The following is a 57671-nucleotide window of genomic DNA, read 5'->3' as shown; positions in this document are numbered from 1 at the left end:
ATACCACGGGTCGTTTTTAGGCAAAATTATTGCCAATAAGAAAGATATGAGATTACTGCAAAAAAAGTGGATTTTCTATTGTGATGATAAGAAAAAAATAGCCAAAATTAAAAGAGTAGTATTTCTTTCTCTATAAGAAAGTTTGCAATTTTATCAACAAACAACAAAGTTGAAGTAATAAATCTCTATTTTTAAAATTATTGGCTGAGTTTTAATCTATTGATATTGTATTAAATAACATTTTTCAATAAAAGATAAGCAAAATAGGTTCAAATAAAAAAGACATTAATAATTTTTTCTTATTATTACTTGATTGAAATTTAAATTTATCAAGTAATATACGATATATCCTAAAATGATGCTGTTCGCACTAATAGATGTGATATTAGTTATTTTATACATTATGTTGAATATAAATTTTATTATAAATTCCTATAAGGAGTTCGCGTGAAGATAAGTTTATTTCTGATCTCTTGTAGCTTACTTACAGTTAGTTTTTTCTCTTCGGCACAAGGCAAATACGATCCTTTAGCAAAATGTTATGAAGTGACAGCAAACGAGCCGAGAACAGCGGTGCAGGTTTGTTTACTGGATGAATTAAAACTGACAGAGCAGCAAATGAATGTTATTTATGACAAAAGTAAAAGTGATCTCGAAGATATTGACTCTGTTGCAGCAAAAAGTGCCATTGATGCATTAGCAAGTTCTCAGCAGCATTTTATTCAATTTAGAAGTGCTGAATGTCAACGACAATCCGCATTATTAATGGGGGGATCAGGGGCTGGAGATGTTTTGTTAGCATGCGAAATAAAATTAAATCAATGGAGAGCAAAAGTTTTATTGAATAATTAATTGGCGAATAATAGAGAAAAACCCAAAAGCGATTAACTTATCTTTTGGGTTTGATTTAGGAGTCAATGATTGACTCTGACTGTTCGTTATTTTGTTATCGTTTTAACGTTATTTTATTTTAAATTAGCAATCTTCAATAATAAGATAAGCCGCATGAACAGGGCCATGAACCCCCCATACTTTAATCAATTCAATGTCTGCCGTAGAACTTGCACCACCAATTAAATTGATACAAGACGGCATTCTCACGCCTTCTTGCGCCATCTTATGTAAACGCTCAGCAATTTGTGCTACACGGGGCAAAATATCGCTTTTACGTAGGATAACAATTGAGGTTTCAGGTAATAAACTAACGGCACGCCCTTTTTCTGGGGACGAAAATAAAACAATCCCACCAGACTCCGTTAAACCCGCTTCAGCATAAACAATCCCGATTTGCGAGCGTTCAGCATGAACGATATTTGCACGTCCAAGCTCAGGCGCCCAAATATAGGTTTCGTATTTGTCGCTAATTGCTTTTGTTACCCCAAGTGCATCTAAACGCTCATCACCACTTATTACCACCGAGCCTTTACAATCATAACTTTCACAGAGTTCAATTAGGCTATTAATAACTTCATCTGGTTTGGTAACAACACATTTCACCATTTGAGTCTGTGCAAAGTCAGTAAACTCTTTACATAGTTCATCTTGAGTTAAATTAGTTAAGCGAGTTTTCGCTAAATCATTAATTGGTGTAGGTTGTGGCTGTGGCTTATGCGCAATAGGACGCCCTAATTTTTCAGCAATAGTTTGCAGAAATTCATTACGGTTTTGTTCGTTTAACATATTATTTTTTTCCTTCTGCTTTATGGCGTTTAAACCAACTACGGAAGCTATAACCATCTGGTTTAGGAAGATCACGCGATTCCATCCAATCATTAAGAACACTGATTTTGATTGGTGTAGAGCCGTTTTTGATCATTAATCCCGCCATTTTCGCACCGACATTCATACCCACTTTCCAAAGAGTTGGGTGTGAGTTGAGGTAGTTAAACATACCAGTGACTCGACGCTCTGCTTTCGGTGTTAAACCGGTTTCAGCCATCACTCGACGATGTTTTAAAATCAACTGAGCTAAAGGAATTTTGACTGGGCAAACCACATTACAAGCGTTACATAATGAGCATGCATAAGGGAGATCATGGAAATCTTTATAACCCCCTAATAGTGGTGAAATTACCGCACCAATTGGGCCCGGATAAATTGAGCCATAAGCATGGCCACCAATATTTCGATAAGCAGGACATGTATTTAGGCAAGCACCACAGCGGATGCAACGTAAAATATCTTTAAATTGTGAGCCTAAAATTTCAGAACGACCATTATCCACAATTACTAAATGGAACTCTTCAGGGCCATCAACATTGCCTGCTTCACGAGGCCCTGTTACCCAAGTGTTATAACTAGTTAAACGAGAGCCAACGGCGCTACGACATAACATGGTTATCAGTGGATCGACTTCTTCAAAAGTAGGAGCCACACGTTCCATACCCATAACTGCTATGTGGGTTTTAGGTAATGTCGTAGTCATCCTTGCATTACCTTCATTGGTGACTAAACAGACAGTACCTGTTTCAGCCACAGCAAAGTTACAGCCTGTGACACCAATATCAGCAGAAAGGAAATCTTGTCTTATACGTTGTCTAATGAAAAGTGTCATATCTTCAGGCGTTTCACTGCCTTCATAATTGAGTTTTTCATTTAACACTTTACGAATTTGATAACGGTCTTTGTGGATCGCTGGGACTACAATGTGAGATGGTGGATCGTTATCTAATTGAAGAATATATTCGCCGAGGTCAGTTTCGATGATCTCAATGCCTTCATTTTGTAAGGCTTTATTCATCCCAATTTCTTCGGTGACCATGGATTTAGATTTTACAATCTTCTTCGCGTTTTTCTTCTTGGCAACTTCACAAATATAACGAGAGGCATCTTCTGCTGTTTTGGCAAAATAAACATGGCCTCCATTTTCAGTCACTTTTTCAGATAATTGATAGAGATAAGCATCTAAATTTTCAAGAACATGGTTACGGATTTGTTCAGCGCGATCACGCCATTCTTCCCAATTACCCAGCTCCTTCACCATGATTTGACGGTTAGCCCCAATACGTTCTTGCGCCATAACAACCGCATTACGCATGATTGTGTCTTTCATTTCATGTTCTAGACGAGGTCTGAAATCTATATCACTGGTTTTGATAGACATAAGCAGGCTCCCTTATTGGCTCATTAAAACTTGTGCAATATGCAACACTTTTACAGGACGTTTTTCACGACTTAAACGACCTTGAATGTTGATTAAGCAGCTTGTGTCAGCACCAATGACATAATCAGGGCTCACATCCATAATATGTTTTACTTTTTCAGTCACCATTTCACCCGAAATTTCAGACATCTTCACGGAGAAGGTACCCCCAAAGCCACAGCAGGTTTCTGAATTTGCAAAAGGCAACATTTCAAGACCTTCAACATGTTTTAACAGCGTTAAAGGCTCACTTACGACACCTAGCTTTCTGGTTAAACTGCATGATGGGTGATAAACCGCTTTACCCGGAAGGCGAGCGCCAACATCAACAACGCCAAGGGTGTTAACAATAAAACTGGTTAAATCAATAAGGCGATCAGCAACACCTTGTGCTCGTAATGCCCATTGTGGTTCATCAGCAAGATAAGTTGGATAACCTTTAATGGCATAAGTACAAGAGCCAGCGGGTGAAATAATGGGATAGTCGTTCACTTCCAATGTTTCAATTAACGATTTCATGGCAGGTTTCGCGTTATTTACATAACCGCTATTAAGCGCTGGCTGACCACAGCAACCTTGGCGTTCTTGAAATAAGACTTCACAGCCTAATTTTTCAAGTAACAAGACTGTGTCTCGGGCTGAATCGGCTTTCAGAACATCACCAAGACAGGTCGCATAAAAATTAACTTTCATTAATCGAACTCCAAAACATCGCTCAGATGTTGTCATTTTTACTAAAGATAAAATTCTTTTTTTATTGCTTCGTTATAAGAGGGAAAGGGAATGGAATCGGCTCATTCCCTTTTCCTTATTAATTAGTTCATTAGGTGGTAAATAATGCCAATTTTTGCGCCAAGAATAATTATATAAGCAATACAATATTTTAAGGTTTCACGCATAATGGCACTGCTTTGACCATCCATTTTTGTCGCGGAAACAGCAATGGCGATACTTTGCGGTGAAATCATTTTACCGCCTGTTGCACCTGAGGTATTAGCGGCTGCCAAGATGAATGGATCAATATTAAGTTTAGCTGCCGCGCTGGTTTGTAACTTGCCAAACAGCACGTTAGAGTTGGTGTCACTACCTGTTACAAAGGTTCCTAATGCACCGATCACAGGAGCAATAAAGATAAAGCCTGCACCCGTGAAATCGACTAAGGTTTCAGCAATACTGCCAATCATGCCACTGAAATCCATAACAGTTGCCATCGCTACGATTGCCGTGATGGCAATAATAGAATTTTTCAGTTGGATAGTGGTTTTAACCAGAACAGAGATAAGTGTTGAAATACTTGCACCTTGAATGGTACCACCCACAAAGCTTGCGAGAATAATCAATACACCCGGAGTACTTAACCAAGCAATAGTTTGATATTCCGTTTGTGTTTCACTTAATACAAATGGGATCTTTGTGGAAATTGCGCCCGCCATGCTTTGGATCGCAGGAAATAAAGGTGAGCACGCTAAGATAAAGATAAAGGTAAACAGATAAATAGAACTTGCTACTAACAACTCTTTCCCAGTGTGCTTTTTGACATTTTTTTGTTTGTCACCACTGTTTTTCATGCGTTTAGCAAGGAAAATAACTACAATTAAGCTGACTAAGCTACCTGCAAACGCTGGTAATTCAGCACCTAAATTAGCAGCAACGATATATTGAGGGATTAGTGTACTAATACCACACATTAAGGTAATAAATCCGACACCTTTAATTGCTTTAATTCCGCCACCCGCAATGGCAACAATAACGAAAGGTAACAAGATATTGAATAATCCCAACTGAATAATAATGGTTTTACTCAGTACTAATACATCAAGCCCTGTATTTTGCGCCAAAATAGAAACTGGAATACCGACTGCACCAAACGCAGTAGGAACAGTATTGGCAACTAAAGAGGCTACGGCGGCTTTAAAAGGATCAAACCCGAGTGCAATTAAAATACCGATAGGAATGGCAACCGCAGTACCATAACCCGCAACCGCTTCAAGAAAGCCACCAAAACACCATGAGATAAGCAGAACCTGTACTCGCTTATCATCACTAATGCCAGCCAGTACATCTTTAAGTACATCCATGCCGCCTGTTTTTAGCATTAAGTTATAACTATAAATAGCAGCAAGAATAACAATGATTATCGGCCACAATCCTTTAACTGCACCATAAAGGACAGAGACAGAAGCAAATTGAATGGTGTTGTTCCAATGGAAAATAGCAAGTGCAACAGTTATCACTAAAGATACAAGCACAGCATGGTGAACGGCTGATTTCATTTTTAAGATCATAAAAATCAAAACCGCTAAAGGCACAATGCCTAGTAAGAATGATAAGTAGTCTGACATGATTATTTTTATCCTTAAGTTTGCAATTTTTATCGTTTATAACTGCGTTAGCAAACCTATAAGTTGCTCATTATATAATTGTGTAGGGTACTAGGTTTTATTAAAGCTCTACTTTGCTGAAACGATAAATCATAAATAAAAAAAGATAGTTACTAACCTAAACAATGAAAGATATCATCACTTAGGAAATTGTCAGGTTAGATTAGTTGGCTATTGTAGGGAATATTTATTGAGATGTAATAGAATAAAATCAATTGTGTGACAAATATAAAAAAATTCCTTTTTTCTCATTATTTGCTTGTTAATTGTCGTATTTTTTGATGTTCATCAATGTAATTGGATTGCTAATGTTGTTACTAAATTGGTTTTAGATGAAAAAAAGAGCGATATTGATAGTTTTAGCTATGTAATAAAAAGATGAACTTAAGTCTAAAATGCCATTTTTGATGATAAAAAAGGCTATCAACACCTAGAATATATATAAATTAAATTAATGATTTTTTTTAATGGTTATTTAATTAACAAATAGACTAAAAGTTTTTTATTTTAATATTTAATTATTCTAAATTTAATCTTTTAAATTATTTTAACTTTTTATTATTTTACTATTATAGCATTTTTTTTTATTTTTTATGTTTTATTCTATTTTATCTTTAATACTTATTATTCTATTTTATTTTTCGTTTTTATATTTAAAATTAATTTATTTTTTTATTTTTTCTTACATATTTTTTTGAACGGAAAAATATAATTTTCTTTTTTTGTTCTAATGCGTAAATATTTTTACATATTGTTAAATTATAATTAATTATTATTATTTTCTTTTTGTTATTCTTTAATTTAATAATTTTAATTATACAAAATTAATATTTTTATATTAAATGTTTAAATAAATAACAATATGATTTTATCATCAATGATTGACTTCTTTTACCTCTATAGTCGTGCAATCTCTAGGTTTTTCGTTAATATTAATTGTAATATAAATCAGTCAGATAGTGAAAATATGATGAGTGATATAAATAGTAAATGAGAATAGTTCTTTCTAATTTTATGCGACTAAAGGTATAGGTAAAGTGATCTTGATCGTATCGATAAAAATGAAAAATTTATTTTTGTTCTTTTTTATACTTCAGAAAGTGTGAAATAAATTATTTCTAATAATAGAAAAATATTTATTTGAGGATATTTGTCACCTTTTTTAAAGTGTTTAAGTTGATTGTTATAGAACAAAGATACGTTATGAAATATTTTTTAAGTTATGGTCTCATTTTTTCGATGAAATATTAATTTCATTTTGATAATTGTCATACAAATATAGAGGGAAAAAAAGTGATTAAAAAGTGAATGGGTAGATCGTTATTTTTGTTTTAACTACGTAATAATCTCTAGCGAGATGTTTTCTTTAGTGTGTGAGTGTATTGCTATCTCTTTTTAGCGTTATAAGCTTGCCTCTCAATAAGTGGCATTATCCCAAGATTATTATGGGAACATTAATAGTGAAAAGATTATTTTCATCATTAAATAGCCCTGTTTTGATAACGGAAATCAGCGATTATGTTAGCGATGTTTTAGGATTTAACATTTGACGCTATCCATTACCTCTGAAATAAGTTGGCAAATACAAACTGTTTGTCTGATATTGGTAAAATTGTTTACATTTTATTACCGACGTTGTTACAGATAAAAAAAAGAACCAAAGTGTGAGCTAGGTTCCTTTTTTTAGTGTGCACGAATAGGAGATAAAGACTAAGCCAAGCTTTTTTGTGGCTCTCTTTTGACTTTTAATTGAGAAAAAACCAGTAATAAACCAATAATTCCAACTAAGGCTGCGCTTAAAGGAACAATGTTATAACTGTACTTTAAAGCAACTCCACCAATCACAGCTCCAATAGCATTGCCTAAATTAAAAACTCCAATATTCACTGATGAGACTAAACCCGGTGCATTGTTTGATATTCCTGAAGGGCTATCATCAAATAGTGGTGAAACATTAAGACGTTTATGCATTGATGGTGAAGGTATTGCTTTTTTATCTGATTTTATACTGACTGACAATCTTCAACAGGGAAGGTTGGTCGAATTATTTCGTGAGGAATTACACCCAGTATCTTTGGCATTTAGCAAAATCTGCCATAAACCCTCGCCCAATACGGGCAGGGATATAAGTGCAGTCTATTATAGTGATAGAGTGGTAAGTCAACGTATTCGAGTATTTATTGATAGTTTTGCGGATTATCTATCTGGCACTTTAAAATTGTAGTTAGGCTAATACTTGCAATTTGTCTGATTGTATTACCGTCACATCGTTAGCCAGCAGGCCTTATTTTTAAGGCCACTCTTTTATCTTACCGAGTGGCCTTGATACATAAGTGAATTAAAGAGTGAACTAGGCGCGACTGATCTGGAAGTAATTCACTAATTTATTCAGATTAAGAGCTTGTTCATTAAGTGAACTTGCAGCGGCCACGGATTCTTCTACTAATCCCGCATTCTGTTGAGTTGTTGAATCAAGCTGACTTATAGCATTATTGATTTGCGATATACCATCGCTTTGCTCATTACTTGCTTGCCCAATTTCTCGTAATAATGCGCTTATCTCTTCAACATCAGTGATCATTTTTTGGATTTGTGAGCCAGCTTGCTCAGCTAATTCCATGCCTTCTTGTGTTTGAATTGATGAATTATCGATAAGAGTGCGTATATCATTAGCGGAGTCTGCACTTTTTTGTGCCAGTAATCTGACTTCACCAGCAACAACTGCGAAACCTTTACCGTGTTCTCCTGCTCTAGCAGCTTCAACCGCAGCATTTAGTGCAAGAATATTCGTTTGAAATGCAATGGCATCAATTAAGTTAATAATAGCTGTCATTTGAGATGACGAGCTATTAATTGTCCTCATTTTTTCTGTCAGCTGGAGCATCATTTCGCCATTATGGTGCACAGCGATTTCAGTTTTTTCAGCGACATTAATCGCATCATGTGTATGATCTGCGGTGTTTTTAACAGTTGAGGTCATTTGCTCCATTGAGCTTGCCGTTTCTTCTACTGATGTTGCTTGTTCTTCTGTTCTTGCCGCTAAGTTTTGGCTACCTGCGGTAATTTGTTCTGCTGCTGATGAAATATTTTCAGCGCCGTTTTGTACATTTTGCACAACATCTAATAGGTGCATTTTCATTTCTGAGAGGGCTTGTAATAATATCCCTGCTTCATCATGATAATCCGTATTTACTTCCTGCGTTAAATCGCCATTTGCAATGGCTTTTGCGAAGTTGATTGCCTTCTCTAATGGAAGAGTAATGCCTTTAGTAATAAACCAGCCTAAAATACTGCCCACAACAATACTAACAAGAGTTAATAATACTAAAAATATTCTTTTTTCAATAAAATCACGTTCAACTGCGTTGCCTGCTTCTTCCATCTTTTGATTTTGTAATTCGATAAATTCTAATATTTTATCGCGATACTTTAACTGAATAGCGGAAGTTTTCGTGATCAGTTCATTGACTGCGGCGTGTCTGTTATTTTCATTAAATGCCTTCACCACAAAGTTTTGAGAGGTTATATATTGCTGACGAATAGCATAAACCTCAGCTAAGATTTTTTTTGACTCAGCATCGTGTGTGGTTTCGTCTAATTCTTTCAGTAATTGTGCAACTTTAGCGGTGATCTCTGCTTTTTTGCTCTCTTGCTCAGCGGCTAGACTTCCTTGCTCATCAAGCATAGTGAGTTGCTGGAATATAATAAACTCATTGAAATTATTAATCAGTAAATTGGCTTTGACTGTGGCTGGATAGATATCATCCACGACATCATGAATATCTTGATTCGCACTGTTTAAACCCATTAATGCGAAACCGGAACCCAACATAATTAACATCACAAAAGTTGTAAATGCGATAGTTAACTTTGTACGAATTTTAAAGTTTTTAAAGAACATGCTTAACCCTGGATAAATAATAATTAATAAGTATTGGTAACTTATTGAAGAACAAACAGTATCGGTAAGCAGTGACAGAACTTTAGTCATTAAACCAAATAAAGGGAGATAAAAAGGCTTGCATTGATTTTTAACACACTATTTTTATTGTGAAAAAGAGATCTCCTCCCTTTTTTTATCTAAATGTGCTTAGTACTTAAGTTTCATTCAACTTTATAAAACTAGACAAAAAGTAATGAAAAATTAAAGAGATCCTTTATTTTTCGTTAACAATTGTTTGATCGATTTTAATATTTGTTAATTAATCTTGAGGTGCTTAGAAGGTAGAGTAAAGGTAAAGAGACTATAAGAATGGCTAAATGCACGCTATCTAAGACTTGCTCACCTCTGAAATACTTTTGGTTGTGATAGACTGGGTGACTTAAAACAGGTGAGTTTATGGTTACTGTTAGATATGTTTTAACATTCCATATTTTTTATACTTAATCGACTTAAAGGTAACGCTGTATGCGCAGTGTATTTATATTTTTGAGCATATTTATTTTAGGATTTAGTCATATGGCGTATTCCGATCAAACCCTTGTCTTTATAAGACATGGCGAAAAACCTGATAATGATAGTGGGCAGTTGACCTGTAAAGGATTAAATAGGGCATTGGCGCTACCCGATGTGCTTATAAATCAATTTGGCAAACCTGATGCATTATTTGCAGCTGCACCTAAGCAAAGTAAATTAGGTAATTCATTACGTTCACTTCAAACGATTTCACCTCTCGCCATTAAAACCTCATTGCCTATCCATCTTCAATATCATGCTAAAGAGATAAAAGAATTACGCGAAGATCTGCTCAGTCAGCAATATGAAAATTCAGTTATTTTTATTGCATGGGAGCACGATAATTTAGTCAAAGTTGCACGAGATATCATGAAACAAGAGGGTGGAGATCCTAAATTAATCCCTAAATGGAAAAGCAGTGATTTTGATAGTATCTATATATTAAAGATTATCCGAGAGGGTGATAAGAAAAGCGTCATATTTGAACAAAGACCGCAAGGGTTAGATAGCGTATCGGAAGTTTGCCCTAATTAATGAGCATCTTATCTAATACTAAAAAAACAAGATATTTAAATAGAGTTAGACCAGATAGAGTTAGAGCATTCTATTTTACACACAGACTTAATGCTATTTGAAGCAATGCGAGAAATATATGCAAAATGAAGTTATACGCTCAGTAGAACACGAGATCAAAGTACACCTTGTAAACTCATTTACTCGAAATAATAAAGGTGGCAATCCTGCTGGCGTAGTACTTAATCCCCCTCAATTAAGTGATGAACAGAAAATGGCTATCGCTAAAGAAGTCGGCTTTTCTGAAACGGCCTTTGTTTATCAAGGTGAAGATACTGATTTTAAGGTTGATTTTTTTACTCCTGAAGGAGAAGTTGATTTCTGTGGTCATGCTACATTAGCTGTCTTTTTCACTTTATCTTCACTCAATTTATTGGCTTCTGGTCATTACACACAAAAAACGAAAGCAAGTATTTTAAGCGTATCAATTGATACTGAAAATGTCGTTATGGAGCAAACACTACCCGTTTCACGACAAGCTCCAAGTGTTGACGATGTGGCTGCTGCGCTGGGAATAAATCGTGAAGTTATCTTAGAAACCGGCTTGCCCATTGAGATATTTTCAACGGGATTGCCTGATATTTTGATCCCCGTGCAATTTGGGCAATTAGATACGCTAAAGCCTAATTTTGATGCAATAGCAAATCTAAGTCGTAAATTTAATACTATCGGTTTTCATGTTTTCGAGCTTAGCCAAGATAAAGAAATTACTGCTCATTGTCGCAACTTTGCGCCTTTATATGGCATCAATGAAGAGTCCGCAACAGGGAGTTCTAGTGGCGCTTTAGGCTGTTATCTTGTTAAGCATGTTTTCCCTCATAAAACACATTTTCTATTAGAGCAAGGGCGTGCAATGCAATGCTCCTCTCTTATTCACGTTATTATTGATTCAACGGAAAATACGATTAGTCGAGTAAGAGTGGGCGGAAAAGCGACAACGATAGGCTTGAAGATTATTACCCTTTAAATTACTCGCAGTATTTTATATCAAGTTATTCTTAATAGGCTCTAGTATGAAATCTAGGGCCTTTGTGTTTTTAAGTATTTATATAAAAACAACGTATTTATTGCTTCTTGAATTTTTATTATTGTTCGCTCTGTGATTTTGCACGATATCCTTTTACTCAGAACTTATTCCTATTTCCTCAGCTAATATTTTGAATACTTACTGAATCATATTTACAGCTTTAATATGTGGCTATCAAAAATAATACAATTATTATTGTAATCAACTGGTTATAAAAAGGTATAATCATTTTTTTAGGTCTATGAATGGTAAATATACCTTAATAAACAATTAGCCAATAGTATTAATACTTAATCATATTTAGTTTTTAATAGTAAGTGATAATTTCTTTATATTATTTAAGCTTAAATGAGATTAAGTAATCTGTTTTTAGAGGAATGAAATAGGTTAAAATTAGTAATTATCAACATAATGATTATACTTATAGGTAAAGTAACTTATTAAACTATAAATTATTTTTTTATTTTACATAAAGAATAATTATTGCGTTTATGATTTTATACTCTTTTATTCTTAAAAGATGCATTTAAATTAATATATATAAATATAAATATAATTAATTTGTGATTAATTAGGTAAAACAACTAAATTTTTAATTGTATTACAATTCCTTTTATTAAATTGAATGATAATGATTATAATTATCATTCAATAATTTAATTAAGGAGTGTTTATGAAAAAAACGTTACTCTATCTAGTTGTTACCTCGATAGTTTTTTTTAATAATAAAGCTATATCTGAAGATGTTCTTTATGTGATTGAAAAAAAAGAAGAAAAAATTAATGAAAAAACATTAAATTCAGAACAATTGGAAAAAGATTTAATATTTAACATGGAAGATATTGTTCGCCATCTTCCTGGTGTCGGTGTCTCATCCGAAGGACGTTTTGGTAATAATGGATATGCAATAAGAGGTGTTGATAAAGATCGTGTTGCTATACAGGTTGATGATATCCCTCAAGCAGAAACTTTCGATAATACCATTTATAAAGGTTATGGTTATTTTAATGGAAGTATGAATGATATCGAAACAGAACATTTAAAGTCTGTAATTATATCTAAGGGTGCTGATTCTATATTTTCAGGTAGTGGAGCATTAGGTGGGGCTGTAAAATACGTTACTAAAGATCCTGCTGATTTGATTAGTGAAGGCAATTGGGGATTTGTTTCTCGTAGTGTTTATACTTCTAAAAATAATGAAAAAATGCAAACGATCGGTATTGCAACTTCCCAACAAGATGTAGAAGGGATGCTCTTATATGTTTATCGTAATGGACATGAAACTAATAATTATAAACATGAAAATGATATATTTGGTTCTGCTAGAGGAACACCAGATCCTCAAGAAAAAACGCGTCATTCTTTACTATCAAAGATTAATCTATTAGGTATTCAAAACCATAAAATAGGTGCTACTTTTGAATACAGTGAGGGTAAAACATATACAGATGAAAAATCTTGGTACTTATTTTCTTCCTATTACCGTACTGGTGATGATTTATCAAAAAAAATTAGATATACACTCTCTGATACGTGGACTCCAGAAAGATATATTGACAGTATGACGACAAGCTTTAATTGGCAAAAAATAGAACAAAAAGCATTTAGCTCTACGTTTGATGAACATTATAATGGTCATTATTATGATATTTTTGAAGAAAATAGTAGGAATATCATTCAATATGGTAGGTTTATTAATAATGAAATAGTATTAATGCCATTATCTTTATTTAATACAACGCACTCATTAGCACTACGAACTTCATATTCTACAAAAACACTTAACAATAAAAATACAGATACTAAATATCTAGGAAAGCCTAAAGTACCTTATCAATCTAATTATAGCATCATCAGACCTGTATATACTCAAGATATTAGTATTGCTTTTGTTGATGAAATAAAAATGTTTGATGACAAATTAAATGTAGTTTTAGGCAGTAGATATGATAATGTTTCTCATCATACAGATAACGCTAAATTATCTTTAGCGAAAGATAGCGATCTCACCGATAATCATTATCAGGCTTTATCTTTGGCATTATCAACCAGTTATAACATAACACCAAATTATACTTTCCAATATAAAATTGGGCAAGGTTTTCGTATTCCAACAGCTCAAGAGCTTTATTTTGATTATGGAGGTAATGATGCTCGTAATCGCTTAGAGCCTAACCCTAATTTAAAGCAAGAAAAAGGATTAAGTAATGAAATATCATTAAGTTATAATAATGATAAATTATTTAATAAAGTAAATGTATATTATACTAAATACAATAACTTTATTGATCTTAAGCAGAGCGAAAAGCAAGTTCCTAATCCGTGGTATGATCCTAATATGGGCGATAGTTATTGGAATAAACCAACATTACCACAAAATCATCTTCAATATAGTAATGTTGCCTCAGCATACGTTTATGGTTTTGAGCTAACGAATGAAATTCGGCTTTCTAAAATATTCGGCTTAGATAATACATATATATTGCGTAATACATTTAACTATACACGCGGAAAAGATGCTTCTGGAGATTCATTACTTTCTGTACAACCTTTTAAATGGGTTTCTTCCTTATCTTACGATAATGCGGATAAAAAATATGGTGCAGGGATATTTATGACTTATTCAGCACGAAAAGAAGGTAATCAAGCAATACGGAATGGTCGTGAATGGCCATATCTTAGTGATTCTTATACTGTATTTGACACAACAGCTTACTATAATGTAAATAAAAATATTGTATTGCGTGCTGGGGTTTTTAATTTATTTAATAGAAAATATAGTACTTGGGATGCATTAAGAAGTTTGCCAGAATTTGGTACAACAAATCAAATAGATCGTGATCGTCTTGGTTTACAACGTTTTACTGCTCCTGGGCGTAATTTTTCTATGGATATATCATTGTATTTCTAATGCTGAATTGATAGGCAACTATTTAGTTTATTACAATTTATTAAAGCCTCTTAAATGAGGCTTTAATAAGATCATTTATATAATATTATAATTAAATTGGTAGGTAGGTTATTTTATATATTAGTTGATTTGTTTTTTTTCTGTTGCCAAAAGCGAAAAAGGTAAGTTAATCCAATAATAATTAGATAAATAATAGGCTCTGGTGTTGGCGATTTTAATGATAAAAAATAATGAATACAGACTAATAATAAGAGTGGATAAAATAGACTATGTATTCTTTTCCATTCTTGATTAAATTTATTTTTTAACCAATCAAATGAACTTATAGCCATCAATAATAAAATTATCCAACATAAAGTACCTATAATAAGATAAATACGGGAAAAAACTTCGCTAAAAAAGAAAGTAATATTTTCCCAACCTATTTCAAGTAGCAGATAACTTGCTAAATGTAAATTAGCCCAAAAAAAACACCATAACCCTAATAGTTTTCTTACTTGAAATAATGTGTTTAATTTTAAGCAAAAGGCAACCATAGGGATCAGAGCTAATATAATTAATAAACGTAACGTTGTAATTCCAGTAAAATGCTGAATATCTTTTGAAGGATCTGCGCTGAAATTTTGCGTATAAATTGTATAAATAAGCCAAGTGAAAGCCAATAAACCAATAAGATGGAATATGGTTTTTAATAATTTAACTTCTATTCCATATACTGGTTTCATTAGAAATTTCTCCGTAAATCTAAATCTTTATATAAATGTGCGACTTGGTCGCCATAGCCATTGAACAATAATGTTGGTTGTCTTGTAACTTGACCTAATCCACCTGTGCCTATAAAGCGTTCTGTTGCTTGTGACCAACGAGGATGGCTAACATCTGGATTAACATTTGCATAAAAACCATATTCATGTGGTGCCGAAAGATTCCACGTTGTTGGTGGGATTGACTCAGTTAAACGAATTTTGACAATGGATTTGATCCCCTTAAATCCATATTTCCACGGAACAACAAGGCGAATAGGTGCACCATTTTGGTTTGGCAAGGATTTTCCATATACCCCTGTCGCCAATAATGTGAGTGGATTCATCGCTTCATCGAGTCTTAATCCCTCGACATACGGGTATTGCAAACCGCCGCCAATGAAGCGACTATCTTGTCCGCGCATCTCCTGTGGTGCATAACGCGTTTCAAAGGCAACATATTTTGCACGACTATTGGGTTCAACCAAAGAAAGTAAGCTTGCTAATGGAAAACCGACCCAAGGAATGACCATCGACCATGCTTCAACACAACGCATACGATAGATGCGTTCTTCTAATTGAAATTTATGATTAATATCGTCTAAGTTTAAAGTAAGTGGGCGATTAACTTCACCATCAATAGTTAATGTCCATTCTTCTGTTTTCATTGTGTGTGCATACTTAGCAGGATCGGATTTATTAAGGCCAAATTCATAAAAATTGTTATATCCGATTACTTTATCTTCATGAGTTAATTGTAATGAAGATTGATATTCTTCAGGTTGAATAAATTGTAATTCTTTACGGGACGATTTTGGTGTTGTTGGTTTGTTATCTTCAGTAAGCCATGAAAATAAATCGGCTTTTACAGTGGATGAAACCGCTATTCCAGCAGCGCCGATGCCTAATAATTTTAGTAAATTACGTCGTTTCATCATAAAAACAGATTCAGGTGTAATTTCTGATAGGTTATTTTTCCTGTTTTTTTTCATGATGTTACCTCTACATAATTAAGAAGATATTTGATTGATAAGTTAATTATGCAGAGATGTTTTATAAAAAAGCTGACAAAAAGATGACAATTTTGTCATATCGCGTAATTAGCATGGAAAGGTTAAAATAAATACATTATGTTTTCCAATACGCTCGTAACTGACTTTACCCTCATGTAATGTCATAATCGCTTGTACAATTGATAAACCTAAACCATTTCCATCTGTTGTTCTTGCATTATCACCACGCCAAAAACGAGTAAATATTTGTTCATGTTGATTCAATTCATCACCAATATTGCTGATACAAATCAGTAACTGATTTTTTTCTTTTTTACATTGAGTGATGACTTGTGTATTAGCGGGAGAATATTTAATTGCATTTGATATGAGATTCATTAATATGCGAGTAAAAAGTAAGTGATCTGCACTAACTGTTAATGTTGTAGGCTCTTTTAATAAGGTAATCTGTTTTTCTTCTGCATAAAATGAAAATAGGTTATAAATTTCATCAATTAGATCCGATAAATTCAAGCTTTCTCTATTTAAAATGATATTTTTATTTTCAGCACGAGCGATAAATAAAACATTTTCAATTATTTTTGCAAGTTTATCCAATTCTTCAATATTACTAATAATAATTGATTCATATTCTTCTGCGCTACGAGAGCGTTGTAACAAAATTTCATTTTGAACTTTTATAGCGTTAATGGGGGTTCTGAGTTCATGAGCCAAGTCATCTGCTAATTGAGTTAGCTTTACAAAATCATTTTTTAACCTTTTTCTCATTATATTTAATGAGTCACCTAAACTTTTCAGCTCATTGGGAAGTTGTGAGATATTTATGGTTTGGTTAAGAGTATGTATGTCTGTTTTAGCTGTAATTTGGCTAAGAATACGGATATCTCTTAATCCATGTTTAATTAACCAAAAACTTAATATACCCATAAATAAAATAGAAGCTAATGAGATAATCAATATCTTACTTAAATATTCGCTTAGCATACTGATGCGCACAAAGGATGCTTTGGCGATCACTACATTTAACACGCCTATTGGTGATTCTATTGTAAAGTTAATAGCTGAAACAGGAACACCTGATTCTGTTTCCCAGGAGGTAATCATGTTTAAATCTATATTCTTTGTATCAGTGGTTTTTAGATGATCTGCAAATAAAATATCTGAATTAGTATCAACTAAAATTTTATTATTAGCATCCGTAATATAAATAATATCTTGTTGCATATCCATCATACGTTGAAAATAGATAGGTAATGTTTTGATATCAATTCCACTATTAATTAACTTTACTAATTGGTCTGCACGATTTACAAGTAAGGTATTATCACGAGATATTAATTCATTTTTAAGTGATTGATAAAGCGTTAAAGACATAAAACCTGCATTTGCAATCATCAATATGATAAATAAAGAGATAATTTTAAATCTCAGTGACTTTGTTTTCATTATTGACTCCATTTAGCCTATATCCCATTCCTCTAACCGTTTCGATTAATTTGATTTCAAATCCATCATCAATTTTTTTTCGTAAACGACGGATAGCAACATCTACAATATTAGTATCACTATCAAAGTTAATTCCCCAAATCTCGCTTGCAATTAGTGTCCTGGGTAATATTTCATTAATATGTAAAGCAAAAAAAAGTAATAAAGAATATTCTTGGCGAGTCATTGGGATCTGTATATTATTACGCTCCACTTCATGACGAGATAAATTGATTTTTAAGTCAGCAATTTCAATAATTGTTGAAATATTTTGTTGAACTCTTAATTGATTTTTGACCCTTGCCAATAATTCTGAAAATGAGAAAGGTTTTACTAAATAATCGTTTGCACCTAATTCTAATCCTTTAACTCGGTCATCTATAGCATCCCTTGCTGTTAAACAAATCACAGGGACTGACTTTGATGTGCGTAATATTTTTAAAATATTCCAACCGTTCATTCCGGGAAGCATGATATCAAGAATAATCAATTTGTAATCATTTTCTAATGCTAAATAGAGGCCATCACGACCATCATTCGTAATATCAATAGTATATCCAGCTTCTTCTAGCCCTTTTTTAACCCAATTGGCTGTTTTTTCGTGATCTTCAATTAAGAGTATTTTCATTATGATCCTCTTAAACTCTTTAGAATAGGTAATTTGTATTATTTTAAACCAGTCATATATAGGATTAATAGAGCTAATTAAATATGATAGTTTTTACTAAAAATGACCTTGTAATAATAGATTTTAGAGACTCATTACATTGTTATTAAATAGTTTTTATGTAAAAGAGTAAATAACTAATTTTATTCCAGAAATTTTTTATGACAGTAGATTCACTCGTTTTTGTATTCTCATTCTTAAGAAAAAATTGTAAAACTTATATGTATGCGGCTAGGGTTTAGCAATGATTTATGATGAATATGCTATAAAAGTTGAAGAGGATGAATGTATTTGCTTGGTCATTGAAACTAAAAAAGGCCCACCGAAGTGAGCCTTTTTGAACTCTAAATAATCCGCGTACGATTTGCGTATGATTTAGAGTCCTATCTGTGTCAGTGTGTAGTCTTAATGATTTCGCTAACTTCTTGTTTTTGAAACCGTTGTCCTATCACTGACCCACCAAATTTGGTGGAGCTGGCGGGAGTTGAACCCGCGTCCGAAATTTCTACATCCTCGGTACTACATGCTTAGTCTATCTTTAATTTCACTTACCCACTGCGGACAGACGCGCCATGAATAAGCTAGCTTGATTAAGTTTAACGCTTTGACCCCAAGCTAGGTCTCCACGCGATCTCTTTTGGGTTTGACCTCTCTTGATCCCCGTCTTAAGAGCGGAAGCTAGGGAGAGAGGGTTCTAAACAGGTTATTAAGCTGCTAGTACTTGTTTGTAATCGTCGTTTGCGACTATTATTTTGCGGCTTTTTACGAGGCCAACCGCCCCTCGGCATGCACCTTGGGTTTCGCAAATCCCGTCGAATCCAGAATCAGCCCCAAGTTGTTAAAAGCAAGTATATCAGAAAAATACTTGTAATTGCTAGTACTTAACGCAATTTAGCGGTTGGCATTTTTCATAATACGTGCTTTGTCTAATTTCCACTCACGATCTTTAATGGTTTCACGTTTATCGTGATCTTTTTTACCCTTTGCAACGCCAATTTTGATTTTGCACCAAGCGTTTTTCCAATAAAGAGAAAGTGCAACAACGGTATAACCATCACGGTTGATTTGACCATAAAGGTTATCAAGTTCACGTTGTTTTAATAACAGTTTACGGGTACGCGTTGGGTCACAAACGACATGGCTTGATGCAACATTTAAAGGAGTAATGGTTGCACCAAAAAGATAAGCTTCGCCATCGCGCATGACGACGTAGCTATCACTGATGTTTGCTTTACCGGCACGCAGTGATTTAACTTCCCAGCCTTGTAACGACAGACCCGCTTCAATCTCATCTTCGATGAAATATTCATGGCGAGCACGTTTGTTTAACGCAATGGTCGCAGAACCAGGTTTGTGTGATTTTTTCTTTGTCATAATGTCCACATTATACTGTATGAGCAATAGAAAGAAATCATTTAACCGACTGTTTTCTTTTCAATTGCATAAAACTTAAGCTATATTCCATTAGATTTTTAATTAGTCACTGTTCAATGATATGATCCGCACAGTGTTGTCGTACAGGAATAACTATGCCTCAGATTAGTCGATCTGCTCTTGTCCCTTTTAGTACAGAGCAAATGTTTAAACTGGTTAATGATGTTCTTACTTATCCTGATTTTCTACCAGGATGCGTTGGAAGTAAACTGATCAAAAGCACACCAGAAGAAATGATTGCATCAATAAATGTCTCAAAAGCGGGAATTAGTAAAACATTTACTACCCATAACTTTTTAAAGACTAATGAGCGTGTCGATATGCGTCTTGTTGATGGCCCCTTTCGTAAATTAACTGGGGGATGGGTGTTTACCGCACTTGATGATAATGCGTGTAAGATAGAATTTCAGCTAGACTTTGAGTTCACTAATAAATTAATTGAGTTAGCTTTTGGCCGTATTTTTAAAGATTTAACGAACAATATGGTTCAAGCATTTACTCACAGAGCGAAAGAGATCTATCGTGACTAAAATATGGGTAGAGGTAACCTATGCGTTGCCCGATAAGCAGTATCTTATCCCTGTTGAACTAACGTTAGGGGACACGGTTGAACAAGCTATTATTGCTTCAAATATCTTAACAATTTGTAGTGATATTGATTTGACCAAAAATAAAGTGGGTATTTACAGTCGGCCAACAAAATTAAGCGATAATGTGCGAGATGGCGATAGAATTGAAATTTATCGACCTTTAATTGCCGATCCTAAAGAAATGCGTCGTAAACGTGCTGAGAAAGCACGACAAAAAGCGGATTAATATTATGCTTTTTGCCCAATAGGGGGAGCATCATATATTGCATTGATAGGCCGTTTGATTACAGACAGATATAATAAAAGACAACACTGTTATAAAGCAATTTCTCTTTATAAAAACACACCCCAACGTCAAATCTAACGTATGGGGTGCAATTCACTTTTGCCAATCTTATACAAAACTAAGCTTTCTTAGCACTGTAATCGCATTACGATTTTGTTGCAGGTGCTGAGAAGTTAGGCATATTGCCTTGTTTATCAATCTTAGTCAGTATGCCATTGTTATCAAAAGTCAGGGTAAGAGTCTCTTGACGTACTTTCTGATGACCAGGCTCTTCACGGAAAACATAATACCAAGTCTGGCTTCCGAAAGGATCTTTTAGCATTGGCGTACCAAGGGCAAATTGAACTTGCTGCTGTGTCATTCCTTGCTGAACTTTTGCGACTTCGGCTGGCGTTAAATAATTTCCCTGATTGATATCTGGGTGATAAACCAGTCTCTCGAACATAGAGCAACCTGAAGTCATTACGACTAAAGATAAGGCGACAACTTTTAACAGTTTAAAACGCATGGTTATTACATTCCTTTTAGGGTCATAGTGACGATGATAATCGACAACGCAGCAATTGAAAACCTTTCACGCTCTGCCTATGACCCTAAATATCAATAAAAGTTTGTTAATCGTTATGCAGCCAACAAATCTTTCGCATTTGCTAGGGTATTTTTGGTGACTTCACTACCTGCTAATAAACGAGCGAGCTCTTGTAAACGCTCTTTTTTCGATAACAATTTCATTGTTGTTTCAGTTTCTTCACCATTTGTCTCTTTGTTGACGAAATAGTGTTGGTGACCACAACCTGCAACTTGAGGCAAGTGAGTGACACACATAACTTGAGTAGACTCGCCTAACTCACGTAGTAATTTACCTACAATAGCCGCCGTTGGACCACTGATACCCACATCAACTTCATCAAAAATAAGTGCTGGGGTATCCATTTTTTTTGCTGTGATCACTTGGATTGCGAGTGCAATACGTGATAACTCACCCCCTGAAGCGACTTTAGAAAGTGCTTGATGGGGTTGCCCTGGGTTTGTGGTGACATTAAATTCAACTTTTGTGGCACCATCGATTTGTAGTGAGCTGTCATCAAAATGGGTATCAACAGTGAAATAACCATGTGGCATTGATAACTGATGCATACTGTTAGTGATAAGTTGGCTTAATTCACTCGCATATTGTTGGCGAACTTGGTGCAGTTGTTTTGCGACATCTAATGCAATTAAATGATCAGCTTTGACTTGTTCTATTAAAGCCTCACAATCATCATTTTGACGAAGTAGGGCATTTTTCTCTTCAATTAATTGCTGATGAAGATCATAGAGTTCTTCAGGTGCGACGCGGTGTTTACGCGACAAACTAATATACTTAGACATGCGTTTTTCTACTTCAAATAAGCGATTAGGGTCCATCTCTAAGCGATCGCTATAGTGACGAAGTTCATCACTCACTTCACTAATTTGGATAGTAGCTTCTTCTAGCATCTCTAATAATGAATTGAACTGACTTTCCATTGAGGTTAGTTCAGTAATTTCATGTTTAGCCACATTGAGCATACTTAAAATATTTTGCTCTTCGTTGTCACTTAAAATTTGTAAACTATTTTGGCTTAGCGTTAAAAACTGACCACAGTTAGAAAGGCGTTTATATTCTTGATCTAATTCTGGGTATTCACCTTGCACTGGTTGAAATTCATTGAGCTCTTTTAAATGGTAATCAACCAGTTGTTGCCTTGCTTCTCGTTCTAAAGAAAGTTGTTGAAAAGCAGCTAAAGTTTGGCAACTTTGATGCCATGTTTGATAAGCCGACTTCATGTTTTTTAATAAAGCAGGTTCATGGGCATAGATATCAAGCAGTTGTTTTTGATAGCGAGGCTCTAGAAGTTGCTGGTGAGCATGTTGCCCATGAATTTGAATAAGTAATGAACCAAGCTCTCTTAATTGTGAAAGTGGTACGGAAGTGCCGTTGATAAAACCACGAGAACGCCCATCAGTAGAGATAGTTCTTCTTAATAGGCATTCGTTATGATCATCAAGATGATGTTCTTCAAGCCAGCGTTGTGCTGATGGCGTATCAGAGAGTGAGAATCGTGCACATAAATCGGCTCTAGTTGCACCTGGGCGCACCATATTGGCATCACCACGGTTACCTAAGCATAAACCTAGAGCATCAATCGCAATAGACTTACCTGCGCCAGTTTCGCCTGTAATGGTGGTCATGCCACCAGAAAAATCGATTTCAAGTTCACGGACTATGGCAAAATGACTAATGGTTAATTGAGTCAGCATAGTGCCTCTCCTGTGTATAAAAACATATCTGTAATTACATACAGTATAAACTGGTTTTTTATACAGTAAAGTAGGGAGGCACAAAAATTAGAACATTTTTTTCGACCAACCTAATTTTGAGCTGAGTGTATTAAAATAGTTGTAATCAGTAGGGTGAACTAAATTGAGCTTTTGACGACTTCTCTTAATAATAACTTCATCACCTTCTTTAATCGGTAACACTAATTGGCTATCGCAACTGACTTCATAATCGATATTTGTTTGTGAGAATTTTAAGCGAATTTGGCTATCACTGCTGATAACTAAAGGACGTGCTGATAAGGTATGTGGGAACATAGGCACAAGCGCAATAGCATCAAGGTTTGGCGTTAAAATAGGGCCACCCGCAGAAAGTGAGTAGGCGGTTGATCCCGTAGGTGTTGCGATAATTAAGCCATCAGAACGTTGAGAGAAAGCAAAGCGATCATCAATGTAAACTTCAAACTCAATCATATGGGCGACTTTACCAGGATGAAGCACGACTTCATTGATTGCTGTACCAATGCGTGTTCTTTGACCTTCAGCACAGACTCGAGCTTCAAGTAAGAACCGTTTTTCTTCGCGATAATGCCCCGCTAATACGTTAGTTAATTGCTGTAAAGCATTATCAGGATCAAGATCAGTAAGAAAACCTAAATTACCTCGGTTAACACCAATCACTTTGATATTATAACGAGATAAAACGCGCGCAGCGCCAAGCATATTGCCATCACCACCAACAACAATGACAAGGTCGGCAACTTTGCCAACTTGTGTTAAATCACCAGTTTGTGCATTTTCTAGTTTTAGTTCTTGAGCAACTTGTGTGTCAATAATAACGTCATAGCCTTGAGCCAATAGCCAATGATAGAGCATTTCATGAGTTGAAATTGCTTCAGGATGGCGTGGATGACCAACAATGCCAATGCATTTAAAGTGTTTTTCTTCCGTTACGGTATTATCTGGCATTTTTTTACCCTCGTTTTGCGCCAATTCCTTGAAACCCGTTTATTGATCCCCATAATAAACTAAATATGAAGATGAATACTAAAACTACGCGGAGATGTTCATGAGTAGTAAAGAACAAAATGTACATGAAGAGCAAGCCTCAAAAGAAAAAGAAGGAATGGGATCTGCAATGAACGAGCCTCAAGAGCCAGCAATGACCGAAGAAGCACAAGCGGACTTTAATGCTCAAGCTGAATTAGTGGAAGCATTAGCGCGTGTTGATTCTCTGGAAAAACAACTTGAGCAATCACAAAAAACAGAGCGTGAAGCGATGGCTCGTGCTCTTGCTGAAGTTGAAAATGTGCGTCGCCGTACTCAGCAAGATATTGAGAAAGCGCATAAATTTGCACTTGAGAAGTTTTCTAATGAGTTATTGCCTGTACTCGACAATTTAGAGCGTGCTTTATCTGCGGCTGATCATGAAAATGAATCATTAAAGCCAATGATTGAAGGGTTAGAATTAACTCTAAAATCATTCTTAGATGCTGTTCGTAAATTTGGTATCGAAGTGGTTGAAGAAAAAAATGTGGTATTCAACCCTGAAGTTCACCAAGCGATGACTTTAATTGATAGCCCTGAACATGAATCCAATCATGTGGTCGATGTTATGCAAAAAGGTTATACCTTAAATGGTCGTTTATTACGTCCAGCTATGGTTATCGTTTCTAAATAATATCGATAAAGCATCTGTTATCACATGTGTTATTACATGTAGATAAAGTAAACCGCACAATACGAAGATTATTAAATATTCTTGTTATTGTGCGGTTTTATGTTTTATGGGGCGTTATTATTCAATAGGATCAAGATGCCAATTAATAGGTGTACGACCTTGTTGTTGTAAAATATCATTGGCTTGTTTGAAATGACCACAACCTAAAAAGCCTCTATGGGCAGAGAGTGGTGATGGATGAGGTGCTTTTAAAATAACGTGTTTATTGGTATCAATAAAACGTCCTTTTTTCTGAGCATGGGCGCCCCAAAGTAAGAAAATAACCCCGTCCCTACGCTGATTGATCTGTTCAATTACTGCGTCAGTAAAGATTTCCCAACCATAGTTGGCATGAGAATGTGCCTGGCCTTTCTCTACTGTTAATACTGTATTAAGTAATAAAACACCTTGTTTAGCCCAGCTTTCTAAATAGCCGTGGTTGGGGCGTTTAAAATCAGGGTATTCTTTTTCAAGCTCTTTATACATATTGACTAATGAAGGAGGCGCTGGCACGCCCGGTCGTACTGAAAAAGAGAGTCCATGTGCTTGATTAGGGCCGTGATAAGGATCTTGCCCTAAAATAACTACATTCACATTATCAAAAGGCGTAAAACGAAAAGCATTAAAAATATCTTCTTGAGGTGGATAAACGATTTTACCTGCGGCTCTTTGTTGTGCGACTTGAGACATAATTTGATGAAAGTAAGGCTTCTCTTTTTCAGGGCCTATCACATCATGCCAAGTTAATGGTGTAGTCATAACTTAAAATCCTTGTTGATATCTTATAGTGTCTAAGCTTACCGATTTCATCAGGGGAATGAAAATATTACGCCCTAAAAATAAGAATTAATTGATTTCTCAACTTTTATTTGAAAATTTACAAAAAAAATTGCAAGTCAGTCATAAATGATTATTGATTTAAAACAACACTTTGCACCTTGTTGGATAAAGTGCTTATGAATTTTATTGATATTTATCAAAGAATGGCGCCATTTATACTGGTATATAAGTAGACAGAAACATTGGTTAGACCAAATACCCAAGTTCTGGTATGAGATCAGAATTTGATTTTGCGCCCACATTGGAGGTCGAAATGATTACTGGTATCCAAATTACTAAAGCTGATAACGACGATTTATTACATTCTTTCTGGTTATTAGATGATGAAAACGGCGAAGCTCGTTGCATCTGTGCTAAAAAAGGCTTTGAAGAAGGTCAAGTGATTAACCGTAAAGAGTTAGGCAATATCGAATACCGAGAAGTGCCTGTAGAATCTAAACCGGTTGTTCGTGTAGAAGGTGGTCAACACCTTAACGTTAACGTATTAAGCCGTGAAACACTGGAAGATGCTGTTAACAATCCTGAGAAATATCCTCAATTAACTATTCGTGTTTCTGGCTATGCAGTGCGTTTTAACTCTCTGACCCCAGAACAACAGCGTGATGTTATTACTCGTACTTTCACAGAAAGCCTGTAATTTTCACTAAAGTAATAAGTTAATAATAAGCTCGATATGAAAATATCGGGCTTTTTTCTATTTTTCTATATAAGACTTTTTTCTATATAAAATAAAAAAGAAGAGAGAACAACAAAAAACCGTAACTACATTATATAGCTACGGTTTTTTTATAAGATCAGAAAGAGTACAGATTATTCGTTATCAGTATTCGTTTCTTTTGCTGGTGCAGTAGGAGCCACATTTTTTTCTGTATGTTTAGCAACTGCTTTGCGACGTTTACCGATATTTTTACGATCGCGAGTCCGCACTTTCTCTTTAACCGCTTTTTTCTCTTCTTCTTTTTTCGCTTTGCGTTTAGCGAGCACTTTTTTAGAAGGTTTGAATGTTGCTTTCAGGCTTGGTGCTTTGGTTTCTGGACGTAGTTCAGCAACAACACGATATTTAATAGGCTCTTGAACGTAACGACCAATTTTCCCTAATAATGGGTGATCGTGAGCTTCAACTAATGAAATAGCGATACCTTTACGACCTGCGCGTCCTGTACGACCAATACGGTGCAAGTAAACATCGGCAGTACGAGGTAAGTCAAAGTTGAAAACGTGTGTGATGTCATCTAGATCAAGGCCACGAGAAGCAACGTCTGTTGCAACAAGCACATTCATTTTTCCTGATTCTAAACGTTTGATCGCATCGTTACGCTGTGTCTGCGCCATTTCACCTTCAAGGTAGCTACATTTAATACCTTGTTTTTCTAGCGCAGTGACAAGCTCTCTTACACGCTCTCTTTTTCGAACAAAGACAATCGATTTTTTAACATCGTCTTGCTTCAATAGTGCAGCAAGCAACGCTGTTTTATGTTCGAGATTATCAGCATGATAATAGAACTGCTGAATTTTTTTACGCTCACGGCGAGATGGATCAGCATTAAGTTCAACAGGTTCGTTGAGGATACGCTGTGCAAAATCAATAACCGCATTACCTTCTAGTGTTGCAGAGAACAGTAATGTCTGTTTGCGCCAGCGAGTTTCGCCTGCAATCGTTTCGATATCGTTAGCAAAACCCATATCTAGCATGCGGTCTGCTTCATCTAAAATCAGCATTTCTACCGCACGGCAGTCAAAGTTTTCTTCTTTGATGTACTGTAATAAACGACCTGTTGTTGCAACAACAATATCTTGGTTCTCGCTGAAGACTTCAGCGTGATTCATATAAGCAACACCGCCTGTGATAGTGGCGATATCTAAATGTGTATGCGCACATAATTCTTTTGCCTGTTCTGCAACTTGCATAGCAAGTTCGCGAGTTGGTGTTAGGATAAGAATACGTGGCGGGCCTGATTTTTTACGTGGATAATCAAGCAAGTGTTGAATTGCCGGAAGCAAAAAGGCCGCAGTTTTCCCTGTGCCTGTTGGCGCAGAGCCTAAAATATCGCGTCCATCCATTGCGGCAGGAATTGCATCTGCTTGAATAGCTGTAGGACGTTGATATCCTTTTTCTTCTAATGCGGTCAATAAACTTTCATCAAGTTCAAGACTGGAAAATGTCGTGGCTGTCATTGTATACCTCTGTTTAGGGCGCGGATTTTGACATTATCCCCCGCTAAAAGCCAGAGGATTTACCGCTATCACATTATATATTACCGATAGACGAAGGTATTTGTTGTTTTTAGGCTTAATCTAAATAAGCGTGCATCGTATACAAATAGTTTAATGTTAAGATAGGGGTTGCAGAAGCGTTATCATACCATATATCTCTTTTCCAATGACATGAATGATAAGTAATAAAAAAGAGATAGTAATACGAATCAATAGAGCCGATAGATGAATCAAAAGAAAGTGAGAAAAGCGGGACTACGTAAAGGCGGTTTTACATTTAAACAATTTTTTGTAGCTCATGATAAGTGTGAAATGAAAGTGGGTACAGATGGTGTTTTATTAGGGGCTTGGGCACCTATTGATAATGTAAAAAGAGCGCTTGATATTGGTACAGGGAGTGGATTAATTGCATTAATGCTGGCTCAGCGAGCGAATCAAATTGAGCGCCTAGATGGTATTGAACTTGATGAAAAGGCTGCATCACAAGCTACGGAAAATGCTCAAGAGTCACAATGGCGCTCACTTATTCATATCCATCATGATGATATTTATCATTATGCTGAACAAGCACAAAACAAGTATGATTTGATTGTAAGTAATCCTCCTTATTTTGAACCAGCAATTGCTTGTCGTAATGATGTTCGTGAGCAAGCACGTTATACCAAAACCTTAACGCATGAGGGATTGCTGGATAGTGCACAATCACTTATCACCAAAGATGGTTTGTTCTGTGTTGTATTACCTTACTCTATTGGTGAGCAATTTATTGAAATCGCAGAAAAAAAAGAGTGGAATATTGCAAAACGCGTTAATATTAAAGACAGTGCAGATAAATCTTATCATCGAATTTTGTTAGCATTTCAAAGACAAAATCAAAGCAGTGTTGAATGTAGTATAGATGAACTTATTATTCGTAATAATGAAGGGCACTACACTGATAAGTTTCGCTCTTGGGTGACTGACTTTTATTTATATTATTAAATCTATATTTAATAATACATTGTTTAAGATAATATATATTGTTGTAAGTAATCGTATATATTTAAATAATATCATTGTGTTATCGTTTTTTTATTGGCAAATTGCATTTTGGTTGGGTGATCACCATGATGATTTTTTTGTGATTCATCTCTTAAAATAATGATTGAATTGAACTTCATACTATTTTTGCACTCCAAGTCTTGTAGCTCATAAAACGAGAAGGAATAACGAGAGTAAATATGACGGAGTCATTTAAAAATAGTGCGAAGCTTGACTTCGGGAGAGTCCATCTCTAATGAGCGAGCAGTTAACGGACCAAATGTTGGTTGAAAAGGTACAAAATGGTGACCAGAAAGCCTTTAATTTGCTGGTTATCCGCTATCAACACAAGGTAGCAAGCCTGATTTCTCGTTATGTACCACAGGGCGATGTACCAGATGTTTCGCAAGAAGCCTTTATTAAAGCTTATCGTGCCATCGGTTCTTTTCGTGGAGATAGTGCTTTTTATACATGGCTTTATCGCATTGCTGTGAATACAGCAAAAAATTATCTGGTTGCACAGGGGCGACGTCCGCCTTCGAATGATTTAGATGCGAGTGATGTTGAAAACTTCGAATCACCAAATGCACTAAAAGAAATTTCGAACCCTGAGAATTTAATGTTGTCTGAAGAGTTACGGAGAGTAGTTTTTCACACTATAGAGTCATTACCTGAAGATTTAAGGGTTGCTATTACACTTCGGGAACTTGACGGGCTAAGCTATGAAGAGATAGCAGTCATTATGGATTGCCCTGTCGGAACAGTACGTTCACGCATTTTTAGGGCACGAGAAGCTATTGATAATAAGGTTCAACCATTAATACAAGAGTTTTAATTGTAGGTGAACCATCATTGACTGAAGGGTACTTTTATATGCAAAAAGAAAAACTTTCTGCATTTATGGATGGCGAAGTTCTTGATAAAGAATTAATGGGTACAATTGCTCGTGATGACTCTATGAAAGAGACATGGCAACGCTACCATTTAATTCGTGACACAATGCGTGGTGATGTAGGTGAAGTAGTCCACTTCGATATCGCAAGTCGCGTTGCGCTCGCTTTAGAGAATGAACCTGTTCGCATAAGTCCTGAACAACAACGAGAGCAGCAACCTGCGCCATCACAATGGCGTCAGCACTCTTTCTTACAAACGTTACGTCCTTGGGCGAGTCAGTTAACTCAAATCGGTGTCGCGGCTTGTGTTTCATTAGCTGTTATTGTTGGTGTTCAGCAATATAATGGAAAAAGTGGTTCTGAAGATTTCCAAATAGATACACCTGTATTTAATACTCAACCTATTATGGGTTCAGGTTCGCCTGTAAGTTTAAATCTTCAAAACGATACTTTAGGTAAAGACCAGCAAACACGTTTACAAGAGCGTAATCAGCGCCTTGGATTAATGTTGCAACAGTATGAGTTAGATCGTCGTATCTATAATGCACCACAAAATGAAGCACCAATCAGCGCTCAAGGTGAAACTCAACCTGTAGTAGCACAGTAATAATAGATGTGAATGTATAAATAACGTGTGGGAATGAAACAGTCGTAATGAAAAAATCATGGTTATCCACCTTATTGCTGGTGGGCAGCCTGTCAATGCCGATACAAGCCTTGGCGCAACCTCAAACAGGTAGTGTCGAGGCTTTGTTGCAAAAGATGGGTCAGACAAGTCAAAGCTCTACCTATGAATTATCTTTTATCAATATCAATTCTCAAGGTATTGTTCCTATTCGCTACCGTCACACTCTGATTGATGGCAAACCACTTGCACAATTAATGCAAATGGATAGTACTCGCCGTGAAATTGTTCAACGTGGCGATGAAATCAGCTATTTTGAACCCGGCTTAGATGCCTTCAGCTTAAGAAATGATCATATCGTTGATTATATTCCTTCAATCATTTACCAAGATTTCAATGAGTTATCGGGTTATTATAATTTTATTGATGCAGGCAGAACGCATATTGGTGATATTCCAAGCCGAGTTGTTCGTGTGCTATCGAAAAACAATGACCGCTACGATTATGTCTTGTTTATTGATGAGGAAAGATATCTGCCTTTAAGAGTCGATCTGTTAGATAAGAATAATGACATCATTGAACAATTTCGAGTGATCACGGTTAATGAAGGAAGTGAAGTCGGAACTGAGCTTAATTCATTACGTACTGTCAATATGCCTCCTTTATTACTTGTACCAAAAGCTAAGCCATTGGTTTATAACTGGTCGGTTAGTCAATTACCAGAAGGTTTTAAAGAGGTAAAACGCAGTAACCATCAGATCTCTGAAACTGAGTTTAGTCAGTCGATTTTATTTAGCGATGGCTTATTTGACTTTTCTATTTATGTTAATAAAAGTGGTCAACAGGTTAATTCGCCCGAACGCGATAAAATGTTAAGGTATGGTCGTAATACAATTTATACCTATGACAAAGAAGGTAATGAAATTACCTTTATTGGTCAGTTACCGTTTCCTACGGCACAAGCAATAGTTAATAGTGTTGTATTTACGAAAAAGTAAAAGGGTATAAGTTATGGTTAAAGAGTGGGCAACAGTTATACATTGGCATGAAGGACGTGCGTTATTACACTACGGCTCTTCTTCTGGCTGTGGTAGTTGCCAAGCTCGCGCTGCCTGTGGCTCTTATTTATTAAATAAAATAGGGCCAGAGACAGTTCATCAACTTGAACTTCCTGTTGCACAACCTTTAGTCGAAGGGCAAAAAGTGGAAGTGGGTATTCCTGAAAATAATCTACTTCTTTCCGCAATGCTGGTGTATTTAACACCACTTATTGGCTTATTTATTGTCGCAGGCATTGCGAGCCTTTGGTTTTCGAGTGAATTTGCTATTTTTTGCAGTGGACTTGTGGGGGGAGCCCTCGGTTTTTTATTTGCAAAAAAAGTAGCAACTTGGTGGAGCCAAGATGAAGGTTTTGAACCTATTGTATTGCAAATAGGGCTTCCACCTCATGAGCTTAAAGTTCAATTTCAAGAGTAATGAGTTGATTGAAGAGATGGGGCATTTGCCCCATTATTTTTATCATGCCGCTTTTGTAATAATACTCATCTTAAATTAACGTATTTTTTATCTAGAAAACACTCGCAAAAAATTACAAATAAATGCAAGTCTTAGCATAAATGTTTGTGTTTGATGAACGTTTCTTTGAGTATAATGTCTCTAGTGTGTAGAATGCGTCATCAATAATAACTCCTGCAATATAGAGTTTTCGCTTTGTGTCCATGAATGACTCCAAAGCCAGATTTATAGAGCAAAGCAATAGAGAAAAATAATTTCAGAATGAAAAACATACGTAACTTTTCCATTATCGCACATATTGACCACGGTAAATCGACGTTATCAGATCGAATTATTCAAATTTGTGGTGGCTTATCAGATCGTGAAATGGCTGCGCAGGTTCTTGATTCTATGGATCTTGAGCGTGAACGTGGTATTACAATCAAAGCGCAAAGCGTAACCTTGAATTACACCGCTGATGACGGTGAAGTTTATCAGCTTAACTTTATCGATACCCCAGGACACGTTGACTTCTCTTATGAAGTATCTCGTTCACTTGCTGCGTGTGAAGGTGCCTTATTGGTCGTAGATGCTGGGCAAGGGGTTGAAGCGCAAACATTAGCTAACTGCTATACAGCGATGGATATGGATCTCACCGTCGTTCCTGTTTTAAATAAAATAGATTTACCAGCAGCAGAGCCTGAGCGTGTTGCTGAAGAGATTGAAGACATTGTGGGGATTGATGCCACAGATGCAGTGCGTTGCTCTGCAAAAACAGGTATTGGTGTTAAAGAAGTTATCGAGCGTCTTGTTAAAGAAATTCCAGCGCCTGAAGGTGATGCAGATGCTCCATTACAAGCTCTGATTATTGACTCTTGGTTTGATAACTACCTTGGTGTTGTCTCATTGATCCGTGTTAAAAACGGTAAAGTCAGCAAAGGCGATAAAATCAAGGTAATGAGTACCGGGCAGATTTATAACATTGATCGTATTGGTATTTTTACACCAAAACAAATTGATACGACATCATTAAATTGTGGCGAAGTAGGCTGGGTTGTTTGTGGTATTAAAGATATTTTAGGTGCGCCTGTTGGGGATACCTTAACAGCATCCCAAAAACCAGCAGATAAACCATTACCTGGCTTTAAAAAAGTTAAGCCACAGGTTTATGCGGGTTTATTCCCAATTAGCTCTGACGACTATGAGTCATTCCGTGATGCATTAGGTAAATTAAGCCTGAATGATGCTTCATTATTCTATGAGCCAGAAAGCTCAACCGCGTTAGGTTTTGGTTTCCGTTGTGGTTTCTTGGGTCTTCTGCACATGGAGATCATTCAAGAACGTTTAGAACGTGAATATGATCTTGACCTGATTACAACGGCTCCAACCGTAGTTTATGAAGTTGAAATGACTAACGGTGATATTGTATTAGTGGATAGCCCATCTAAATTACCACCACTAAATAATATTGAAGAAATCAGAGAGCCTATTGCTGAATGTCATATGTTATTACCGCAAGAATATTTAGGTAATGTAATTACTTTATGTATCGAAAAACGCGGCGTTCAAACCAATATGGTCTATCATGGTAATCAGGTTTCATTGACTTATGAAATTCCGATGGCTGAAGTGGTATTAGATTTCTTTGACCGTTTAAAATCAACATCACGCGGTTATGCTTCTTTAGACTATAACTTTATCCGCTTCCAAGGCTCTAACATGGTACGTGTAGATGTCTTAATTAATGGTGATCGCGTTGATGCTTTAGCATTGATTACACATAACGATAATGCGCCTTATCGTGGTCGTGAGCTGGTGGAAAAAATGAAAGAATTTATTCCACGTCAACAGTTTGATATCGCCATCCAAGCGGCAATTGGTAACCACATTATTGCTCGTTCAACTGTTAAACAGTTACGTAAAAACGTATTAGCCAAATGTTATGGCGGTGACGTTAGCCGTAAGAAGAAACTGTTACAGAAACAGAAAGATGGTAAAAAACGTATGAAGCAAATTGGTAACGTAGAGCTACCACAAGAAGCGTTTTTAGCCATCCTTCATGTTGGTAAAGATAAATAATTTAAGGAGAAAACATGGCTAACACGTTTGCCTTGATCCTAACGCTGGCAACGCTAATAACGGGAGTTTTTTGGGGAATTGAGCGCTTTAAGCTCAAGCCTGCCCGAAAAGCAAAACTAAAGCGTCTTCAAGAGATGACGCAAGGGACCGAGGATCAGCAAGAGTTAGCAAAATCAATTAATAAGCCAAGCTGGGCGGAGACATTAGGCTCTTTATTCCCTGTCTTGATTATTGTTTTGGTTCTGCGTTCATTTGTGTATGAGCCGTTTCAAATACCTTCTCGCTCCATGATGCCAACCTTGTTGGTTGGCGATTTTATCTTGGTTGAAAAATTTGCTTATGGATTAAAAGATCCAATTACACAGACAACGTTAATTAATACAGGGAAGCCAAAACGAGGTGATATTGCAGTATTTAAATATCCTCGTGATCCTTCTACTGATTTTATTAAACGTGTTATTGGATTACCGGGCGATAAAATTGTTTATGATATGATGTCGAAAAAACTTCATGTCTATCCAAATTGTGATAAAGCCATTTGCAATGAAGAAATTTCAGTAAATTACGGTACTGCTTACCCAAGTGAATGGACGTTGTTATTACAAAATGTACCGGGCGGCCAGCGTATTAATGGTATGAAATCTATTCCAATTGAGGAGCCTATTTCAACAGCAACTCAATTACGTGAAGAAGAAAGGGTAGAAACTATTGATAAAGTCTCTCACCGTATTATGACAATACCTGGTGATATGACGATGCCAGAGTTTATTCAACCTGGATTACCTGTCGGTACGTGGATTGTTCCTGAAGGCCATTACTTTATGATGGGTGATAATCGAGACGGTAGCTCTGATAGTCGATTCTGGGGCTTTGTCCCAGAGAAGAACTTAGTCGGTAAAGCGACAACAATCTGGATGAGCTTTGAAAAAGTAGAGAATGAATGGCCAACAGGCGTTCGTTTTAGCCGTATCGGTGGCATTAAGTAATAATTAACAAAATAGCGACAGCATTCCTTTTTATCTAAGTGTAGAATAAGTCGCTTCTTTAAATATGATTGGCCCCTGTTATTGACAGGGGTCAGTGCAAACGCAACAGTTCTGTTATCCAACTCGATAATTTCTCGTTGTCTTAAACAGATTTGTTGCGTGTGCTTCAAATTAAGTTATGGAAATTGATCGCACATGAATACTTTATTAGTAAACCAGTTACAAAAGAAACTGGGCTATACTTTTACGCAAAATGAATTACTACTACAGGCTTTAACGCATCGTAGTGCCAGCAGTAAACATAATGAACGTTTAGAATTTTTAGGTGATTCAATTCTAAGCTATGTGATTGCTAACGCACTTTATCATCGCTTTCCTCGTGTTGATGAAGGTGATATGAGCCGAATGAGAGCAACACTTGTTCGTGGGAATACACTCGCTGAGTTAGCGCGTGAATTTGAACTAGGCGAATGTCTACGTTTAGGCCCTGGGGAATTAAAAAGCGGTGGTTTTCGTCGCGAATCAATTTTAGCGGATACGGTGGAAGCTTTAATTGGTGCCATTTTCCTCGATAGTGATATTCAAAATATTGAAAAAATTATTTTAAATTGGTATGAGAATCGTTTGGCTGAAATCAGTCCGGGCGATAAGCAAAAAGATCCTAAAACTCGTTTGCAAGAGTATCTGCAAGGCCGTCATTTACCATTACCTTCTTATATTGTGGTGCAGGTTCGTGGCGAAGCCCATGATCAAGAGTTTACGATCCATTGTCAGATAAGCGGTATCGAACAACCTGTCAAAGGGATGGGTACAAGCCGTCGTAAAGCTGAACAGGCCGCTGCTGAACAGGCATTAATACAACTGGAGCTTGAATGAGCGAAGAACAAACCTATTGCGGATTTATTGCGATAGTCGGTCGCCCAAATGTGGGGAAATCAACACTACTGAACCAATTACTGGGACAGAAAGTTTCTATTACATCACGTAAACCGCAAACTACGCGTCACCGTATCATGGGTATTGATACAGATGGTGCTTACCAAGCGATTTATGTGGATACACCGGGCTTGCATATTGAAGAAAAGCGAGCCATCAACAGACTGATGAATCGTGCAGCAAGCAGTTCAATCGGTGATGTTGAGTTGGTTATTTTCGTTGTTGAAGGCACCAACTGGACGCCTGACGATGAAATGGTATTAAATAAATTAAAATCATTACGTTGCCCTGTTTTATTAGCAATTAATAAAGTGGATAACGTGACTGATAAAACCAAGTTACTTCCACACATTGGCTTTTTAAGTCAACAAATGGATTTTCTTGATGTTGTACCAATCAGTGCTGAAAAAGACATGAATATCGATACGATTGCGAAAATCGTACGTAAATGTTTACCAGAAGCGACTCATCATTTCCCTGAAGATTATATTACTGATCGCTCTCAGCGTTTTATGGCGTCAGAAATTATTCGTGAGAAACTGATGCGTTTTTTAGGTGAAGAATTGCCTTATTCTGTCACGGTTGAAATCGAACAATTCGTTACCAATGAACGTGGTGGTTATGACATCCACGGATTAATTCTGGTTGAGCGTGAAGGCCAGAAGAAAATGGTTATTGGTAATAAAGGTGCGAAAATCAAGAAAATTGGTACTGAAGCCCGTATGGATATGGAAGACTTATTTGAAAACAAAGTTCACTTAGAACTTTGGGTGAAAGTCAAAGCGGGTTGGGCTGATGATGAACGTGCTTTACGTAGCCTTGGCTATGTGGACGATTTAAAGTAGGTAACTGAAGTGGATGGCTGGCAACGTGCATTTGTTATCCATGCTCGACCTTACAGTGAAACGAGTTTGTTACTCGATTTTTTCACTGAAAATGAAGGGCGAGTACGCATATTGTCAAAAGGTGCGCGAGGCCGTCGTTCACCCTTAAAAGGGGCACTTCAACCTTTTACTCCTTTGCTCATTCGTTGGAGTGGGCGAGGAGAAGTTAAAACACTTCGTGATGCTGAACCTATCTCTTTAGCATTACCACTGACAGGCTCTGTTCTATACAGTGGCTTGTATCTCAATGAGTTATTATCTCGTGTTTTAGAAAATGGTACGTCTTATAGTGTACTTTTTTTTGAATACCTTTCCTGTTTGCAAATTCTTGCTGCTAGCGATACTACACCTGAAGCTGCATTGAGACGCTTTGAACTCGCGTTATTAACACAACTTGGCTATGGCTTAGATTTTCTGCATTGTGCGGGAAGTGGAGAGCCAGTTTCAGATTCGATGACTTATCGTTATCGAGAAGAAAAAGGCTTTATTGCGAGTTTAGTGGTTGATCATAATAGTTTTACTGGATTTGAATTAAAATCCTTAGCCAGTCGCGAATTTCCTACTGTTGAAACATTAAAAGCGGCGAAAAGGTTTACTCGAATGGCATTGAAGCCCTATTTAGGCGGAAAACCATTAAAAAGTAGAGAACTTTTTAGACAATTTGCCATTAAAAAAGCCCCAAAGAAAAGAGCATTGATGGCAGAACAGTAATATTGTCTTTTTCTTCTCTATGGAATGTGTAAACTAAGGTAATGCAACGTTATTTTTCAGGAGAAGAGCATGTCTGATATTCTACTTGGCGTTAATATTGACCATATCGCCACCCTTCGTAATGCCCGTGGCACAACTTATCCCGATCCTGTTCAAGCGGCTTTTATTGCAGAACAAGCTGGTGCTGATGGTATTACTATCCATTTACGTGAAGATAGACGTCATATCACTGACCGCGATTTAATGCTGATAAGCCAAACGGTTCAGACAAGATTAAATCTGGAAATGGCAGTCACTGAAGAGATGATCGAGATTGCTTGTCAAACTCAGCCTGATTTTTGCTGTTTAGTACCTGAAAAACGCCAAGAAGTGACAACAGAAGGTGGTTTAGACGTTGTTGGCAATGAGGCTAAAGTTGCTGATGCAATTAAACGCTTATCTTTAGCGGGTATCAAAGTTTCTCTATTTATTGATCCTGACCATGAGCAAATTAACGCAGCTGACCGTGTTGGTGCGCCTTTTATTGAGATCCACACTGGCGCTTATGCTGACGCTGAAGATGAAATGGCTCAAGAAAAAGAATTTGTCCGTATTCGTGATGCAGTCACTTATGCTGCATCTAAAGGTTTAAAAGTGAATGCAGGGCATGGTCTGCACTATCACAACGTGCAACGTATTGCTGCATTACCTGAGCTGTATGAACTGAATATTGGTCACGCTATTATTGGTAGAGCAGTATTTAGTGGATTAGCGCCAGCGGTTGAAGAAATGAAACGCTTAATGCGAGAAGCGCGTCGCTAATGGCTATTGTTGGTTTAGGTATGGATATCGTCGAGATATCACGTATCGAAGAAATTATAGGGCGTTCTGGTGAACGCCTTGCTCGTCGTATTCTTACTGATACTGAATGGGAAATTTATCAATCCCATAAACAGCCAATACGTTTTTTAGCTAAGCGGTTTGCAGTAAAAGAGGCAGCGGCAAAAGCCTTAGGAACAGGTATTCGTTTAGGATTGGCTTTCAACCATTTTGAAGTGCGTAATGATGAGTTAGGCAAACCCACATTGCATTTTTTAGCGGTTGCAAAAGAGATGGCAGAGAAAGCGGGGATAAACTCTATTCACGTAACACTTGCTGATGAACAGCGTTATGCTTGTGCGACAGTTATTTTAGAGAAATAGCTCTCTTAGATTTATCACCCACAAAATCCATCGATTAAGGTTTAGATCTTATCTGCGTGGTGGATCAACACAAATTTTTCCCATAATTCATCTTGAGATTCAGTATGAGCAGGATCAGTGATGATCGTGTTAGTAATCGGACAAACCGATTGGCAAGTTGGTTTATCGTAATGTCCTACACATTCAGTGCAAAGATCAGGATTAATTTCATAAATTTCATCCCCCATTGAAATCGCATCATTTGGACACTCTGGTTCACACATATCGCAGTTGATGCATTTCTTCGTAATTAGTAAAGCCATATCAGTCACTTAATATATAAATTATTAAATTTCAGTAACTTATATCTTGCACTTATATGTTACCATCTATCAGTTTTACGTCGCTATATCCGATAAAGTAGTGTTTTATCATTCAAATAGGAATATTACCCCAATCTTTTATTTAATAGGCACTAAGTAAGGGGGGAGTAAGGTTACCATTTATAGTGAATTTCCTAAAGTAGCATCGCTAAAATGCTTTATTAAAATACATAAACAAAAGATTAAATACTTGCTAATGAAGAGAAATGAAAGCCTGTTGCACTAATAACATTACATAATGTTTTTTTAATATTGGGTTTTCTGTTGGCGATAATGTTCGATAAGTGTTTATCGAGATATTCTTGCTTTTTTGGCAATAAACAAATAATAAAAAATAGTATTTTTTGTGTTATCCAGCACATCTAACACTCTGTTATTGATGTTAAATAATGCAATAAATAAGGGGTATGCTATGCCAACATTGTTCAATATGTGGATATTTGCGCTTTTGTCCTTGGGTTTGGTACTAACTCCAGGCCCTAATATGATTTATCTGATTTCACGCTCAATCTCTCAAGGGAAAAAAGCCGGATTTATTTCATTAATTGGTGTGGCTGTTGGCTATATTTTTTATATGTTATTAGCTGCATTTGGTATTACGGCTATTTTTATGGCGGTACCTTATGCTTACGATACATTAAAAATTTGTGGTGCTATTTACCTTTTTTATATCGCTTGGCAATCTATTAAACCCGGTGGGCGTTCTATCTTTCATCCCAAAAAATTACTTTCAGGTAATACAACAAAGCTCTTTGTAATGGGCTTTATCACTAATCTGCTCAATCCTAAAATCGCATTAATGTACTTATCACTGCTACCCCAATTTATTAGCCTTCAAAATGGCAGTGTTTTAAATCAATCATTAGTGTTAGGTAGTATTCAAATTATTATTAGTATTGCAGTAAATGCATTGATTGTTATTGCCGCGGGTTCTATTGCTGGGTTCTTTATGCAAAGGCCTCGTTGGGCATTGGTTCAACGTTGGTTTATGGCGACAATTTTAGGCGCTTTAGCTGTCAAGTTAGCCACAGAAGCACGCGTAAACTAAAGTTTCATCTTGCTATCTTTGTCATAAACAATTCAAGACAATCTCTTTAGTTATCAATAGAAAACAGGGTACAATATCCCGCTATATGATAATGAAGAGATATCCTTGTGAATAAAGTTAAAGATGATATTTATTGGATGCATAAAGCGATTGAGCAAGCGCAAAAAGCACAAGAAATCGGTGAAATACCGGTGGGCGCAGTATTAGTCGTTGATAATAAAATCATTGCTAAAGGATGGAATCATTCAATTATCGATAACGATCCCACTGCACACGCTGAGATTATGGCGTTACGCAAAGGGGGAAAGCATTTACAAAATTATCGTCTACTCGATGCGACTCTTTATATTACCCTTGAACCTTGTGTGATGTGTGCCGGAGCGATTGTGCATAGCCGAGTAAGACGCGTGGTTTATGGTGCCTCAGATTTAAAAACAGGTGCGGCTGGTTCATTTATTGATATCTTGCAGCATCCCGGAATGAACCATAAAGTTGAGATAACTTCAGGTGTATTAGGTGAAGAATGTTCGCAGCTTTTAAGTCAGTTTTTTAAAATGAGAAGAGCTGAAAAGAAACAGCTTAAAAAGCAAAAAGCCAGTCCAGCCATAATCAATACTGAACCAGCAATAAAAGAATAATATTTACTGATAATTAAGGGTATACGTTGCTTGGGCTTGGAAAGGGCCTGTTAGTAAAGTTTGATTTTTTAGTGCAGAGGGCGATGCCTCAACATACGTCATAAAATTAAATTGAATACGTTTATTATTAAGAAGTCGAGTTGAGCTCGGCTTTTTTAATTGAATAACATTGCGTTGAACATCTGTAAATACAATCCCGATACTTTTAGGATCTTCAGATCCTGTGCCGACAACAGCAATGTGATTGGGCATTGTAGGATGTTCTTTCCCATCTAGCGTAATCGTGACGCTGTTATAAATGTCCTGACTGCAATTTTCTAAACTAATACTAAAAGCAACGGGTTCACTTTTTTGAAAGGTATAGAGATCTTTGGCAGATATCTGCTTAAAATCGATTACCTTATTTTCATCACCAGCAAGAATGGTACAACCATGTGCAACCACAACACCTTTAAATTCCATATCACCGCCAATAAGCTCTGTCACAGCAAAGGCAGAAGGTGAAAGTAATAATAAAAGAGAAATAGCCGATTTTATTATTGAGTTTTTCATTACATAAACTCCGCAACTAATGTGGCATGTGCTGAAAACTCACCTTCTGTAATTTTGCTCCCTGCCTTTGCAATAGGGGCAGCAGTAACTTCCCAATTACCTTTAAAATTATTCAGCTTCCCAACAGAGAAATATTGATTAGGTGGCACAATCGTTCCTGATTTGTCTCTTAAAACAATACCTAGATTTGTTCTATCTACAGGCCCTGTTGTACCAAGATAATTAGGGTTAAAGCTAGCAACACCTGAGCTTCCTGTTTGAATTTTAAACATAATTCGACTGTTAGGATTAGTAAAACTACCACCTTCACATTTTATTGGAATATTGCGAGTGATCTTGTAGTTTTGACCATTCAAATAGTCAGAAGTATTACCAACATTGCCAAAATCAAAGGTAATTGGAGAGCCATTATTAAATGTGCATTTATCTTCAGTGGTTAGTATTCCTGAGCTAATCACTAATTTTGAAATTGGTTCCGGGCCATATTCTTGATATAAGCCATTACCCACACGGGCATACATTTGAGCTACAGCTTGCCCCGTTAATGAAACACCATTAATAATCGGTTTTTTCAGACGAAACACTAATACACCGCTACTTCCTGACGACATGTTGGGTTTTGGTGATTCAGGGATACGGCAACCTTGCTGCCCATTTCGATTGTTAGGTTTTTCAATAAAAGGAACAGTAGGTAGTGATTCAGGGCCCCAAATAGAAAACTTGATCTGAACATCAACGTATTCATTAAGTTCATAGTAATTATTGCCTAAATAGCGTAGGTCAGAATTCGCCATATAATAAGTGCGAGAATTCGGAACTAAGGGATCTTTAGGGCAATAAACTGTCGCTAAATATCTATCAGGTAAAGAGAAATTTACTGTGGCAGTTTCACCAGGTCTGTTATTAGGAAATGTTGCGTTATTTAACTCAACTCTAAAGATATTAGGGCCGCCAACGGTACGAACTTCACCATGAATGTATGCAGAAGCAACAATTGGAGTACATAACATTGCGCCAGTAAAAAGTAATTTTAGCGTATTGAAATAAAAATTTGCTGTCGTTAATTTCATTTTATTCCTACCGGCGTCAAGTTAATTAATATTTTGGTTGTTGTTCTTTCGGGGCAGCTGTACAGCTATTTTGTTGGCAAACAAATTTTAATTCTGGATGTCCACCGTAGTCATTTACATACATCATGTAAAATTGATTGATGCCATTGGTTTTAACTGGAATTTCCAGTGATGATTTAGGTGCAACCATTAAACCAGGGAATGTGGTTAACTTATCGCTATCTTCACCATTCAATTTATTGGAAAGACCAATAATGGTGATGTAGTAAGGTGTAGGATTTTCGGCAATAAATTGATTACCTTGCTTTTTAAATACCAACTGGTCTTGCCAAATCATGCCCGGCTTTTCAGGAATAATGGCAGTTGGGCGGTAGAATAATTTAATGCGAGACTGCATTGCCATTTGTAACACGTTAGCTTGTTTTGGTGCGGGTGGGATTTCACGCACATTTAAATAGAACAGTGATTCTCTGTCTTGTGGTAAAAGTCCAACTTCTGCTGTTTTGGTTATTCTAACAACCCCTTTTTGGTCACCATCAAGACGCTGTAAAGGTGGTAATGCTACTAAAGGAGAGGCAATTTTTTGGCCGTGTTCATTTTCAACCCATGATTGAGCTAAAAAAGGAATGTCAGGGCTAGTATTTTTTAGGTTTACGCTAGCTGAATTCTCGTTGCCTGTTAATACAATACGAGTTCTATCTAATGACACGCCCGCTTGAGTTGTACTCACTATGCTAAGTGTAATTAATGAGCCAAAAAAAAGCGTTTTGAGTGTGTTGAATGAGTTCATACAATTATCTCTATTAATTCATTTTATTCATTAAAATCCCTGACATAATAACAATTCATGTTTTAGTGGATCGTTAATTGTCGCTGGAATTGTAATCGTACACTGGGTTTTACCACCCCAGATCACGTTTAATGATTCATTAAGGTTAACACCGGCGATATAAACTAGACCATCTTCCATCACCATTCCCATATTTTCACCATTTTTATTGGTGACTTCGGCACCAAATGGCGGGTATTTTTGATCGACAGTTTGTAAGATAGCCATTAGGCGCTCACCTTGGCGAACAGGGAATTTATAGTAGCCAATCGCACCTTCAGTTAATGTTGCAGAAGTAATGGCTTTGTGTGTTTCAATATCTGAATCCATTTTATCAACATCAATACGAGCATCAACATTGTTATAACTAGTTAAGTCAGTTAATACCCCAATACCAAATAAATTTGTAGTCGTACTTTGGTTATTAAATGGTACGCCTGCAACTCCGTCTGTATCAACCATCATGCGGGCTGTACTTGATGTCATGCTACTACTATGTAATGCAGCACCATGGCGCGTTGCAGTAAATCCGCCTTTAACTGTTGCGCCTACTGCAACATAATTATCTTGTTGATAACTAGCGTTAGCGTTAATTTCTGCATACCGCGAGCGGTGTTGATAATAACCATCAGTATTGGCTTTATTGTCTGAGCTTAAACCTGCACGGACACGCCATAGATTATTATAATTGCTATTGTCAGAATAAGAGGCCATTTGGTTCACTTTACCGTTACTGTCTTGCAAGCTATAACCAATGCTTTTGCCACTTCCTAATGGAACTGAAACATTGAAAGAAATACTATCATCAGTATTTCCCTTATGCTGAGTACGGAATGCAGATAAATTAGTATTAATCTGTTCTATACCCATAATAGAAAAATTACGGCTTACCGTAACACCATATTGCTCTTGTGTATTTTTATCCCAATAGTTTTGGTGTCGATAAGAGAGGTAAAGTGTTGTCGATTTTTCAATATCATCAGCCCAAAAAGTTTTGTTACCTGTAATGGTATACATCTCTTTTTCATAACCATTGTTATTAATATCGTTATAACGCTCATCTATATATTGAGAGAAAGATCGGAATGTCTTCTCTGAAAATCGGTAACCCGCAAAAGTAATCGTACTATGGTATTCATCGAATGTTTTAGCGTAGTTCAGTTTGAATGACATCCCGTTGATATTCTCATCTTCATAAGTTTTGCTATAAGACTGAGTAATATCACCTGAAAGAGTACCTAAACGCCCCATATCGTGACCTAAGCCTAATGACCACGCATTGTAATCTTTAGCCGTCAACAAAACCCCGCCATACAGCGACCATGTGTTGTTCATACCCCATGAAAAATCACCTTGATAAAAAACAGGGCCTTGCACTTTATGGTTGTTGAGCGATGACTGACCCATTGATGTGTTATAACGCACAGAGCCAGGGCGAGTCATATAAGGTAAATTGGCGGTCTGTACTTGGAATTCGTTTACCTTACCGTTTTGTTCTTCAACTCTGACATTTAATTGACCTTGTACTGTGTCTTGCAAATGTTTAATAACAAAAGGGCCAGCAGGTACTGTGGTTTCATAAATTAAGCGACCATTTTGCGTTACAGTCACTTTAGCATTGGTGTTTGCGATGCCGTGGATTTCAGGTGCATAACCTTGCAAAGAGGGTGGCAACATTCTTTCATCACTTTGTATATTGGCACCTGTAAAACGAAAACTATCAAAGACTTGAGAGTTTAAATAAGTTTCACCCAGCGTTAGTTTTGCAGCTTGGTTAGGTAATGGTTTATAGGCGTAAATCTGATTCCAATCAAAGCTATTATTTGATGAATATTCAGATGAATAGTTTCCTTGATATTCAGCACGTAGTCGCCATTCACCAACGTTAATTCCAGCCTGTCCATAACCTGTCAATGAGTTGTTATTATTGCCTTTATTCGGATGAGTTGATGTACCTGTTAAGGTATAGTCAACTAATAACCCAGATACACCTGGATCCCATAATTCAGGGGGTGTCCAATCGGTATCTTCATATTTCATTAATGAACGAGGCATAACAATATCGAGGATACCACCATCATTTTTGATAGAGATACCCGGTAATTGACTAATATCGAAACAATCTGGCGAGATTTCTTCGATAAATTTTTGATTTTCTTCGTTAACTGTTAACTTTTTTAGAAGAGTAGGGTCAATACAAGCGATGGAGTAATTGGGTTTTACTTCAACATAATTAATGTTTTGGCGAGGGAAGTCACGACCATTTATACGGATATCTAAGTAGTACATACCCGGAATAATGTAATTAGAAGTTGCAAAACGAGATAAATCGACATTATCTCTGTCTTCGGCATCTAACATGTGAATGTTAAATTCCACAGAATCATCTTGCTCAGCTTGAGCGAAAAACGCTAAGCACAATAGCAAAATGGCACAAATGTTTTTCCATATTGTGCTGTGAAAAAAAGAAATTAACATGAATAAACGCCTAATTATTAATTAAATAAAAACTAATTAAATAATGAATATTTATTTAATTAGTTTTTATTTTATTCTTATTAAATTGAAGTGTTTTATCAAATTTAACGCAGAGGAAGTCCTCTGCGTTAATGCAGTAATTAATCTATTATTTAATTAATTTAAATAAATAAAACGATTACTGATAATCAACTTGGAAGTTGATAACGGCTTGGAATTCACCTGGAGTTACAGTAGCGTCTGCTGATTCAGCTTGAACGTAAGCAACGAATGGGATCTTAGAAACACCATTAACTAATTGTACTGGTGTTGTTGCTGTGTTCCATTTTACTGACTTGCTGCCTGCATCCATTAAGCCAATACCTGCACCAGAAGCTGAGCCAGATACGAAAGATGCTAAGTCTTTATTTGTTGCATTAACAACACTTGGTGTATAGCTAACAGTTGCTGTTTTTGCTACGGTAGTATCACAGTCTTGTAATTCGATATCTTTTTTAACGTTACCTGCTTTCTGCATATTTGCTAATGCAGAAGTTGGGATTTCACTGAAATCAACAATAACAGGACTTGAAGAAGCTGCTAATCCACAAGCTGAATTAACAATTTCACCTTTTAATTGAATTTCGCCTTTAGTTGCGCCAACTTTTGGTGCAGGAGTTTCAGCAGTTGCAACAGAATTAATACCAAATACTAAAGCAGCCGCTAAAGCAATTTTACTCAGTTTCATTATAGATAATCCCTTGAAGATCGTGCGTATTATTTATAGAAAAATAATATTAATGTCGGAATATAAAAATTGATTTGCATTATATTTCGAGTTGTTTCGAATAATGACTGGTTTATATGATATCAATAAAGGCTCTCTATTTGATATAACATTTTGTTGATTTCCTCAATTTTCATATTTAATCTTGCCTATTCCATATTAATAGAGTTTTATATAGGTTTATTCTTTTTATTACTCAATTTATGGGTGAAAAAGTTTATCAGGCAGATAAATTTAATAGACAATACAATTAACATTGTTTTAACTTTATAAAAAGTAATGTTATTAACATTAGGTTAGGAAAATTAATAAAATCAATTATAGATTATCATAATATATGTAATTCAATATGTTAGATGTTAACAAAGCCATGTTTAGGTTAATTTTTATTGCAAAAAAAGTTTCCTCAAAAATAATAATCATAAAATGAATAATAACTAATGAGATAATTCCTACGTATTTAAGTTAATTTTTTCTTATATTTCACTTATTCTGATAGTCTTAAAATGACTATTTAGGTCATTTAAAACACGATTTACTCATTAGCTGAGTTTTTTAGCTAATGAGTGTTACATTTTTTAACACATGAGTTTTTCCTATTTTGGGTAAAAACAGGATGAAAAAATGTAGCAATTTTTAATATTAAGAAAATATTAATTTGGGGATTGCTTTAATGGTTGGAGTGATTTTTGAATAGTAAAAAGGAAATAAATAAGCCTCTGTAAAAGAGGCTATGTTGTTTAATAGGCTGTTTTTAATTACAAAAATTATTGATAAGCCATATCTTGAGTTAATGACAATGATGATCTTTCTTGTTCTTCATCGTTATCACTCTCTTTATCTTTAGATAATATTTTGTTTTTGCTCTCTTTGGCTTGAAGGTAGCCGACAAGGCTGAGCTGATATCGTCGAATGTTTTCAACGTAGCGATAAGCCTCATGGCCTCTGGCATAGCCGTAAGGGAGGTCAGCATAATATTTCTTTTGGCTAAGTAGAGGTAATCTTGATTTTACATCTAACCAACTGTCAGGATCGGCATTTTGTTGCTCAGTAAGCCTTCTGGCATCAAGCATATGACCAAATCCCATATTATATGCTGCTAATGCAAACCAAATTCTTTCATCTTCAGGGATAGAATCGGGTAAGCGCGAAAGAAGATGTTTAAGATATTGGGCTCCTCCTCGAACACTCTCTTCAGGATCAAGCCTGTCAGCAACGCCCATACTTGATGCAGTAGGGCGAGTCAACATCATCAATCCTCTAACACCTGTTGGTGATGTAGCATGAGGATCCCAATGTGATTCTTGCCATGCCATCGCCGCCAATAAGCGCCAATCGAAAGTATCTGCATACTTTTCAAAAAGAGGCTGATAATTTGGTAAAATAGAATCTATCGCTGTAATAAAAGAGATAGTATCGAAGTAATCAAACGAACCTACATGGCCAAAATACTTTTCTTCAAGTCTTGCTAATACATCTTCTTGAGATAATTGATTAAAGTAATCGAGCATCGCCGCATATAAGCTATTATCTTCACCATCTGGCAGATACCATGTTAATGGGCGGCTTTCAGTGACTTCAAATCCTACGGCAACATTAGGATGAATGCGCTGTTGTACAGCAACACTGATTGAGTCTGCTAATACATAGGTTATTTTGCCTTCCGATAATGCTTCTAGCAGTTGTGATGTTGTCTGATTATCTGATTCTTCCCATTCAAGCTCGGGATATTGCGTCTCTTTTAATGTCCGCAATAAACTTGCATGAGCAGAGCCAGCCGTGACAACAAGGCGCCCATCTAACGCATCAAAGCTACGTGGTCTTAATGTCCCTTTACGGTAAATAAGCTGTTGAGAAACTGAAAAGTAAGCAGGGCCACTGCGTGTCGTTTCTAATCTTTCTTTATTGTAAAGTAATCCGGCGGCGATAAAATCAGCTTTATTATTCTCCAGATCATCAAACATTTGGTTGATATTTGTCCGCATATTAACGACAAGTTTCACGCCTAGGTAATCTGCAAAGCGTTTCACTAATTCATAATCGAAACCTACGGGGTCCTTTTTATCGTTCATCGTTATCAATGGTGAAGGGATCGTACTAATTCTTAACTCACCACGAGATAAAATCTTATTTATCTGCGCTTTTTGCCTATCCGGCCATGTAATATTCAACGCGATAATAGCCGCTGAAAAGAGCGCTATGATAACGATAACGAAATAGTTTATCCTTATATTATTCAATAGGTTGGTTCTCGTTAACGTTGTTTGTTGTTGTGTGTAAAACCGTCATTTTAACATGGATAAATTTCCAGTAATCGAGCATTTTGCTTAACATATTGGCAAGACGCAACTTGATTACACCAATTAATCATTAAAACACTCTAAGTCAAATGCCGTTATTTTGTTCACGCAAACGGTTTCGTCTGAGCGGTTATTCTATTATACTAGGCGCGTTTCCCCTGAATGATTGATCAGGTTAGCTGCTAAAAGAGAGAACTCAATACTATGGAAATCCTGCGTGGCTCCCCCGCTTTATCCGCGTTTCGTATTAATAAATTACTCACTCTATGTCAGGAAAATGATCTTCCTGTACAAGGTATATACGCAGAATTTGTCCATTTCGCGAAAGTGGAAGGGCAGTTATCTGAAGATGATCAAATTAAATTACGTCAACTACTGCATTATGGGCCTTCATTAACAGAACATGAGCCTGTTGGGGAAATGCGAGTTGTTACGCCTCGCCCAGGAACAATCTCGCCTTGGTCTTCTAAAGCGACAGATATTGCACATAACTGTGGTTTAGCCAAAGTGGTTAGAATTGAACGTGGTATCGCCTACTTTATTGAGTGCGGTACGATGACAGACACTCAATGGCAACAACTTTATGGTTTTATTCATGATCGAATGATGGAAACCATCTTCTTAAATTATCAAGATGTAAATGCACTTTTTGCTGAGCAAACACCAGCACCACTAAAAACTATTGATGTGCTTGCAAAAGGCAAAGATGCATTAGTAAAAGCGAATATTGAAATGGGGTTAGCACTTGCAGACGATGAAGTTGATTACTTAGTCGATGCGTTTAACCGCTTACACCGTAATCCAACAGATGTTGAGCTTTACATGTTTGCACAAGCTAACTCTGAACACTGTCGCCACAAAATATTTAATGCTGATTGGATTATTGATGGTAAGGCTCAAGATAAATCATTATTTAAAATGATTAAAAATACATTTGAGAAAACGCCTGATTATGTCATGTCAGCTTATAAAGATAATGCAGCAGTAATGGAAGGCTCTGTGGCGGGACGTTTTTATCCTGATACAGAAAAAGGGCATTATCACTATCATCAAGAACCTGTACATATCTTGATGAAAGTAGAAACACACAACCATCCAACGGCTATTTCACCTTGGCCAGGTGCGGCGACAGGTTCTGGTGGTGAAATTCGAGATGAAGGTGCAACTGGACGTGGTGCAAAACCTAAAGCAGGTCTAGTTGGGTTTTCAGTTTCTAACCTGCGTATTCCCGGATTTGAGCAGCCTTGGGAAGAAGATTTTGGTAAGCCTGAGCGCATTGTTAATGCATTAGACATCATGACTGAAGGCCCATTAGGTGGTGCGGCATTTAATAATGAGTTCGGTCGTCCTGCATTACTAGGCTATTTCAGAACCTATGAAGAACAAGTTAATAGCCACAATGGTGTTGAAATTCGCGGTTACCATAAACCAATTATGCTAGCAGGTGGTATTGGTAATATTCGTGAAGATCACGTACAAAAAGGTGAAATCACAGTTGGTGCTAAGTTGATTGTACTTGGCGGACCTTCAATGAACATCGGTCTTGGTGGTGGTGCTGCTTCTTCTATGACATCAGGTCAATCAGATGCGGATTTAGATTTTGCCTCTGTTCAGCGTGATAACCCAGAAATGGAGCGTCGTTGCCAAGAAGTTATCGACCGTTGTTGGCAATTAGGTGACGATAACCCGATCTTATTTATTCATGACGTTGGTGCTGGTGGTCTTTCTAATGCAATGCCAGAATTAGTCAATGATGGTGGTCGTGGTGGTCGTTTTGAATTACGTGATGTTCTTAATGATGAACCGGGTATGAGCCCACTTGAAATCTGGTGTAATGAATCTCAAGAACGTTATGTGTTAGCGGTATCGCCAGAAAAAATGCCTCTATTTGATGCATTATGTCAGCGTGAAAGAGCGCCTTATGCCGTTATTGGTGAAGCAACGCAAGAGCGTGAATTAATCTTAAACGATACACACTTTGGTAATAAACCGATTGATATGCCATTAGACATATTATTAGGTAAAGCACCTAAAATGTTGCGTGATGTAAAATCACTGAAAACAGAAGGTGAATATCTCTCTCGTAAAGATATCGATTTAAAAGATGCAGTTTATCGTGTTCTTCATTTACCTGCCGTTGCTGAAAAAACCTTCTTAATTACTATTGGTGACCGCACTGTAACGGGTATGGTCGCGCGTGATCAGATGGTTGGGCCTTGGCAAATTCCTGTTGCTAACTGTGCTGTTACCACAGCAACATTAGATAGCTATTATGGCGAAGCGATGTCTATTGGTGAACGAGCACCGATCGCACTGTTAGATTTTGCAGCATCTGCACGTATGGCTGTTGGTGAAGCACTAACGAATATGGCAGGTTGTGATGTAGAAGCGCTTAATCGCATTAAGCTTTCCGCTAACTGGATGTCAGCAGCTGGTCATCCTGGTGAAGATGCGGGTTTATATGACGCAGTAAAAGCCATTGGTGAAGAATTATGCCCAGAGTTAGGCATTACTATTCCAGTGGGCAAAGATTCGATGTCAATGAAGACGCGCTGGCAAGATAAAGATGGGAAAACCAAAGAGGTTACATCTCCGCTATCTTTAGTTATTACGGCATTCTCTCGTGTTGAAGATGTGCGTAAAACAGTGACACCTGAATTATCAACACAAGCAGGAAACCGCTTGTATTTGATTGATTTGGGCAATGGTCATAACGCATTAGGTGCAACGGCACTAGCACAAGTTTATCGTCAATTAGGCCAAAAAGCAGCAGATCTTCGTGATGTTGAGCAGTTGAAACAGTTCTTCAATGTGATGCAACAATTAGTTAATGATGGCAAATTGTTGGCCTATCACGATCGCTCTGATGGTGGATTATTTGTCACACTCGCTGAAATGGCATTTACAGGTCATTGCGGCTTACACGTTGATATCAGTGCTTATGACGAAGATATTTTAGCGGGACTCTTTAACGAAGAGCTAGGTGGTGTGATCCAAATTAGTGCTGAACATCAAGAGGCTGTAGAAGCATTATTTGCTGAATATAGTTTATCGGATTGTTTACATTATTTAGGTCAAGCAACAGAAAATGACGCCATTATTATCCAAAGCCGTGAAACCGAAGTTTACAATGAAAAGCGTAGCACATTACGTCTTTGGTGGGCTGAAACAACATGGCAAATGCAACGCTTACGTGATAATCCAGAGTGTGCAGATGAAGAGCATCAGGCAAAACAAGATCTCAACGATCCGGGTTTAAATGTGAATTTAACCTTTGATCCAAATGAAGATATTGCAGCTCCTTATATTGCAACAGGGAGTCGTCCTCGTATTGCAGTATTAAGAGAGCAAGGTGTTAACTCTCATGTTGAAATGGCGGCTGCTTTTGACAGAGCCGGTTTTGATGCTATTGACGTTCATATGAGCGATTTGCATTCCGCTCGACGTTCATTGAGTGATTTTGATGTGTTGGTGGCTTGTGGAGGATTCTCTTACGGTGACGTATTAGGTGCCGGCGAAGGTTGGGCGAAGTCTATTTTATTTAATTCTCGTTTACGTGATGAGTTTGCTCAATTCTTTGAGCGCCAAGATACCTTATCTCTTGGTGTCTGTAATGGTTGCCAAATGATGTCAACATTATCAGAGCTTATTCCGGGTGCAGATTTATGGCCTCGTTTTGTTCGCAACCGCTCTGAGCGTTTTGAAGCGCGCTTTAGTTTAGTGAAAGTGACAGAGAGCCCATCATTGTTGTTACAAGGTATGGCGGGTTCGCAAATGCCTATTGCTGTTTCTCATGGTGAAGGTTTTGCTGAATTCCGTAATACTGAGCAATTAGCACAATTAGAAGCTCAAAATTTAGTGGGATTACGTTTTGTGGATCACTACGGTAATCCAACAGAACAATATCCATTAAATCCTAATGGTTCTGTAAAAGGGATCACCGCTGTCACTACGAGAGATGGTCGTTCAACTATTATGATGCCTCACCCAGAACGTGTGTTTAGAACTGTTAGTAATTCTTGGCATCCAGATAACTGGGGTGAAGACAGCCCTTGGATGCGTTTATTCCGCAATGCAAGAAAACAATTTGATTAATCAAATGTAAAACTATTTTAGTGATAAATACATAAAGCCTCTACATTGCTAGAGGCTTTATTTTATTGATAATAAAAGAATTATTTTTTGTTGTGTAAAAAAGACGACACCCATTGTTTTTTGTGTCTCTTTTTGGCGACACTTAACTAGTTGAAATATAAGTAATTATTGAATTTAGAGTAACTCTGTCTGGATATGGAGACAGCTTGGTTGTTTTATAACTAGATAAAAAAGAGTTATAAATAAAATATTAGAGGTGAATTTTTATTTTTTGTTATTTTTCAATTTATTATGTTTGTTTTTTAAAAGTTGGCACGCCTTGTGCATTATATAAATCAGTTGCTCATTCAACTTTTTATGTCGGTCCACAATATGGGTGGGAACATACCACATAAGCCAGGAATGACGCCAGAGTAAGGTGCCTACCGTCCAACATCATGATACTCGTCTTCGGACCTTATCAAACACAGGACGACACGTGGAGTGAGGCACCACCTTCATTCTCTTTTAGAGAAAAAAGAGATGAAATATTGACGAGCGGAATATCTCAATAAGATATTCCGCTCTCCCACTTCTAGAGCCTGTCAAATTTCCTCGTTTGTGTTTGTTCTCTATGCCTGATTTTCCCAATGTCGGACTTTTTTCTTGTTATCAAGTCATGTAGCATCGCATTACTCTAATAGGTGTTGAGATGATTTCATTGAAAAAGTGGCGTATTTTCCCTCGTTCTTTAAGACAGCTCGTGATAATGGCATTTTGGATGGTGCTATTACCTTTACTTGTACTTGCTTATCAGGCCTATCAAAGTCTTGATCAACTAAGTAATCAGGCGGCTATTACTAATAAAAATGCACTTGCAGATACTGAACGTAGTGAAGTGATGCGAAATCTAGCGATTGAAATGGAAGGAAACTATCGTCGATATTGTGTTTTACGAGATAAAACCGATGATGATATGTATCAGCAACGCTACCAGCAATACACCAAACTCTTCTCGACATTACAACAAACCATTATTCCTCTTTCTGCCTCTAAAGAAGCGAATGTGCTTAATACTTCTCTTGAAAAACTAAAATCCATTCAATGCGAGAGTAGCGAACCGACAAAAGAGATGCAACAAGCTCTAGAGCAGTTCTCTTATGCCAATAACCGTATTGTTGTATTAACTAAAGAGATTATTTTTAGCCGTGGCGAACAACTCCAGATGGCAATTGCTGAGAAAGGGCGCTATTTCGGTTGGCAAAGTCTTATCGTTTTTGTTTTCAGCCTGATCCTCATTGCATTATTTACTCGAATGATTATTGGCCCTGTTAAAGGGATAGAAAAGATGATCAATCGATTAGGGGAAGGTCGAACACTTAGTAATAATTTAGATACTTTCCAAGGACCCCGAGAACTACGTTCATTAGCACAACGTATTATTTGGTTAAGTGAGCGTTTAGCATGGCTTGAATCGCAACGTCATGAATTTTTGCGTCATATTTCTCATGAGTTGAAAACACCGTTAGCCAGTATGCGAGAAGGTACGGAATTATTAGCGGATGAAGTTGCGGGTCCTTTAACTCTAGATCAAAAAGAAGTTGTTTCAATTCTTGATAATAGCAGTAAGCAGTTACAGTTATTAATTGAACAACTACTTGATTACAATCGTAAACTTTCTGAAGTTCCTCAACAAATCGAAGAAATTAACTTGACTCAATTAGTGAATGATGTGGTATTAGCCCACAGTTTACCTGCGAGAGCTAAAGATATTAAAACGATAATTTCACTTAATCTAACCACTTGTCGAGCAGAAGCAACATTATTATCACGAGTTATCGACAATCTCTACTCGAATGCGGTGCACTATGGTGCTGAATCAGGTAATATCTGGATCTCTAGTTATCAAGTTGAACAGAAAATAGTTATTGATATAGCCAATAAAGGAACACCTATTCCTGAATCTGAACAAAAAATGATTTTTGAACCCTTCTTCCAAGGATCTTTGCTACGCAAAGGGGCAGTAAAAGGAAGTGGTTTAGGTTTAAGTATCGCTCATGACTGTATCAAGAGAATGGAAGGTGAATTAAGTGTTGTTCCTTCTGACTATGCCGATGTCTGTTTTCGTATTGAATTACCGCTACTTTCTGAGATTAAATAATGCATATCAGGTCACAAAAACAAGCATCTCCTCATCATGAGTATAAAAAAATAAATAAGAAGATGCTTGGTATTGAATTGTTATCTATGGCCCCTGCATCAACTAGAAAAATCGCATTAAATTGGAAGCAGTGTTTTTTGTTTATTATGTTTCCACTGGTTCTTTCAGGATGTACACCAAAGGCGCTGACTGAGGCACAAGAGCCAGAGCCAGAAATCCCCGTTGTTAAACAAAAAACGATTGATTATCGTTGGGCTGAATGTAAAACATTAAGCTCATTTTATGATGAAGGCATCAATAACGCACTTTATTGGTTACGAGCCATTGAATGTACAAACCGCATAATGACGACGGAAGCACAACGCCAAGCAAACAGTGTGGTTGTTACTGGGTGGGATGATGCATTTTATAAAAGTATTTTATTAGAGCGTGCTGGAATGACGATTGCTGATCGTCGAACACAATTAGTGTTATTAGAAAGCTATAAATTACAATTTCCGAGTTCTATGCGAGTACTATTATCGACATGGATTGAGAACCAAACACTGATCCTCTCTTTAGCGGAAGAAAAGAATCGTTATCGTCGTTTAACCACAGAAACAGATAATAAAATTGATGCGTTAAGAAAAGAGAATAATGCGTTACAGCATGAACTAAGTGTCACACTGAAAAAGCTTGAAAGCCTTACCCAAATTGAACGGCAGTTATCGAATAGAAAACAGAGTGGCTCTGTTGATTCGCTATCGCAAAATGAAGATTTAGCGGAAAGCGCAACAGCAGCATCTGCGGAAACAGAAAAAGTGAATGCAGAGAAACCTGTTACCGAGAAACCTGTTACCGAAAAAACTATTATTGAAAAACCAATTGTTGAAAAATCGGCTGAAAAACCCGTTTCGACGCAATCGATAACAGAGAATCCAAAGGGTGAGGAAAAACAACCTTCTGTAACAGCGGTTAAACCAGAGCCTTCAAAACCAGAATCTACGAAACCCGAGGCAATAAAACCAGAGCCAGTCAAAACTAACACTGACATACAAAGCTCAAAACCGACTGAAGCAGGATCTAAATAAGGAGAATGTGCATGGCTGGCCATAAATCAGCAAATCTTTTACTTGTCGATGACGATCCTGGGTTATTAAAGTTACTTGGTATGCGATTAACAAGTGAAGGTTTTCATATCTTCACCGCTGAAAGTGGACAAGAAGCACTAAAACTTCTCTTAAAAGAAAAAATAGACCTTGTTATCAGTGATCTCCGAATGGATGAAATGGACGGTATGGCGCTATTTGCTGAGATACAACGCCAACAGCCTGGCATGCCAGTGATCATTCTTACAGCTCATGGCTCTATTCCTGATGCCGTGGCTGCAACGCAGCAAGGTGTATTTAGCTTCTTAACTAAACCCGTTGATAGAGATGCACTTTATAAAGCGATTGATGAAGCGCTGGAACTTGTAACTATTGTTTCAGATGAAGAGTGGTCAAAAGATATCGTGACGCGTAGCCCGCAAATGCTACGTTTATTAGAGCAAGCAAAGTTAGTAGCTCAATCAGATGTCAGCGTGCTTATTAATGGTCAAAGTGGTACGGGTAAAGAAGTCCTTGCTCAAGCCATTCATCGCGCAAGCCCTAGGGCGAAAAAACCTTTTATTGCCATTAACTGTGGTGCCTTACCTGAGCAACTTTTAGAATCTGAACTATTTGGTCATGCGAAAGGTGCTTTTACAGGAGCTGTGAGTAGTCGTGAAGGATTATTTCAGGCAGCTGAAGGTGGCACACTATTTTTAGATGAAATTGGCGACATGCCAATGGCATTGCAAGTTAAATTATTGCGTGTTTTACAAGAGCGAAAAGTTCGTCCATTAGGTAGTAATCGCGATATTGATATTGATGTACGTATCCTTTCTGCAACGCATCGTGATTTACCTAAAGCGATGGAGCGTAATGAATTTCGTGAAGATCTGTTCTATCGTTTAAATGTGGTTAATTTACGTATTCCAACATTAAGTGAGAGAGCTGAAGATATTCCTATTCTTGCTAATCACTTATTGAGAGAGTCTGCTAAACGCCATAAACCTTTTGTGCGAAGCTTTTCAACTGATGCGATGAAATGCTTAATGACAGCAAGCTGGCCGGGTAATGTGCGTCAATTGGTTAACGTTATTGAGCAATGTGTTGCGTTAACAACAGCCCCTGTGATTAGTGAAGCGCTTGTAACACAGGCCTTACAAGGTGAAAATACGGCGCTACCCACATTTGCAGAAGCAAGAGGACATTTTGAAATGACCTATTTGAGAAAGCTTTTGCAAATGACAAAAGGCAATGTGACTCAAGCCGCACGTATGGCTGGGCGCAATCGAACTGAGTTTTATAAATTGTTATCTCGTCATGAGCTAGATGCGAATGATTTTAAAGAATAACCTTTTCAGATAACGAATATATTTTTAAACTAACTTTCTTTTTATGCGGAAGATAGCGGAGAGACTAATTTTTATGAGTCGTAAACTAAAACTCGCCATGGCTCAACTTAATTGGGTTGTTGGTGATATTGAAGGTAACTGCGAACGCATGTTATCTACCGTTAAAGCACAAGAAGAGGCCGATCTGGTCATATTTTCTGAGTTAGCTTTATGCGGTTACTCTCCTGAAGATCTGCTATTTCGTCCTGATTTCCAACAGCGTTGTGAAACACAACTTACGCGTTTAGAACAAGCAAGCAAAAAAATAGCGATTGTTGTTGGACATCCTTGGTGGCAAAACGGCAAAATTTATAACGCACTTTCATTTTTCTATAAAGGTGAA

50 protein-coding genes and 1 other RNA gene (1 of these 51 running past the window's edge) are annotated in these 57671 nt (G+C 36.7%); 27 read left to right on the top strand and 24 right to left on the bottom strand.

Annotation, left to right across the window (positions count from 1 at the left end; genetic code table 11):
* Nucleotides 1-447: 447 nt before the first annotated feature.
* Entirely contained in the window at nucleotides 448-852 is a 405-nt protein-coding gene (locus tag C0T34_RS04325) for a lysozyme inhibitor LprI family protein (protein WP_098942258.1), read from the top strand.
* Nucleotides 853-975: 123 nt separating this feature from the next.
* On the opposite strand, the gene C0T34_RS04320 is transcribed toward C0T34_RS04325, so the two are convergent.
* The 6 genes from C0T34_RS04320 to C0T34_RS04290 form a co-directional block, all read right to left on the bottom strand.
* Nucleotides 976-1680: a lactate utilization protein C gene (locus C0T34_RS04320; RefSeq protein ID WP_098942259.1), complete on the bottom strand. Its 705-nt coding sequence runs from the start codon at nucleotides 1678-1680 to the stop codon at nucleotides 976-978.
* Between the two features lies 1 nt (nucleotide 1681).
* Nucleotides 1682-3103: a LutB/LldF family L-lactate oxidation iron-sulfur protein gene (locus tag C0T34_RS04315; protein WP_098942260.1), complete on the bottom strand. Its 1422-nt coding sequence runs from the start codon at nucleotides 3101-3103 to the stop codon at nucleotides 1682-1684.
* 12 nt (nucleotides 3104-3115) lie between these two features.
* Complete coding sequence (locus tag C0T34_RS04310; protein WP_099659343.1) at nucleotides 3116-3835, bottom strand: (Fe-S)-binding protein; 720 nt, start codon at nucleotides 3833-3835, stop codon at nucleotides 3116-3118.
* Between the two features lie 122 nt (nucleotides 3836-3957).
* Complete coding sequence (locus C0T34_RS04305) at nucleotides 3958-5484, bottom strand: L-lactate permease (protein WP_075670936.1); 1527 nt, start codon at nucleotides 5482-5484, stop codon at nucleotides 3958-3960.
* A gap of 1749 nt (nucleotides 5485-7233) precedes the next feature.
* Nucleotides 7234-7542, bottom strand: coding sequence for an MFS transporter (locus tag C0T34_RS18105; RefSeq protein ID WP_162556798.1), 309 nt, complete (start codon nucleotides 7540-7542; stop codon nucleotides 7234-7236).
* A gap of 331 nt (nucleotides 7543-7873) precedes the next feature.
* Nucleotides 7874-9424, bottom strand: a complete 1551-nt coding sequence (locus C0T34_RS04290) for a methyl-accepting chemotaxis protein (protein WP_098942263.1) — start codon at nucleotides 9422-9424, stop codon at nucleotides 7874-7876.
* 507 nt (nucleotides 9425-9931) lie between these two features.
* On the opposite strand from C0T34_RS04290, the gene C0T34_RS04285 reads away from it, so the two are divergent.
* The 3 genes from C0T34_RS04285 (at nucleotide 9932) to C0T34_RS04275 (ending at nucleotide 14490) form a co-directional block, all read left to right on the top strand.
* On the top strand, nucleotides 9932-10513 hold the full coding sequence (locus tag C0T34_RS04285) for a histidine phosphatase family protein (protein WP_109849743.1): 582 nt from the start codon (nucleotides 9932-9934) through the stop codon (nucleotides 10511-10513).
* A gap of 118 nt (nucleotides 10514-10631) precedes the next feature.
* Complete coding sequence (locus tag C0T34_RS04280) at nucleotides 10632-11519, top strand: PhzF family phenazine biosynthesis protein (RefSeq protein ID WP_109849742.1); 888 nt, start codon at nucleotides 10632-10634, stop codon at nucleotides 11517-11519.
* A 733-nt stretch (nucleotides 11520-12252) separates the two neighbouring features.
* Entirely contained in the window at nucleotides 12253-14490 is a 2238-nt protein-coding gene (locus C0T34_RS04275; protein WP_098942266.1) for a TonB-dependent hemoglobin/transferrin/lactoferrin family receptor, read from the top strand.
* A gap of 113 nt (nucleotides 14491-14603) precedes the next feature.
* On the opposite strand, the gene C0T34_RS04270 is transcribed toward C0T34_RS04275, so the two are convergent.
* The 6 genes from C0T34_RS04270 to smpB all read right to left on the bottom strand — a co-directional run bounded on the left by C0T34_RS04270 (nucleotide 14604) and on the right by smpB (nucleotide 19772).
* The gene (locus C0T34_RS04270; protein ID WP_109849741.1) at nucleotides 14604-15215 is read right to left on the bottom strand and encodes a protein-methionine-sulfoxide reductase heme-binding subunit MsrQ; all 612 of its coding nucleotides are present in this window, start codon (nucleotides 15213-15215) and stop codon (nucleotides 14604-14606) included.
* Nucleotides 15215-16225, bottom strand: a complete 1011-nt coding sequence (gene msrP / locus C0T34_RS04265) for a protein-methionine-sulfoxide reductase catalytic subunit MsrP (RefSeq protein WP_098942268.1) — start codon at nucleotides 16223-16225, stop codon at nucleotides 15215-15217. Before msrP ends, C0T34_RS04270 begins: the two co-directional genes overlap by 1 nt.
* A gap of 108 nt (nucleotides 16226-16333) precedes the next feature.
* Nucleotides 16334-17692: a heavy metal sensor histidine kinase gene (locus C0T34_RS04260; protein ID WP_109849740.1), complete on the bottom strand. Its 1359-nt coding sequence runs from the start codon at nucleotides 17690-17692 to the stop codon at nucleotides 16334-16336.
* On the bottom strand, nucleotides 17667-18359 hold the full coding sequence (hprR, locus tag C0T34_RS04255) for a response regulator transcription factor HprR (protein ID WP_098942270.1): 693 nt from the start codon (nucleotides 18357-18359) through the stop codon (nucleotides 17667-17669). The genes C0T34_RS04260 and hprR overlap by 26 nt, the downstream gene beginning before the upstream one ends.
* A 505-nt stretch (nucleotides 18360-18864) precedes the next feature.
* Nucleotides 18865-19230, bottom strand: a transfer-messenger RNA (tmRNA) gene (ssrA, locus tag C0T34_RS04250).
* Between the two features lie 59 nt (nucleotides 19231-19289).
* Nucleotides 19290-19772, bottom strand: a complete 483-nt coding sequence (gene smpB / locus C0T34_RS04245; RefSeq protein ID WP_072068734.1) for an SsrA-binding protein SmpB — start codon at nucleotides 19770-19772, stop codon at nucleotides 19290-19292.
* Nucleotides 19773-19927: 155 nt separating this feature from the next.
* On the opposite strand from smpB, the gene C0T34_RS04240 reads away from it, so the two are divergent.
* Nucleotides 19928-20362 (top strand): SRPBCC family protein, encoded by a 435-nt coding sequence (locus C0T34_RS04240; protein WP_006533588.1) that lies wholly within the window; start codon nucleotides 19928-19930, stop codon nucleotides 20360-20362.
* Nucleotides 20355-20648: an RnfH family protein gene (locus C0T34_RS04235; RefSeq protein ID WP_075673656.1), complete on the top strand. Its 294-nt coding sequence runs from the start codon at nucleotides 20355-20357 to the stop codon at nucleotides 20646-20648. Before C0T34_RS04240 ends, C0T34_RS04235 begins: the two co-directional genes overlap by 8 nt.
* Before the next feature lie 205 nt (nucleotides 20649-20853).
* Here C0T34_RS04235 and bamE read toward each other — a convergent pair whose 3' ends face one another.
* The 3 genes from bamE to nadK all read right to left on the bottom strand — a co-directional run bounded on the left by bamE (nucleotide 20854) and on the right by nadK (nucleotide 23978).
* Nucleotides 20854-21216, bottom strand: a complete 363-nt coding sequence (gene bamE, locus C0T34_RS04230) for an outer membrane protein assembly factor BamE (RefSeq protein ID WP_109849739.1) — start codon at nucleotides 21214-21216, stop codon at nucleotides 20854-20856.
* A 113-nt stretch (nucleotides 21217-21329) separates the two neighbouring features.
* Nucleotides 21330-22991, bottom strand: a complete 1662-nt coding sequence (recN, locus tag C0T34_RS04225) for a DNA repair protein RecN (RefSeq protein ID WP_109849738.1) — start codon at nucleotides 22989-22991, stop codon at nucleotides 21330-21332.
* A gap of 87 nt (nucleotides 22992-23078) precedes the next feature.
* Nucleotides 23079-23978, bottom strand: a complete 900-nt coding sequence (nadK, locus tag C0T34_RS04220; protein ID WP_083629114.1) for an NAD(+) kinase — start codon at nucleotides 23976-23978, stop codon at nucleotides 23079-23081.
* Nucleotides 23979-24078: 100 nt separating this feature from the next.
* On the opposite strand from nadK, the gene grpE reads away from it, so the two are divergent.
* Nucleotides 24079-24690, top strand: a complete 612-nt coding sequence (grpE, locus tag C0T34_RS04215) for a nucleotide exchange factor GrpE (RefSeq protein ID WP_098942272.1) — start codon at nucleotides 24079-24081, stop codon at nucleotides 24688-24690.
* Nucleotides 24691-24807: 117 nt separating this feature from the next.
* On the opposite strand, the gene ung is transcribed toward grpE, so the two are convergent.
* Complete coding sequence (gene ung, locus C0T34_RS04210) at nucleotides 24808-25488, bottom strand: uracil-DNA glycosylase (protein ID WP_109849737.1); 681 nt, start codon at nucleotides 25486-25488, stop codon at nucleotides 24808-24810.
* A 334-nt stretch (nucleotides 25489-25822) separates the two neighbouring features.
* Between ung and grcA the strand changes: the two genes are divergently transcribed.
* A complete protein-coding gene (grcA, locus tag C0T34_RS04200) occupies nucleotides 25823-26206 on the top strand; it encodes an autonomous glycyl radical cofactor GrcA (RefSeq protein ID WP_023581591.1) in 384 nt (127 codons plus the stop codon).
* A gap of 173 nt (nucleotides 26207-26379) precedes the next feature.
* Here grcA and srmB read toward each other — a convergent pair whose 3' ends face one another.
* Nucleotides 26380-27744 (bottom strand): ATP-dependent RNA helicase SrmB, encoded by a 1365-nt coding sequence (srmB, locus tag C0T34_RS04195; RefSeq protein ID WP_109849736.1) that lies wholly within the window; start codon nucleotides 27742-27744, stop codon nucleotides 26380-26382.
* A 264-nt stretch (nucleotides 27745-28008) separates the two neighbouring features.
* Between srmB and C0T34_RS04190 the strand changes: the two genes are divergently transcribed.
* From C0T34_RS04190 to acpS, 12 genes are all read left to right on the top strand, one after another.
* Nucleotides 28009-28764: a tRNA1(Val) (adenine(37)-N6)-methyltransferase gene (locus C0T34_RS04190; RefSeq protein WP_109849735.1), complete on the top strand. Its 756-nt coding sequence runs from the start codon at nucleotides 28009-28011 to the stop codon at nucleotides 28762-28764.
* A 295-nt stretch (nucleotides 28765-29059) separates the two neighbouring features.
* Nucleotides 29060-29638, top strand: a complete 579-nt coding sequence (gene rpoE / locus C0T34_RS04185) for an RNA polymerase sigma factor RpoE (protein ID WP_006533574.1) — start codon at nucleotides 29060-29062, stop codon at nucleotides 29636-29638.
* A 38-nt stretch (nucleotides 29639-29676) separates the two neighbouring features.
* Nucleotides 29677-30303, top strand: a complete 627-nt coding sequence (gene rseA / locus C0T34_RS04180; protein WP_098942277.1) for an anti-sigma-E factor RseA — start codon at nucleotides 29677-29679, stop codon at nucleotides 30301-30303.
* A gap of 47 nt (nucleotides 30304-30350) precedes the next feature.
* Nucleotides 30351-31319 carry a sigma-E factor regulatory protein RseB gene (gene rseB, locus C0T34_RS04175; protein WP_098942278.1) on the top strand — a complete coding sequence of 323 codons (969 nt, stop codon included), beginning with the start codon at nucleotides 30351-30353 and terminating at the stop codon, nucleotides 31317-31319.
* A gap of 13 nt (nucleotides 31320-31332) precedes the next feature.
* The gene (rseC, locus tag C0T34_RS04170; RefSeq protein ID WP_109849734.1) at nucleotides 31333-31797 is read left to right on the top strand and encodes a SoxR-reducing system protein RseC; all 465 of its coding nucleotides are present in this window, start codon (nucleotides 31333-31335) and stop codon (nucleotides 31795-31797) included.
* A 300-nt stretch (nucleotides 31798-32097) separates the two neighbouring features.
* On the top strand, nucleotides 32098-33894 hold the full coding sequence (lepA, locus tag C0T34_RS04165) for a translation elongation factor 4 (protein ID WP_109849733.1): 1797 nt from the start codon (nucleotides 32098-32100) through the stop codon (nucleotides 33892-33894).
* Between the two features lie 14 nt (nucleotides 33895-33908).
* On the top strand, nucleotides 33909-34880 hold the full coding sequence (gene lepB / locus C0T34_RS04160) for a signal peptidase I (protein ID WP_098942281.1): 972 nt from the start codon (nucleotides 33909-33911) through the stop codon (nucleotides 34878-34880).
* A gap of 195 nt (nucleotides 34881-35075) precedes the next feature.
* Complete coding sequence (rnc, locus tag C0T34_RS04155; RefSeq protein WP_069367822.1) at nucleotides 35076-35756, top strand: ribonuclease III; 681 nt, start codon at nucleotides 35076-35078, stop codon at nucleotides 35754-35756.
* On the top strand, nucleotides 35753-36661 hold the full coding sequence (gene era / locus C0T34_RS04150; protein WP_023581601.1) for a GTPase Era: 909 nt from the start codon (nucleotides 35753-35755) through the stop codon (nucleotides 36659-36661). Before rnc ends, era begins: the two co-directional genes overlap by 4 nt.
* 9 nt (nucleotides 36662-36670) lie before the next feature.
* The gene (gene recO, locus C0T34_RS04145) at nucleotides 36671-37411 is read left to right on the top strand and encodes a DNA repair protein RecO (RefSeq protein ID WP_075673669.1); all 741 of its coding nucleotides are present in this window, start codon (nucleotides 36671-36673) and stop codon (nucleotides 37409-37411) included.
* Nucleotides 37412-37480: 69 nt separating this feature from the next.
* A complete protein-coding gene (gene pdxJ, locus C0T34_RS04140) occupies nucleotides 37481-38212 on the top strand; it encodes a pyridoxine 5'-phosphate synthase (protein WP_075673670.1) in 732 nt (243 codons plus the stop codon).
* Nucleotides 38212-38592, top strand: a complete 381-nt coding sequence (gene acpS / locus C0T34_RS04135; RefSeq protein ID WP_098942282.1) for a holo-ACP synthase — start codon at nucleotides 38212-38214, stop codon at nucleotides 38590-38592. Before pdxJ ends, acpS begins: the two co-directional genes overlap by 1 nt.
* Nucleotides 38593-38633: 41 nt before the next feature.
* Here acpS and C0T34_RS04130 read toward each other — a convergent pair whose 3' ends face one another.
* Nucleotides 38634-38894, bottom strand: a complete 261-nt coding sequence (locus tag C0T34_RS04130; protein ID WP_075673672.1) for a YfhL family 4Fe-4S dicluster ferredoxin — start codon at nucleotides 38892-38894, stop codon at nucleotides 38634-38636.
* A 472-nt stretch (nucleotides 38895-39366) separates the two neighbouring features.
* On the opposite strand from C0T34_RS04130, the gene C0T34_RS04125 reads away from it, so the two are divergent.
* Both C0T34_RS04125 and tadA read left to right on the top strand, forming a co-directional pair.
* Nucleotides 39367-40002 (top strand): LysE family translocator, encoded by a 636-nt coding sequence (locus C0T34_RS04125; RefSeq protein ID WP_109849732.1) that lies wholly within the window; start codon nucleotides 39367-39369, stop codon nucleotides 40000-40002.
* 107 nt (nucleotides 40003-40109) lie between these two features.
* Nucleotides 40110-40640 (top strand): tRNA adenosine(34) deaminase TadA, encoded by a 531-nt coding sequence (gene tadA / locus C0T34_RS04120; protein ID WP_098942284.1) that lies wholly within the window; start codon nucleotides 40110-40112, stop codon nucleotides 40638-40640.
* Between the two features lie 3 nt (nucleotides 40641-40643).
* Here the strand turns inward: tadA and C0T34_RS04115 are convergent, their stop codons facing one another.
* The 6 genes from C0T34_RS04115 to mltF form a co-directional block, all read right to left on the bottom strand.
* Nucleotides 40644-41192, bottom strand: coding sequence for a fimbrial protein (locus tag C0T34_RS04115; protein WP_109849731.1), 549 nt, complete (start codon nucleotides 41190-41192; stop codon nucleotides 40644-40646).
* Nucleotides 41192-42262, bottom strand: coding sequence for a fimbrial protein (locus tag C0T34_RS04110; protein WP_098942286.1), 1071 nt, complete (start codon nucleotides 42260-42262; stop codon nucleotides 41192-41194). Before C0T34_RS04110 ends, C0T34_RS04115 begins: the two co-directional genes overlap by 1 nt.
* A 25-nt stretch (nucleotides 42263-42287) precedes the next feature.
* Entirely contained in the window at nucleotides 42288-43052 is a 765-nt protein-coding gene (locus C0T34_RS04105) for a molecular chaperone (RefSeq protein ID WP_098942287.1), read from the bottom strand.
* Between the two features lie 30 nt (nucleotides 43053-43082).
* Nucleotides 43083-45569: a fimbria/pilus outer membrane usher protein gene (locus C0T34_RS04100; RefSeq protein WP_109849730.1), complete on the bottom strand. Its 2487-nt coding sequence runs from the start codon at nucleotides 45567-45569 to the stop codon at nucleotides 43083-43085.
* Nucleotides 45570-45747: 178 nt separating this feature from the next.
* A complete protein-coding gene (locus C0T34_RS04095) occupies nucleotides 45748-46296 on the bottom strand; it encodes a fimbrial protein (RefSeq protein WP_075670446.1) in 549 nt (182 codons plus the stop codon).
* An 806-nt stretch (nucleotides 46297-47102) separates the two neighbouring features.
* Nucleotides 47103-48575, bottom strand: a complete 1473-nt coding sequence (gene mltF / locus C0T34_RS04090; RefSeq protein WP_098942289.1) for a membrane-bound lytic murein transglycosylase MltF — start codon at nucleotides 48573-48575, stop codon at nucleotides 47103-47105.
* Nucleotides 48576-48839: 264 nt separating this feature from the next.
* Here mltF and purL point away from each other — a divergent pair, with 264 nt between their 5' ends.
* The 5 genes from purL to C0T34_RS04065 form a co-directional block, all read left to right on the top strand.
* Nucleotides 48840-52730: a phosphoribosylformylglycinamidine synthase gene (purL, locus tag C0T34_RS04085; RefSeq protein ID WP_109849729.1), complete on the top strand. Its 3891-nt coding sequence runs from the start codon at nucleotides 48840-48842 to the stop codon at nucleotides 52728-52730.
* A 691-nt stretch (nucleotides 52731-53421) separates the two neighbouring features.
* Entirely contained in the window at nucleotides 53422-54870 is a 1449-nt protein-coding gene (locus tag C0T34_RS04080) for a HAMP domain-containing sensor histidine kinase (RefSeq protein ID WP_075670452.1), read from the top strand.
* A complete protein-coding gene (gene qseG, locus C0T34_RS04075) occupies nucleotides 54870-55940 on the top strand; it encodes a two-component system QseEF-associated lipoprotein QseG (RefSeq protein ID WP_239450316.1) in 1071 nt (356 codons plus the stop codon). Before C0T34_RS04080 ends, qseG begins: the two co-directional genes overlap by 1 nt.
* Before the next feature lie 11 nt (nucleotides 55941-55951).
* Nucleotides 55952-57289, top strand: a complete 1338-nt coding sequence (glrR, locus tag C0T34_RS04070; protein ID WP_023581612.1) for a two-component system response regulator GlrR — start codon at nucleotides 55952-55954, stop codon at nucleotides 57287-57289.
* Between the two features lie 73 nt (nucleotides 57290-57362).
* A protein-coding gene (locus C0T34_RS04065; RefSeq protein ID WP_098942291.1) for an NAD+ synthase crosses the window boundary here: on the top strand, nucleotides 57363-57671 show its 5' end (the start). Its footprint extends 1308 nt past the window's final position; the window shows 309 of its 1617 coding nt (coding positions 1-309); the start codon lies at nucleotides 57363-57365; its stop codon lies off the right edge, out of view.

This window comes from Proteus sp. CA142267 (assembly GCF_003336825.1).
GTDB lineage: Bacteria > Pseudomonadota > Gammaproteobacteria > Enterobacterales > Enterobacteriaceae > Proteus > Proteus terrae.
The sequence above is the reverse complement of the archived record's forward strand: the minus strand, read 5'-3'. Positions and strand labels throughout refer to the sequence as shown.

Bases quoted from the DNA above. Each gene is read 5' to 3' on its own strand.
- C0T34_RS04100 (WP_109849730.1), bottom strand. From the start codon at position 45,569: ATGTTAATTTCTTTTTTTCACAGCACAATATGGAAAAACATTTGTGCC.
- grcA (WP_023581591.1), top strand. From the start codon at position 25,823: ATGATTACTGGTATCCAAATTACTAAAGCTGATAACGACGATTTATTA.
- lepA (WP_109849733.1), top strand. From the start codon at position 32,098: ATGAAAAACATACGTAACTTTTCCATTATCGCACATATTGACCACGGT.
- rseA (WP_098942277.1), top strand. From the start codon at position 29,677: ATGCAAAAAGAAAAACTTTCTGCATTTATGGATGGCGAAGTTCTTGAT.
- nadK (WP_083629114.1), bottom strand. From the start codon at position 23,978: ATGCCAGATAATACCGTAACGGAAGAAAAACACTTTAAATGCATTGGC.
- glrR (WP_023581612.1), top strand. From the start codon at position 55,952: ATGGCTGGCCATAAATCAGCAAATCTTTTACTTGTCGATGACGATCCT.
- rpoE (WP_006533574.1), top strand. From the start codon at position 29,060: ATGAGCGAGCAGTTAACGGACCAAATGTTGGTTGAAAAGGTACAAAAT.
- C0T34_RS04130 (WP_075673672.1), bottom strand. From the start codon at position 38,894: ATGGCTTTACTAATTACGAAGAAATGCATCAACTGCGATATGTGTGAA.
- qseG (WP_239450316.1), top strand. From the start codon at position 54,870: ATGCATATCAGGTCACAAAAACAAGCATCTCCTCATCATGAGTATAAA.
- C0T34_RS04280 (WP_109849742.1), top strand. From the start codon at position 10,632: ATGCAAAATGAAGTTATACGCTCAGTAGAACACGAGATCAAAGTACAC.
- rseB (WP_098942278.1), top strand. From the start codon at position 30,351: ATGAAAAAATCATGGTTATCCACCTTATTGCTGGTGGGCAGCCTGTCA.
- C0T34_RS04260 (WP_109849740.1), bottom strand. From the start codon at position 17,692: ATGAAAACAAAGTCACTGAGATTTAAAATTATCTCTTTATTTATCATA.
- lepB (WP_098942281.1), top strand. From the start codon at position 33,909: ATGGCTAACACGTTTGCCTTGATCCTAACGCTGGCAACGCTAATAACG.
- rnc (WP_069367822.1), top strand. From the start codon at position 35,076: ATGAATACTTTATTAGTAAACCAGTTACAAAAGAAACTGGGCTATACT.
- C0T34_RS04125 (WP_109849732.1), top strand. From the start codon at position 39,367: ATGCCAACATTGTTCAATATGTGGATATTTGCGCTTTTGTCCTTGGGT.
- ung (WP_109849737.1), bottom strand. From the start codon at position 25,488: ATGACTACACCATTAACTTGGCATGATGTGATAGGCCCTGAAAAAGAG.
- C0T34_RS04310 (WP_099659343.1), bottom strand. From the start codon at position 3,835: ATGAAAGTTAATTTTTATGCGACCTGTCTTGGTGATGTTCTGAAAGCC.
- recN (WP_109849738.1), bottom strand. From the start codon at position 22,991: ATGCTGACTCAATTAACCATTAGTCATTTTGCCATAGTCCGTGAACTT.
- C0T34_RS04305 (WP_075670936.1), bottom strand. From the start codon at position 5,484: ATGTCAGACTACTTATCATTCTTACTAGGCATTGTGCCTTTAGCGGTT.
- C0T34_RS04320 (WP_098942259.1), bottom strand. From the start codon at position 1,680: ATGTTAAACGAACAAAACCGTAATGAATTTCTGCAAACTATTGCTGAA.
- bamE (WP_109849739.1), bottom strand. From the start codon at position 21,216: ATGCGTTTTAAACTGTTAAAAGTTGTCGCCTTATCTTTAGTCGTAATG.
- hprR (WP_098942270.1), bottom strand. From the start codon at position 18,359: ATGAAAATACTCTTAATTGAAGATCACGAAAAAACAGCCAATTGGGTT.
- C0T34_RS04290 (WP_098942263.1), bottom strand. From the start codon at position 9,424: ATGTTCTTTAAAAACTTTAAAATTCGTACAAAGTTAACTATCGCATTT.
- C0T34_RS04240 (WP_006533588.1), top strand. From the start codon at position 19,928: ATGCCTCAGATTAGTCGATCTGCTCTTGTCCCTTTTAGTACAGAGCAA.
- purL (WP_109849729.1), top strand. From the start codon at position 48,840: ATGGAAATCCTGCGTGGCTCCCCCGCTTTATCCGCGTTTCGTATTAAT.
- acpS (WP_098942282.1), top strand. From the start codon at position 38,212: ATGGCTATTGTTGGTTTAGGTATGGATATCGTCGAGATATCACGTATC.
- grpE (WP_098942272.1), top strand. From the start codon at position 24,079: ATGAGTAGTAAAGAACAAAATGTACATGAAGAGCAAGCCTCAAAAGAA.
- era (WP_023581601.1), top strand. From the start codon at position 35,753: ATGAGCGAAGAACAAACCTATTGCGGATTTATTGCGATAGTCGGTCGC.
- C0T34_RS04110 (WP_098942286.1), bottom strand. From the start codon at position 42,262: ATGAAATTAACGACAGCAAATTTTTATTTCAATACGCTAAAATTACTT.
- rseC (WP_109849734.1), top strand. From the start codon at position 31,333: ATGGTTAAAGAGTGGGCAACAGTTATACATTGGCATGAAGGACGTGCG.
- C0T34_RS04080 (WP_075670452.1), top strand. From the start codon at position 53,422: ATGATTTCATTGAAAAAGTGGCGTATTTTCCCTCGTTCTTTAAGACAG.
- C0T34_RS04285 (WP_109849743.1), top strand. From the start codon at position 9,932: ATGCGCAGTGTATTTATATTTTTGAGCATATTTATTTTAGGATTTAGT.
- C0T34_RS04105 (WP_098942287.1), bottom strand. From the start codon at position 43,052: ATGAACTCATTCAACACACTCAAAACGCTTTTTTTTGGCTCATTAATT.
- C0T34_RS04115 (WP_109849731.1), bottom strand. From the start codon at position 41,192: ATGAAAAACTCAATAATAAAATCGGCTATTTCTCTTTTATTATTACTT.
- msrP (WP_098942268.1), bottom strand. From the start codon at position 16,225: ATGAAAAAAAACAGGAAAAATAACCTATCAGAAATTACACCTGAATCT.
- C0T34_RS04190 (WP_109849735.1), top strand. From the start codon at position 28,009: ATGAATCAAAAGAAAGTGAGAAAAGCGGGACTACGTAAAGGCGGTTTT.
- srmB (WP_109849736.1), bottom strand. From the start codon at position 27,744: ATGACAGCCACGACATTTTCCAGTCTTGAACTTGATGAAAGTTTATTG.
- C0T34_RS04315 (WP_098942260.1), bottom strand. From the start codon at position 3,103: ATGTCTATCAAAACCAGTGATATAGATTTCAGACCTCGTCTAGAACAT.
- pdxJ (WP_075673670.1), top strand. From the start codon at position 37,481: ATGTCTGATATTCTACTTGGCGTTAATATTGACCATATCGCCACCCTT.
- smpB (WP_072068734.1), bottom strand. From the start codon at position 19,772: ATGACAAAGAAAAAATCACACAAACCTGGTTCTGCGACCATTGCGTTA.
- C0T34_RS04095 (WP_075670446.1), bottom strand. From the start codon at position 46,296: ATGAAACTGAGTAAAATTGCTTTAGCGGCTGCTTTAGTATTTGGTATT.
- C0T34_RS04270 (WP_109849741.1), bottom strand. From the start codon at position 15,215: ATGAAACCAGTATATGGAATAGAAGTTAAATTATTAAAAACCATATTC.
- C0T34_RS04275 (WP_098942266.1), top strand. From the start codon at position 12,253: ATGAAAAAAACGTTACTCTATCTAGTTGTTACCTCGATAGTTTTTTTT.